The following is a 55,833-nucleotide window of genomic DNA, read 5'->3' on the forward strand; positions in this document are numbered from 1 at the left end:
GGGGGCTGGCTTGGGTGACCGGCTGAATATGGCGTTTTCCGGCACGCTCGTCGTCGCGGGACAGGGCTTGGGCATTGTCGTTGCGACCGGTATTCGCACCGAGATCGGCCGCATCAGTACCTTGCTGCGCAATGTACAGACACTCAAGACACCGCTGCTGAAAAAGATGGACCGCTTTGGCCGACAGCTGGCCGCGGTGATTCTTGGCGTATCGATGGCCGTGTTCATCGGCGCGCTCGCACGTGGCATACCTTGGGATGACGCATTTCTGGTCGTGGTCGGCTTGGCAGTCTCCGCGATTCCCGAGGGTCTGCCGGCAGTGCTGTCGATCACGCTCGCGTTAGGGGTGCGTCGGATGGCAGCGCGCCAGGCCATCGTCAGGCTCATGCCCGCTGTCGAAACTCTCGGTGCCGTGACGGTCATCTGTTCGGACAAGACCGGCACCCTGACGCGCAACGAAATGATGGTCGCGCAGATCGTCACGGCAGGCGGCGATATCGAGGTCACGGGTGACGGTTATCAGCCACACGGGGAATTTCTGCGCGACGGGCAACCGGTCGCACAGACCGAGGCTCAGGCCATTCGGGAATTGGCCGAAATGGCCGTCCTGTGCAATGACGCCGAACTCCAGGCCCACGATGGGCTCTGGAGCGTGAGCGGGGACCCCATGGAAGGCGCCCTGGTTGTACTGGCCCACAAGGCCGGACTGGATCCGCACACCGTGCGGGCCAACAATCCCCGCGTGTCGGAAATTCCGTTCGACTCGGTTCAGAAATTCATGGCCACGGTTCACCGGCTGCCCGATGGACGCCATCTGGGATGCGTCAAAGGCGCACCTGAGCAGGTACTCGACATGTGCGCTGCTCAGGGGTCGGCTGCCGACGCGGCGCCGCTTTCAAGAGCCGAGTGGGAAACCGCCATCGATCGTTTGGCCCATGCCGGTTACCGGGTGATGGCCGTGGCGGCCAGACCACTTACCAAAGCGGATTGTGCGGCCGATGAGGCCATACAAAACCTCACCCTGATCGGGCTGGTCGGCCTGCAGGATCCCCCCCGGCAGGAAGCGCTTGCGGCGGTGGCGGAATGTCAACACGCGGGCATTCGCGTCAAAATGATCACCGGTGATCATGTCGGCACAGCGATGGCCATCGCCCGGCAACTCGGCCTGCACGATGGTGACAAGGCATTGCTCGGCACTCGTCTGGAAAAAATGGATGACGAGGCGCTCCGAGAGGCGGTCCGGCACACCACGGTCTTCGCGCGCACGACTCCGGAGCACAAGCTGCGTTTGGTGCAAGCCCTTCAAGCCAACGGCGAGGTGGTGGCGATGACCGGGGACGGCATCAACGATGCGCCCGCCTTGAAACAAGCCGATGTCGGCGTCGCCATGGGCAAGAAAGGCACCGAGGCGGCCAAGGAAGCCGCTGAGATGGTGCTCGCCGACGACAACTTCGCCACCATCGTGACGGCTATCCGCGAAGGTCGCACCGTCTACGACAATCTGCGCAAGGTCATCGCCTGGACCCTGCCCACCAATGGGGGCGAGTCCCTGATATTCATCGTTGCCATCGCCTTGGGCCTCACCCTGCCGTTGTCTCCGCTACAGGTCCTGTGGATCAATACCATCACCGCGATCGGCCTGGGACTGGTGCTGGCCTTCGAGCCGGCAGAGCCGGCGGTCATGAACCGCCCACCGCGCAGGCCCGACAGCGGACTGCTTTCCAACTATCTGATCTGGCGGGTGATTCTGGTGTCGGTACTGATGGCGGGCGGAACATTTCTGGCGTTCGAGACCGCGCTGGCACTGGGGCGGGATCTGGAAACCGCGCGAACCCTCGCGGTCAACGCGATCGTGGCCATGGAAGCCTTTTACCTGTTCAATGTCCGCTTTCTGGACACCCGCTCGCTCTCACTGCAGGGATTGAAGGGAACACCGGCCGTCCTGGCCGGATTGTCGGCTATCATCCTGCTGCAACTGGCATTCACCTACACGCCGCAGGCCAGAATGCTGTTCGATTCCCGCCCGCTGGCCTGGCTGGACGGCGCAGCGGTCATCGGTACCGGCTTGGCCTTGTTTACCCTGATGGAGCTCGAGAAGCTCATCATCGGTCGTCGGTTTTCGGTCCACGGACAGTCACCACACGAGAAGCCTCACGCATGAAATCACGCGCCGCTGTGGCCTGGGAGGCCGGAAAACCGCTCACGATCGAGGAAGTGGACGTCGCCGATCCCAAGGCTGGCGAGGTACGCGTACGCATCGTGGCTACCGGCGTCTGCCACACGGATGCCTTCACGCTCTCAGGCACCGATCCGGAGGGCCTGTTTCCGGTCATCCTGGGTCATGAAGGCGCCGGGATCGTGGAGTCGGTCGGGCCCGGAGTGACCTTGGTCAAACCCGGCGACCACGTCATTCCGCTCTATACCGCCGAATGCGGACAGTGCAAGTTCTGCCGCTCGGGCAAGACGAATCTGTGCGGCGCGGTGCGTGAAACCCAGGGGCGGGGCGTCATGCCCGACGGCACCAGCCGCTTCGCTCTGAACGGCCATCCACTCCACCACTACATGGGCACGTCCACCTTCAGCGAATACACCGTGCTGCCGGAAATCTCGCTGGCGCGCATCGACCCCGCCGCGCCACTGGACAAGGTCTGCCTGCTGGGTTGCGGAATCACCACCGGAATCGGCGCGGTGCTCAACACGGCGCAGGTGGAGCCGGGTGCTACCGTCGCCGTGTTCGGACTGGGCGGCATCGGCCTGTCGGTGATCCAGGGGGCGGTCCTGGCCGGCGCCTCGCGCATCCTCGGCATCGATACCAATCCGGCCAAATTCCCAATGGCGCGGCAAATGGGTGCGACCGACTGCATCGATCCGCGCGCGCATGCCGACCCCATCCAGCAGGTCATCATTGCCATGACCGACGGCGGCGTGGACTATTCCTTCGAATGCATCGGCAATGTGAACGTCATGCGCCAGGCGCTGGAGTGCTGCCACAAAGGCTGGGGCGTCTCCACCATCATCGGTGTCGCCGGCGCAGGCGAGGAAATCGCGACCCGGCCGTTCCAGCTGGTGACGGGACGGGTGTGGAAGGGGTCGGCCTTCGGCGGCGTGAAGGGCCGCAGCCAGCTGCCGGGTTATGTCGAGCGCTATATTAAAGGCGAGATCCGCATCGACGACTACATCACCCACCGTTTCACCCTGGAGGAAATCAACCAGGCCTTTGAACTGATGCATGCCGGCGAGAGCATTCGTTCGGTAATCCTGTTTTAATCGCCCAAGCGAGGGCCGCCGGGTTCCGGCGGCTGCGGGGCGCAGGCCCGGCGCGTTGGCGGGACTGGCTTGTTAGAATGCCCTATTCTCAGCGATCCGCTGACAGAGGAATGTCATGACCATCGACAACCATACCCGGATCCTCGAGTTCCCAGAGCTGCGTGAAAACATCCGCACTCAGAAACTCGGTAACCGGCGCTTCGAGGAATGCAATGATCTGGACCGTCAAATCCGCCGGCTTGAGGACGAAGGCAGCCCCAAAGCCGATGAAACCATGGAAGCGCTGAAAAAGGCGCGCCTGGCACTCAAGGATGAGCGCTATCGGATGTTGACGACCTAGACTGCCTTGCGCCGCCCGGCAAAGCCTAGGCATTGACGCCATCCCCTACCCCACAGCACCCGAGCTTCCCATGAAACTGCTGCTGACCTACGGTCTCGCCCTCATGATTTTCCTCGTTCTGGATGCCGTGTGGCTGGGCTATCTGTGCAAGGACTTCTATCTGTCTCGCATGGAGCCGATCATGCTCGAACGCCCACGCATGGGCGCCGCAATGCTGTTCTATACCGTCTATGTCACCGGTCTGATGTATTTTGTGATTGTCCCCGCGCTGTCCACAGGGGGCTGGCATGCGGCGGCGGTGAATGGTGGCCTGTTCGGCTTTTTCACCTACCTGACATACAACGCAACGGCCTACGCGGTGATCAAGCGATTCGATCTTGGGCTTGCCGTGGTCGATGTCGCCTGGGGCAGCTTCATCGCCGCAACCGTCTCCGCGCTGACGGTGCTGGGAATTCAATGGTGGGATACCCCGTAGCGGGGACAGGTTCGAAGCAGCAGGACGCTCAACCTGCGATGCAAACCTGAACCCGGGCTTCACGCATGACATCGCAAGCCGATAAAACCGAAAGCGTCACCCGCGACTTTCTTCACTTGAACGAGGTTCCGAAGCCCATGTCCGAATCTTCAGCGCACCTTCACCCCATTCGCTTCGAGAGCGAGTCGACCCGCTACCGGACGGACTGGAACGGCGTTCCGCTGCGCGGCCACTACCTGATCGAGACGCGACGCAAAAACAACCCGCCACAGGGCGGCGTCCCTGTGGTCATCATCCCGGGCGGATTCGACCCGGTTCGCGGCAGCTTTGGGGATGCATTCATTCAAGGGTTGCTCGACCATCCGAGCGTAAGCGCCGTCTATGAAGCCCACTACGAACATCAAGGCCGTGGTGGCTATGTGGACATTGACTCGGTTCTTCACGATTTGCATCTGATGCTGACCGACCAAGAACAACGACCTTTACTGGTTGGAATGAGCCTGAGCACCTTCACCTTAAGCTGCGCGCTGCATGCTGTTGTGTCGGCAGGTCAGGCCCCCGCCGTCACGGGGCTGGTTCTGGTGGGGCCTTATCTAGCCGGCTACGAGACGCTGTTGGCCAAGGCGCTGGAACCATTTTACCGGCGCGAGAAAATGCGTCAGCGCATACTCAAGCACTGCGGTCATCCCTACCTGTTCGACAATACCGACCGATTGAAGGCATGGTGGAAGGGTGGGCCAGCCTTTCGGCATTTCCTTCAGAAAGCCAACTTCGCCGAATTTGCGGCCCATCAACATGCCAGCATGAAACTGGTCTATTTTCGATTGGACACGTTATCCAGACGCGGCCGCCTACTGTTCCAACGAGCGTTCAACGCCCATCTCCATCCCGAAGTGATTCCCGGTCACCACCGCGCACTGCGCTATCTCACCGAAGCCGATCCGATTCTCCTGCGAGCGTGCGACGCCCATTTGCGCGCCCAGGCTTTGGACCGGTTCCCGGCCTCACTGACCACGGTTTCAGAGTAAGGAGGTCAAGCCTGCTCGGCCCGTGGCGAGATCCAGAACCGATCCACCACGCGCAACAGCAAACTTAAGACGATACCTGCCAGCATGGGCGTCAGAACTTCCGGACTGTACCAGTGTAGCTGATCCGGATGGTAGGCCAGCTTGTCAATCAGGACATCGCCCAACCAGGCGTACACGACGATCTTGGGCAAGGAGCCGATCAGTGTTCCCAGTGCAAGATCTCGCAACCGGAGATTCATTACTGCAAGAAACCAGTTGACCGGCGGCAACGCAAAAAACAGCAGTCGCAGATGGATCACACTGATCAGTCCCCGATTGCTGAAATGACGCTCTACCGGATGCATGGCTCGCCCAAAAACACGCATGACGGCTGCCCGGCCGAAATGACGGCCGATCAAATAGATCAATATCGTGGCGATGTTGAGTGACAGGACTCCGAGGAAAATCCCGCCCAATGCACCATACAGAGCCGCGGCGGCCAGGACGATCAATGCACAGGGAACATTCAGGACAATGAACGCCACCCCCGCGGCTGCGAACTCAATCATCCCCAGAATTCCAGCCTCAGCGCGCCACAGGCGCAGGACCGTCAGATGAGCGCCAATTTGCTGACGATCAACGTAACGTCCCAAATCGAGCATGTAATAGGCCCATGCCATTAGCGCCAGCAGCATCAGCCCGATCAGGGCCCGCAGCCACCAGTTTTCTTTGGGGGCATTTTCGTCGTGGGGATCTGTCGGGGAAACGGTCACTGTCCCTCCATGCGCAACGTCCCGGGCAACAGGTAGCTGCTGTCGTGGATTTCCGGATGCAGGGCTAGCATCTGCTTGATGGTCTCCCGCTGCCGGGCATTCAATGCCGATTCGCCTGTGCTCGCCAAGACTGAGCCCGCCTGGGCATTTCGAGACAGGGTTCGCGCCATCCGCGCCGTGGCGATCTCATTGGCCGGGGGAAGCGCCAAGGCATCCAGCAAGCCCGGCATGATCCCAACCCCGTGGGCACACAGATCCTCATAACGGACCAAGGCCTGAAAAAATGCCTCCGACGTGCGCTGCAACGACAAGGCGTGATCCATTTTCGATAGCCAGGCGATGGTGAGAAACGCCGCCAGATCCTCCGGGATCCGATCCCGGTAGTGGGCCTGATTGTACAACGGTGCCAACGCACCCGGGTTGCGCTTCATGGGATTGATCAAGGCCAGCAGCCTGAGCACCACGGTTTCCAACCGGACCTTGCGAGCGACGCGCATCAATGGGACGCGCATCACCATGGCAAAGAATGAGTCCACCGTATCGATGGCATCTCGGTACAAAAACAGATGGCGCGAATCGGGCAGGTCGCTTGCCAGCAGGTCCGCGGCAAACACGGCCACGCCACGCAACTTGATCACCACCGACTGTGCCGCTGGATGCGTCGCGCACATGTTGGCGACCAATAGCCGCGTACATGCCGCTGTGATCGCAGCCAGTTGTGCTTGCTGTCCGGCGGATGCCCCATCGCGCAGCAACACGAGCTGACTGTAGAAATCCGGTTCCGAAACCGAGACCGTCTCGGCCGCATCGCCCAGCAAACGGCATAACAGAGTCGACCCGCAGCGACCTGTGCTGTGCAGGAAAATGACCGGCCTGCTGGCGATTTCGGCCGGCACCTCCGCGGCCAGTTGCTGAACGGTCGCGTAAGGAACCGCGTAGAGTGTGGTGGCGTGACGGCGCTGGGCCTCATAGAAGAATGGATGATCCTCCGTCAAATCGACCGTATCCGGTGCTTCGACAAAAATGACCCGTTCGCGCTCGGCATCCAGGCAATATGGGGTCAGACGGTGCTTGGCCGACGACCACACCTGCCGGAAATCAACCTCGCCCGCGGACCGAGTGCGAAAATCACCAGGATCGGCAAAGCCGTCGAGCAGGGTCCGCCGCTTGACGCGCACCACATGGTCAACCTTGCTCCTGCCGGGCGTCTTGGGCGCCGTCATTCCGTCGGATTCGGGCGAAGTGACTTTTTTCCGCTCCATCACGTTCATATCGATCATTCCCCATCAGGGCAGGCTTGACGACCTGCTCGGTTGCGCGACAATCCCCCTGATCTGTCTACATGTCTTTGTATCTGAGATGGACCTTGGACTACGATCATCAATGGGCGCGGCTTAAAGCACTATCGGCAGACCACCGAATTCCACGACAGGCCGGTTTGCGGCGGCCGGAGCGATCGGACCAGCACATCGGTACGTCGCCGTTCCAGGTAGCGAGGCTCGATCCGCGCATCGACCCCGATCGCCTTGAGAGCAGCGACACGCTGCAAGGCCCGACCTGGCTCGGCATACAGCCCGAGCGAAAGACCATGGCGCATCGGGCCGATCACCACCACGGCGAGATCATCGATCCCCATGCCGCGCAGCCGTTGCAACTCAGCCTGAGCGGCTGCCTGTGTCGCGAGAGGCGGCAAATAGACCCAATCCGCCACCTTCTCACGCCGGATGTCCACTGCGACTTCGGCCTCTATTCCCGAGGCGAGGAGCCGATTCACGAGCTTACGGGCATCACCCTCATCCAGGGGGCCCGCCCGCCAGCAGCGACCCTCGACCCGGTCTGACTCGGACGTCGGCCCAACAGCACGCAGTACGGCAGCGGCGGGGCTCTGCGCGCTCCCGGCCGAAGAAACGGCTCCACGCAGCTGCCAGATCCCGAGCAGCAGGCAGAGTAGCACGAGGCTCAGAACGGTGATCCGCCCGCCCCTAGCCATCGGCGATCATCGCCACCCCGCGCAGCACCAGATCGGGCTCGACCTGGCTTGCACACGACAATAAATCTTGCGCCCAACGCGCATCGCCGCCGGCCAGAATGACGGCCATTTCGCCGCCGAGCCTGCGCCGTGCAGCGCCCAGAACCTCCCGGCAACAGCCAATGAGGCTATGGCGAACGCCCCAGGCCACACAAGCATCGGTATCACGACCCAGCCTGTCCTGTTCGGGCCACTGCATTTCGTCCGAATCCGTGATCACTTGCGCGGTGCCGCACTGCAGGCTGCGCTGTAACATGCGCCGACCAGGTGCAATGATTCCGCCGAGGTGGCGGCCACTGCTGTCCAAAACATCTGCTGTGAGTGTCGTTCCCAGATGCAGGATACAGACCGCACCACGCTGCAGCACGCGCGCGCCCACCATGGCCGCCCACCGATCTGCCCCCAATCTCAGCGGATTGACATAGGCGCACCGCACACCGAACCCCTCGACCTGGGGCCGGACCCAATGAACGGGACACTCCCATCGCCGTCGCATGGCTTGTTCGAACGCCGCTGCGAATCCTGGATCGATGACGCTGCACAGCCAGACCGATTCGGGCGGCATGGCGGCTGACCAAAGTCCGTCCAGAAGATCCTCCGGCGATCGCCCACCGTACAGGTACTCGCCCTGCCGATCGAACGCGCTTGCGCCAGTCGTCGAGTGCGCCCACTTGATTCGGGTATTGCCCAGATCGAGCAGCAGCTTCACGTCGACATCTCCCGGACGCTCACCTCGCCGGACCAGTAGGTGCGGATCCCTTCCGAATCGCGGACCAATAAGCCACCGCGCTCATTGATGCCCAATGCGATGCCGGGATGCCACTGACCGCCCTGTTCCACCTGCACACATCGCCCCACAAGCGCATCGAATGTCTGAAACGCAGGCAGGAACGGCGCCAATCCCTCTGCCGCAAACTGGTCCAGTCCCTCGACTAACGCCACAATCAGTGCCTGGGCAAGCTGATTGCGATGCGGCCGTGCCGAACCCGCAATGTGCGTCAAATCGGTCCATGGCTGGTCAATCCGGGCCGCAGAACGCTCCGGGAGATTCACATTGATTCCCACACCGACGACAACCTCGCAAGGCCCGCACGCCTCGCCACGCATTTCGATCAGCACGCCTCCGAGCTTGCGTTCCTGCCATACCAGATCGTTGGGCCACTTGATTCCGATCCCTTCGATTCCAAGCCGCGTCAGCGCCTTGGCCACCATCACCCCCACCGCCAGCCCCAAGGCCGGGAAATCAGCCGGCAGGGCGGCGAACGCGTAACTCATCGACAGGGGAATCTGGGCGCCCACGGGTGTATGCCAAACTCTGCCCCGGCGCCCTCTTCCCGCCCATTGCAGTTCTGCCAGGCAGATGCGCGGCCGCGTCGCCAGCGGAAGTCGCATGAGCATGGCATTGGTCGAGTCGACCGCAAAGGGGAAATGAAATGCGTCGAGCCGCGCCGATATCGCCTGCGGGAGACCCGCCGTGATCACTGTTTGGTCCAACAGTTCCAAGGGCTCGGCAAGCCGGTATCCGCGACCACGCACCGCCACTACCCGGATGCCCATTGCCGTCAATTGGCGCAGCCGCTTCCAGATCGCGGTGCGGCTGATTCCGAGGGCATACGCCAGATCGGCACCGGAAATCACCGCGCCATGCGCCAGCATGCGAATCAGCTGCCCCTGAATCTCCGGCAACTCGGTATCGCATTCCACCATGGCCTAGCGACTCAACCGCCGCCAAAGCATCACTCGCTCGAAACGGTTTTCATTGCCCGCCAGCAAGCGCCGGATGTTCTCGCGGTGTGTATAAAAGACGAATGCCGCCATGATCAGGGCGAAACCGCCCATCGGGGACGCCAGTCCACCGGGCTGTGTCCAAGCCACATACAGGGGGGCAGCGACGGCCGCGCATAGGGTCGAGAGCCCCACATAACCGGTGGAGACGAGCACCGCCACCCATACGCCGAAAATCCAGATCGCCCCGACCGGCATCAATCCCATCACGACACCGATCAGGGTCGCTGCGCCTTTGCCACCCCGAAAGCCGTGAAAAATCGGGTAAACGTGTCCCAGGACCACCCCGAACGCACATAGGATCGGCGTCCATGGGGTGTCCGGGCCGAACGGCAACGCCGGGATCAGGATGACGGCCGCGACACCCTTGCCCGCATCGATGGCCAGTACGGCAGCGGCCATGCCCCGCCCCAGTACGCGCAAGGCATTGGTGGCGCCGGCGTTGCCGCTCCCGTGCTGCCGTACATCGATCCCTCGCAGCCGACCCAGCAACAGGCTGCCCAGCACCGATCCCAACAGATAGCTCAGTAACAGCTTGACCGCCAACCCCATGTGCCTGCATTCCCCGATTTCGAATTCAAATGCGTTCTGCGGCTCAGTCCGACCCAGAATCGCCCAGCCAATTCAGCCCGCCCTTGAGTCCCGTCCGCCCCTGTTCGTCCAACTGCAACCAGCAAGTATCCGGCGGCGCCGCATCGAGGCGGAGTTCATGGCGGATCAAGCGGTCATCGCGAAATCCATGCACCATGAGGGTCCGCCCATCGGCCTCGAGACGCAGCAGACGCTCCAACGCCTCGCCTTCGATGCGCTGGCGATCGACTGCGACCAGTATATCGCCGCATGCAATCCCCGCCCGTTCAGCCGCCCCACCCGGCGCCAGCCACTCGACGCGCAAACCTTGATCGACCGCGCGCACGCGAAATCCCGGATCGCATTGCCGTCGCTGTTGGGGCGGCTCGCCGTATCCGCCAGTGTCACGGGCATCCCGCGCACTCGCCCAACGCAGGGTTACGCCAAAATCGCGCAACAGCTCGGCAACCGGCAATTCATCACGATCGTAAACCCAGCTGCGCAGTGACCGGCTCACGGTTGCATGACCCAAGCTGTCGACCAATGCCTCGAAACCGCCTTCGGGAACCGGCTCGTTGGACGCCCCATGGCGTGTCCAGAGCATCCGCATCACGTCATCCAGACTTTGGGCGCCGGCCGATTCGCGACGCAGCAGCAAATCCAGACACAAGGCGATGACACCGCCCTTTGTGTAGTAGCTCACGGTATGGTTGGGTGTGGCCTCGTCGGCCTTGTAGAGCTTGATCCAGGCGTCGAAGCTGGATTCCGCGACGCTTTGCTGGAATCGGCCCGGCGTGCGCCAGAGCCGGGTCAGGGTCCGGGCCAGGCGTCCCAGATATTGTTCCGGCCCCACGCATCCTGCCCGCAACAGGGTAAGTTCGTCGTAGTAGGAGGTGATGCCTTCGAACACCCACAACTGCCGGGTGTACGCTTCCATGCTCAGGTCCGCCCCCGCCAGGGGTGCCGGCCGGATGCGCTTGACGTGCCAGCTGTGGAAATACTCGTGGCTGCACAGGCCCAGCAGCTCCGCATAATCATCCGAAACCGACGCTTCCCCGACCAGCGGCAAGGTCTTGCGCTGGGCCAGCAATGCCGAACTGGCGCGATGCTCCAGGCCGCCGTAGCCCTGGGCAGCCAGGCGCAGCAGGAAGTGGTATCGATCCATGGGCAAGCTGCCGAAGAGCCCGGCCTGCCACCGGCAAATCCGCGCAAGGTCGGCCGCCAGTCGCCCGGTATCGGCGCCCGCCGGGGACTCCAGCATCCACAGATGATGGGCAACGCCGGCAACCTCGAAGGCGTGATGCGTCATCGGCCCCATCAGCACCGGGCTGTCAATCAGGGCCTCGTAATCATCGGCCTCGTAACAGCCAAACCCGTGCGCATCAACGGCGACCGGTTGCAGGGCTGTCGCGAGCCGCCAAGTCGGATCATGCGGGGGAATATCAATCTCGATGCACGATACCGATCGGGATACCGGCTCCAGAAACAGACTGGACCCGTTGAAAAATCCCCAATGCGCATCGAGATAGGCACCCCGCACCGACGTGTCGTGGGCATAGACTTCCCACGTGAGATCGAGGGGGCCGCCTGCATGGCTCACTTGCCAAGTGGACTTGTCAGTCTTGGTAACCGCGCATTCGGTGGCCGCAGAATCGCGCGCCTCCAGACTGATGATGTGGCGCGCGAAGTCGCGAATGAGGTAGCTGCCCGGAATCCAGGCCGGCAGGCGCAGCTGCTGACTGGGCAACGCATCGGGCAAATGACAGTGAACTCGATAACGATGTCCGCCCGTTGTGGGCATCTCAATTCGATAGCGCAGCCGCATCGTTCATCCAGAAAGCGCGAAGCGGGCGTGTCATGTTGGACACGCCCGCCCGGTAATGTGTCGAATTCCCAGAGATCACGGTCAACGACTGACCCGCAAAGTCCCATCCGGAGCACGCAGCACACGGACCCGCTCACCCAGCATGAACGGCGCCATGGACGGATCGACCGCCTGTGCGACCGCGATGACACTGCCATCACCCAAACGCACCGTCAGTTCCACGCCCTCCTGGCGGCTGGCCCGCTCCTCGATGGCCTGGCCCGCTACCGTTCCAGCTGCGGCGCCCGCGGCCGTCGCCACGCGGCGCCCGGAGCCACTGCCGACGGTGCTGCCCAGCACCCCGCCGACTACAGCGCCACCGACCTGACTGGCCACCGAACGATTACCCTCGATCACAATGCCGCGAATGTTCTCGATCACGCCAGTCTGAACCTCCATGGCACGCATGGCCTGATCACGCTGGTATACCCCAGGCGACTGGCTGGGGGCGCAGGCCGCCAAGGCCAACAGAGCCATCAGGCCGCCAATGGTGACTGTTATTCTACGCATGATGTTTATCCTCTTCCTCGCACGGATTCTCAGGCAAACCCTATCACAAGATCAACGATCGGACGCGTATTCGGCGCCACCCCACCTCTTTGGATCGCATTCGGCCAAAAAAATCCCCCGGCAGACGCATCCACCGGGGGCGAAGCAGATCAGGAACGACGAATCGCCGGGTCAACGGCTGTTGATTTCCCGAGACGCCGGTGTGCTGCCGCCGTCCACGCCGAGGCGCCCGCCGGTGCCCAGGCCGCCGCGGACGGTCTGTGCCTCATAGCTGCGCACCGCGCGTACCATCTGATTGTAGGAATCCATGAAGGCCGCCACGAGCACTTTTTCCTGCGGCGTCTTGGATCGCCCGCCAACCCCTAGACCCACGCCGGCGAACAGCGCGCCCATGCCGCCGAAATCCATGTTCCGCGCGCTACCCTCGGCAGCCGCGAGCTGGACCCCGGAACGGTTGTCAATCATGGTCAGAACCGTCGCAGCGTCGTTGAACTGGAAATTGCCGGCTACCGCACCCGCCAAGGGAGAGAGCGCGCCGACAGCGCCCCGCAACCCGCCGGTGTCCTGTTTGCTGAAGGTCACCGATGGAATCAGGGTATAGTCCGCAGCTACCATCTGGCCCTTGCCGAAATTGCTGCCGCCGCGCATTTCCCCGGATTGCTCAAGCTGACGCTCGGCCATCATGTTGTTCATGGCACTACCGCGCTCGACGAGCACAAAGCAGTTGGATTGCTGAATCAGAAGGCGCAGCGTTGGAACGGTGGATTGCATCTGAAACCGTTGCCGGAACACTGAATACCACGGATCACCGCGGTTCTCCTCGACCGCAAGCGTCCCAAGCGTCTCGGTGCAGCGTTCGAGCTGATCACTGGCATTTTCCGCTGTGGCGCCGCCGGCGGCACCGGTCGCCACGGTGCGCGCGCCACTACTCCCAATCGACGGCGTGGTTCCCTGGCATCCAGCGAGCAGCGCGCTCGCTGCCAGAACGGTTCCCCATAACTTTCTCATGACTCATTCCCCCAATACTTTGTCATCATGGATAAGCTCGGCTTCTATCTCCGCGTGCAATACCGGAAAATTTTTCACGGTCTTACCGCCGTTTACTTACCAAACTATTGGAGGAAATCAAACCTCTTTCCGAGCCCGCTACAAACCAAGCACGACTAATCAGCGCATCAAGCGGCCTCTGGACGGCGATGCCGCTCATAGAGAAATCGCAATCCTTCAGCGCGGTAGTGATGAAACGCCGGATCTTCGGCCAGCGCCATGCGGTCACGCGGGCGCTGCAGGTCGACCTTGAGGATCTCGCCAACGGTCGCCGACGGTCCGTTCGTCATCATGACGATTCGATCGGATAGCAGGACAGCCTCATCCATGTCGTGGGTGATCATGACCATTGTGTTACCGAGTCGAGCATGAAGATCCATGACCGTTTCCTGCAGCGTCGCGCGCGTCAACGCGTCCAGCGCACCGAATGGCTCATCCATCAACATGACCTTGGGTTCCATGGCCAGCGCGCGCGCAATTCCCACCCGCTGTTTCATGCCACCGGAGATTTCCTGGGGGCGTTTGTGCCGCGCATGGGTCATGTTCACCAACGCCAGATTGTGCTCCACCCATTCGTGCATTTCGGCGCGGGTCTTCCGGCCGCGAAACACCTGGCGCACGGCCAAGGCCACGTTTTCATAAACGCTGAGCCAGGGGAGCAGGGAATGATTCTGGAAAACGACCGCTCGCTCCGGTCCCGGGCCGCTGACCTCGCGGCCGTCCAGGATGACGCCCCCGGTGGTCGCCTGCAGCAGGCCAGCAATGATGTTCAGCACGGTGGACTTGCCGCAACCGGAATGGCCGATCAGGGAAACATATTCCCCCCGCTCGATGCTGAGATTGACATCCTTGAGCGCCGTGAACGGCCCTTGCGGCGTAGAAAACGTGATCGAAACCTGGGTCAGTTCCACGTAGGATTTGTTCATTGAAATACTCCTCTTGCCTCAGCGTGAAATCGCCGACTTGTCCCAGGAAATCCAACGCTGCAGGGAGAGCATGCATCGATCGAGAACGAAGCCGATCAGGCCGATGGTGAGAACCGCAACCATGATCCGTCCCAAGGATTGGCTGCTGCCATTTTGAAACTCATCCCAGACAAACTTGCCCAACCCCGGATTCTGAGCAAGCATCTCGGCAGCGATGAGCACCATCCAGGCGACGCCGAGCGACAATCGCAACCCGGTGAAAATCATCGGTACTGCCGAGGGCAGCACGATCTTGCGCACATGGGTTGCCCAGCTGAGCTGCAGCACACGACTCACGTTCACCAGATCCCGGTCCACACCGGCCACGCCAACTGCGGTATTGATCAGTGATGGCCACAGCGAACACAGCATCACCGTGATGGTTGAAACGAGATACGATTTACTGAACATCGGATCGTCGCTCGCGTAGACCGCGCTCACGACGAGCGTGACCAGGGGCAGCCAGGCCAGCGGAGAAACCGGCTTGAGCAGCTGGATCAATGGATTGGCGCTGGCATAAAGGCCACTGCTCAAACCAATCAGAACGCCCAACGGCACCGCGATCAAAGAAGCCAGGACGAAGCCGCTCATGACCGTGAACAGACTGGTCAGGATCTGGTCGAGAAAAGTCGGCCGCCCGATATAGGGCCGGATCCTGACCTCGGCACCGGGATTCTCGGCCAGCTTGGCGGCATTGCGCTGCTCTTGACGCTGAAGAAATGCCTCGGCCTTTTGCTGCTCGCGCAGGTACTCCTGATAAAGACCCTGCGCCTGGCGCGCGGTATCCATTGGGCCCGGAAACTGACCCAACGAGGTATCGATTCGGCTCGCCGCCACCTGCCACAGCATCAGAAATGCGAGGATGCCCAGCAAAGGCAGCAGCAACGCCCGTCCCAGAGCAACCGGCGAAATTTTTGATCGCAATGTGCCCCACTGGGCGAACTGACTCATCCGACGAATCCCTTGAAAAATGAATCCGGTGGCTGGACTGGACAGGCTTTTCACTTGTGTATTCATGGTGATGAACCTCCCGGCAGAAAAGCCGGATCGAGCACAGACCCGATCCGGCAGAATGCCGCCGCCGGTCAGGGCTTGTCGTTGCCCTTCAGTCCGATGGCGAATTTCTTCAAATACGCATTGGGTTGACTGCCGTCGTACTCGATGCCGTCAATAAACTCCGATTGCGGCGCCCGAAATCCGGATTCTTTGGCGAAATCGGGGAAATCAGAGGCCTTGAGCTTGCCTTCGGCAATCAGCTCTTTGGCCGCCTCGGCATAGATGTCGGGCCGGTAGACTTTCTTGGCGACTTCCTTGTACCAGCTGTCCGGCTTGTTCTCTTCGATCTGTCCCCATCGACGCATCTGCGTCAGATACCAGACGGCATCGGAGTAGTAGGGATAGGTCGCGTTGTAGCGGAAGAACACGTTGAAGTCGGGAACTGCCCGCTTGTCCCCTTTTTCATATTCAAAGGTGCCGGTCATGGAGTTGGCGATGACCTTGGCGTCGGCACCGACGTACTGAGGCCGCGCAAGAATCTTTACCGCGTCCATTCGATTGGCATTGTTGTTTTCATCGAGCCAGGCCGCCGCGCGGATCATGGCCTTGAGCATGGCCTTGTGCGTATTGGGATTTTTTTCGGCCCATTCCTTGGTCACACCGAAGACTTTCTCCGGATTGTTCTTCCAGATCTCATAATCGGTGATGACCGGTACGCCAATTCCCTTGAACACGGCCTGCTGATTCCAGGGCTCGCCGACGCAGTAGCCATAGATGGTTCCCGCTTCCAGCGTGGCCGGCATCTGCGGAGGTGGCGTCACCGACAGCAGTACATCCGCCTTGATCTGACCCGACGTATCGCCTTTGGACGGGGCATAGTACCCGGGGTGAATTCCGCCGGCGGCCAGCCAGTAGCGCAGCTCGTAGTTGTGCGTGGAAACGGGGAAAACCATGCCCATGTTGAAGGGCTTGCCTTCCGCACGATACTTCTGAACCACTGGCTTGAGCGCATCGGCCTTGATCGGATGCACCGGCTTACCGTCCTTCATCGGAACGTTCTTCTTCATTTCCTCCCAGACCGCATTCGACACGGTGATGCCGTTGCCGTTGAGGTCCATACTGAATGCCGTGACCATATCGGCCTGCGTGCCGAACCCGATCGTTGCGGCTAGCGGTTGGCCCGCGAGCATGTGCGCGCCGTCCAATTCGCCCGTCACCACCCGATCGAGCAGGATTTTCCAGTTGGCTTGCGCCTCCAGCGTGACGTAAAGCCCTTCATCCTCGAAGAACCCCTTTTCATAGGCGATTGCCAGCGGGGCCATATCGGTGAGTTTGATGAAGCCGAGCTTGAGATCTTCTTTTTCAAGTGCACCGCCAGCGGCGCCCGCCAGGGGGGCGGTCGCCAGACTGGTACCCAGCATGAATGCCGCCATGGCGGCTGTGGAGACGGCACGCCGGAGCGAGGCCGACAAGGAAAACGGTCTGATCATGATGACTCCTGTGAAGAGAGAGATGAATCGGAAACGGGAAACGGGACGAAGCTGCCCAGATAGCGATCAGCCGCTTGGGGGTCGAAGACTCGACCATCGAAGAACCGGTCAGGGCCCAGGATCAGGGAATGTCCCGCCTGCGCGAGCGTCCAGGGATCCGGGTGCTCGCCTTCCAACTTCGTGTCCCGCGACGGGCTGGGCCACCCTAATTCCTGAGCAGCCTCGCGATAGCGATCCGGACGGTAGACGCAGCGGGCGGCCTGCAGCCAATCGGCGGGATGCTCGATGAGCCCCCACCGCACCATCTGGGTCATGAACCACACTGCATGGGACAGCCAGGGAAAGTTCGCGGCATAGCGGGAAAAAACATGGAAATCCGGTTGCGAACGCGGCGCTGAGCCGGGTTCGTAGACCACTTCGCCGATCATGGCTCGCGCGATCAGTTCGGCCGGAACGTCGACATAGGCTTCATCCGCCAGACATTCGACGGCCTGCGGCCGGTTGACGGGGTCATCGAGCCATGCTGCCGCCTCGAGTAACGCCATGATCAGGGCGCGGTGGGTACGAGGGTGGGCATCCGCCCAAGCCTCGGTCATTCCCAACACCTTCTCTGGCGCGTTGTTCCACAACTCATGGCCGCTGATGAGGATGCACCCGCTCGCTCTGGCGACCGCCTGGCTGTTCCATGGCTCGCCGACGCAGTAACCGTCGATCAAACCGGCTTCCAGGTGATCAGCCACGCGAGGCGGTGGAATCACCACCAGGCGGACATCCCGATCCGGATCGATTCCGGCCGCAGCCAGCCAATAGCGCAATTGCAGATCATGAGCCGAGAACGAAAATACGGTGGCGAATGTCAGGGGCGGTCGCCCGGCCCGCTGATCCGCGGCGATGACGGTCTTCAGTGCGCGCGCCGTAATCGGGCGTGTTGCCATGGCGACGGGATCGGCCTCCTGCAAGCGCTGATACAGTCCCCGGGAAACGGTAATCGCATTGCCGTTCAATCCCAGACTGAAGGCGGTGGTGATCGGCCGGATGCCCGCACCAGGCACCCCTTGCCCGGCGGCCAAGGCCATCGGCGCCAGCATGTGCGCGCCATCGAGGGCGCCGCTGTCCACCTTGTCGCGAATGTTGGCCCAGGAGGGTTCGCGACATAACCGGACGTCAAGTCCGTGGCGCGCGAAGAAGCCCTGCTCCCGCGCAGCGACGAGCACGGCGCAATCCGTGAGCGGAATGAACCCCAATCTCACACAGCGCAGTTCCAAATCCCGATCAGGTGATCGACTCACGGATTCAGCCTCTCTCAGTGACCCATTGCCCATGCAAAACCCAAAAAAAAACGTCGCTGGATTCCCTTGCCTCGGGCATGGGGTCCAGGACGCCTTTGTCCTCCAAGCAATTGCGAAATTGCTGTCGTTTCCCGTTCACCCGCCTTTGGATGTTCGAGAACCGCTTATTCGTCTACGAGCACACATCGTGCCAAACCATAAATATGGACAATCAGTCGCTTATGCGACCCCACGCCCACTGAAGCGTTCTCCCTTTCGGTCGCTGTGTCCGACTTGGTGCGATGCATTCCCATGCGGCACGATCGTGGTGCACCGCCGTTCCGGATGGCCGATCAGCCATCCGGAGTGCGCATCGCTTTAGAACTTGAACTCACCCATCAGCCAGATTTTCTGCGTATCGGTGGCAAAGTCATCTGCCTGATAGTCCGCATATTTGAGGGTCAGGGAGAGATTGGACGTCACCTTCTTGGTGGCCAACAGATCCCATTCGGTCCCGTAGTCGAGATTGCCGTCATCGGACTTGAAATCATGCGCCACGGCAGTAAGCGTCACACCCATCACCGAACCGCTGACCGTCACGAAGTTATCCTGCAGGCCACGCCCCCCTGCAATCAGGTCGCCGAGGAATTTGTCAGCCCAGCCATTGAAGGCATGCTTGGTCGCCAACGGGGTCTGGAAGTTGTAAGTGCCGTCTCCGCCGAGCACTTCACGTGACAGCTTGATCGTGATCCCTGACACCACCCCGCCAAGCTCGGCGAGGTAGTAATCCGCATCGACCGTCGAATCCGATTCGCCGTAGTCGTTCTGCGCGGCGTACTCAAACGTATACAGCAACTTGCCGGAACCCACCGGAACAGCACCTTGTGCACGCAGACCCAACGTCTGGGTATCTTTGGTTGGACCGGCATCGAGGTCGTAGTCCAGCAGATAGGCATAGCCCACCAACTTGGCCCAGGGCGCGAGCTGGTAGGCTGCGTTGAACAAGTGAGCGCTGAGTTCGACTTCATCGAAGGTAATGTTCTGGACCCGGTCCAGATAGGCATAGGTCAGAACGGTATCGGGCAACGACTTGTTCTGGATGGTGAAGGCGTCAAATGTCTGCTCATTCTGGCGCCAGCCGACGTTGCCGACGAAGCGGGCGTTGTCGAGGATGAGGCGCTGGCGGCCCAGCTTCATGTCCGTCTCAGGCAGCCCGCCGTAGCTGAGGTAGGCTTGATTCAGCTCGGTATCCGCCGGATCGGCCACGACCGGGTATTGGGTTTTGCCGTTATCGGTGCTGTTGTAGTCCTCTCCGGCAAAGGCATCGACATGCTCCATCTGCACATAAGCGCCAAACCCATGAAAATCGCCGGTCTTGTAGCCCAGGCGCAAACGGCCGGTATAGGCTTCCGCATCCTTTGCCGCGCCATCCTGATCCACCCATTCCCCGCGCAGTCGATAGTCGAAATCCACTTTGCCGCCGGTTATCGCCGCAGTCAGCGGATCAGGGTCGGTGGCGCCCCAAGCGACTCCTGAACAAACCGACAGCGCAGTGGTTACCACCCATCCGGCTTTCACACCCGCGTTCTTCTTCAGCATGCCTCGTCTTCCTGTGTCCTGAGTAGCAGCCTCGAACGCAATGCGCGAACGGAGGCCAAAAAAAAACGACGCCATCCCCGCCCATCGGCGAAGCGTGACGTCGTTGCCATGACTCCGGGCAAGCCGTCGTTGGCTCACCCTCGGCACAGGCCAATGCAATAAAACTGCCATATTAGACCGAAGACGGCGAAATCCTTACCCGGGACTGTCTTGCCATCCGCACCGGCCAATTCGGGTCATCCCGCAGGCGCACCAAAAAAACGCAGCTGTCCACGTCGCGGCACCGATTCGGTGCCGCTCAACAGCAATCCACTCAGCCTAACAACTCCGCCATTTCGACGACGGTACGCGCCACCTCCGCCAGACGTTGATTGCGATCCATCGCCAGCTTGCGCAGGGCCTGATAGGCGGCCTCTTCATCCATACCCCGTTTCTTCATCAAGATGCCCTTGGCTCGATCCACGACCTTGCGCTCAGCCAGACTGTTGCGCGTCTTTTCCAGCTCCTCCCGCAAGGCCTGGAATTCCTTGAAGCGAGCCACGGCCACTTCCAGAATGGGTTTGACCCGGCGCGGGTTGATGTCGTCAACCACATAGGCACTGACGCCGGCCTTTACGGCCTGACGGATCGTTTCGGTATTGCCCGACTCGGCATACATCACCACCGGGCGGGGAAAGTCGCGACTGATGTGGCGTACGGACTCCAGGGTGTCGCGATCGGGGACATCCATGTCCACAAGCACCACCTCAGCGCCACTGCGCTGCAGTTCAGCCAGTAGGTTCACCCCGCGCAAGGGGCAGCTGAATACGGTATAACCGGCATCGGTCAATGCTTGGCGTAAGATGGCGCCTCGACCAGGATCATCATCCACCAGCATGACTTTCAACATGATTGAACCCCGGCCCCGGCCACTCTCAGAAAGATTTCACTGAACTGGCCTCAAGCAAAAAAAGAGCCACCTCACCGAGCCGGCCAGTGATTGCGAAGCGGAGAACCTCATGGACATTGTTGCCCTGATCATCTTCATCCTTTTCGTGCTGACTGGAAGTGCTGGTGTGATCCTGCCCTTTCTCCCGGGTGTTCCCGTGGCTGCAGTGGGCGTGCTGTTCGCCGCATGGCTGGGGAATTTCACGGTGCTGGGGCAGCGGGAAGTCATCGTGGCAGCCCTCATCGCTGGACTGTCCCTGATCCTCGATTACCTGACTACCGTACTGGGCGCGCGCTTTTATGGCGCCAGCACACGCGGCATCTGGGGCGCCCTGATCGGTGCCATCGTCGGTGCAGTCTTTTTTCCACCCTTCGGCTTCCTGTTGGGCGCCATCGTCGGCGCCATCGGTGCCGAACTGGTCAGCGGCCGGCCGTGGGAGGAAGCGACCCGGGCGGGCCTGGGCACGCTCATCGGCAGCCTGGGCGGCATCGTGATCAAAGGGCTGCTGATCGTGGCCATCGTCTTGATGTGTCTGCCGCCGCTGATTGCGGCGCTGTGACCGCCCCTCATTCCGGAAAATCGAGGCGCCGGACCGGTTGGCTGCCCATGCGGCGCAGCCGTGCCCGCAGCCGTGCCCGATGCGGCGGAACACCTATCCCCGGCGCGATCTCGCACAAGGGCCGCAGCACGAACGCGCGCTGCAATAGCCGGGGATGGGGCACCTGCAACCGGACAGTTCGGATGCGCTGTCCGGCGTAGAGCAACAGATCCAGATCCAACGGGCGCGGCCCCCAACGCTTGCGTCCACGGCGGCGCCCCTGTTGGCGCTCGATCCGCTGCAGGGCACGCAGCAAGGTCATGGGTCGCAAAGCGGTTTCCAGCGCGGCGACTGCATTGACGAATGGTGCCTGAGCGCGGCAACCCACCGGCGCAGATACATAGTAGGCGGAAACAGCGCGCAGGCGGGTGCGTGGCAACTGCCCCAATGCCGTCAGCGCATGGCTCATCTGCCGGACCGGATTGAGGCGATTGCTGCCCAGACCGACGTAGACCGTCGTCGGACGGTCGCTCATGAGGTGACATCGCCCTCCGGACGCCGGCGCGGCCCACGGCGGCGGCGTCGACGGGAAGGCGGGGCTTTCGCCAAAGACTCGGGCCGTTGCTCCAGCAACACCTCACGCGCTTCATCAGCGGCCACCTGAAATTCGGTCCACCACGTTTGCAGCGCTTCAGGCACTTCACCGCCGTGCCCACGCAGCAACAGGAAATCGTAGGCGGCGCGAAACCGGGGATGCCGCAGCAACGCCTTGGCGCGTTTGGCCGTGGTGAACTCAAAGCGGGGCTGCAGCTGCCAGATCTCCTGCATCGGCGTTCGGAAGCGGCGCGGCGGCAAAACGGGCATCGCCGCCTCCGCGCGCTGGATCGCCTCGACGCGCGCCTGTGCCATAGACATCCCCGCCTGAATGCACTCATCCAGGACTTCCCGTAGCGGCCCCCAGCCCAGCGCGGCGAACAGAAACGCCGGCGTCACCGACCGGCCCTCGGCAATCCGCTGATCGGAATTGACCATGGCCTGGAGCAGAAGACGCGCCGTCGGCCCCTGCTCACCTTCGCGCCGAATCACGGCTTCGGTTGCGGGAAAGAGATAAGCAAACAGGCCGTGCTCACGCAGCAGGGTGAAGGTTTGCGCGGCATGGCCACCCAAAAAGAGCTTCAGGCACTCATCGTAAAGCCGTGCCGGCGAGATATCCGTGAGCAGCCCCGACAGTTCACGCAGCGCCTGCGCCGTATGTGTTTCCAGGGAAAAGCCCAGCTTGGCCGCAAAGCGCACGGCACGCAGCATGCGCACCGGATCCTCCCGATAGCGCGTCCATGGATCACCGATCAGGCGCAGGACGCGATTCTGCAGATCCGCCATGCCACCGACATAGTCATGGATGCTGAAGTCTTCAATGCTGTAATACAGCGCGTTGACGGTGAAATCGCGCCGCCAGGCGTCTTCCTCGAGACTGCCATAGACGTTGTCGCGCAATACCCGCCCGCGTTCATCGACCAGCACGGCATCATCACCCTGCTCACCGGCACCCCGAAAAGTGGCCACCTCGACGATATGTCCGCCGAAATGCACATGCGCCAGCCGGAAGCGGCGGCCGATCAAGCGGCAATTGGAAAACGTGGCCCGCACCTGCTCGGGCAAGGCATTGGTGGCCACATCGAAGTCCTTGGGTTGCAAGCCCAGCAGGACATCGCGCACGCCGCCGCCGACCAGAAATGCCTGGTAGTTGGCAGCCTTGAGTCGATAGAGCACCTTGAGCGCCGGGGCGGCGATATGGGACCGGGACAACGTGTGTTCGGCTCTGCGCACGATCACCGGGCCGATGGAATCAGCCGCCGGTTTGGTGAAATGGGGATCAGGAAAAAAATCTTGCACGCAAAGGCGATCTGACTGGTGAATTCGGATTGGCATTAATTTAACATGCCTGACCTGTGCTGGCATCCTGTCGCTGCACAACCAGCCCGCCAAACGCCGATGGCTTGGACACAGAACCGTTTCACGCAGCGGGAACCGAACGCTGCGTTCGTTTGGGAACTCGATGGATACCGCGACTCCTCGGCAACCCGCCGTCCAGCCCTGTGGGCTGATCCGCCGCCTGGCGGCAATCTTCTATGACAGCCTGCTGCTCGGTGCCATCTGGATGGGGGCCACCTTCCCCGTACTGACCTTCACCCATGGCGAAGCCATTGGTGCCGGCAACCTCGTTTACACCGCGTACCTGCTGCTCATCGGCTGGCTGTTTTTCTCGTGGTTCTGGACTCGAGGCGGGCAAACCCTGGGGATGCGCGCCTGGCGCATCCAGGTGCAGACCGCGAGCGGCGCACCGCTCGACTGGCGCCGGTCGACCCGCCGCTATCTTGCCTCGGTGCTGTCCTGGCTGAGCCTGGGGATCGGGTTTTTCTGGCAGTGGATCGACAAAGACCACCGGACCTGGCACGACCGTCTTTCAGGAACCCGCCTGGTGGTCCTGCCCAAGACCTAAGGAACGCCAGGCTGAAGCTCTGTTAGCGCATCCGCGCCAACCGCCAGACGGCGATCAGGCTGAACAGAATCGTGGGCAGCCAGGCGCTTACCGCGATCGGCAGCCCCAGCACCGCCCCACCGCCCCCCATCGTCACGGTGGTGAGGTAATAGATCGCGCCAATGACCAAGCCGATCATGACTCGCCGCGCCATGCTGCTGTCTCGCAAACCGCCCAGCAGCAGCGGCACGGCCAGCAGCAACATGGGCAGCACGCTGACCGGCAGAATCAGGCGGGACCAGAACAACGCACTGAATGCGTCGGTTTCAAGACCGTTCTCACTCAGAAACTGCATCTGCCGCCACAGCTCGACCAAGGTCAGCGTTTCAGGCCTCACCGCCAGCACCTCGACCATATGGGGCTCGATGCGGAGCGGCCAGATCACCTGGTCATGATGAAAAACCGATGCGCTGTCGGCCTCGAACCGCGTGCCGTCAGCGTCGAACAATAGCCAGCCATCGGGCTCTACCACGGCGCGCGGCGCGCGCACGATCTCCCGCAGCTGCCCGGTTTCAGTGAACGTCATCACCTCGACACCGCGCAGCAGGCGCGGACTGACCAGCGAATCGATCCGCACGAACGACTCGCCATCCCGCAACCAAACCTGATCGATCAAACGCGCACCCAGGCCGCCCAATCGCTGCGCATCGCGCATCTGACGCGCCATGGCCTCGGCAGGCGGCCCCAGTATATCGCCCATGACCCATGCGCCCGCGCCAATGACCATCGCACCGACAACTGCCGCACGAATCATGCGCCACAACGGCAAACCGAGCGCCTGCATCGCGATCAGCTCCCGCTGCACCGCGAGACCACCCAAACCCAGCAGCGCACCGATCAACGCCGCGATCGGCACAATCTGGAACAGCACCGCAGGCAGCCTGAGACTGACATAGACCAGCAGCTCCAGGGCACTGAAGCGGGTATCGTCGAAGTCTTCGATCTGACTGAGCAGGTTGACAAAGATCACCAATGCCGACATCACCAGCAGCACGGTGCCCACGCCCAGGAGCAAGTTGCGCAACAGGTATCGCTCCAACCGGATCATGACCGCATCCCGAACCAGGACAGCCGACTCGGCCATCGCAGCGTGTGGCCGTTTTGATAGATGAGCAGTGCGGCTCCCAAACCAGCCACGATCAGATGGACCCACCAGAGTCCGAACCAGGCTGGTACGACCTGCTGCTCGAGGGCTGTTTTTCCAATACCGAGCAGATTGCCGAATACCACATAAGCCAGCACGGCCCACAACAAGCCGTTGCTGCGACGGCGTGGCGACGATCGCGCCAGGGGAAGCGCGAGCAGCACGAACACCGGCAGCGACACCGGCGCTGCCAGTCGGCGATGAATCTCGGCCCAATCTGCGGCGCTCCCCGCCCGGACCAACTGGGCCAGTGGCTGCAGACTGCGCTTGCCGACCTTCGGCAGCATCTGCGGGAGACGGTAACGGGCCACATGGGTCTCGAAATGGGCAATCCGATAGGCCGCCTGACCAGGCACGCCGTCATAGCGCCAGCCATCTTCGAGCACCAGCTCACGGGCACCATCCGCCGTGCGCCGGGTCCATCCCCTGCGCGCCCGGACGAGAACATCCTGATCATCCTGGCGAAAGCGGATCAGGACATCTTCCAGGCGCCCCGTGCCTCGGTCGGCCTTTTCGGCATAAAACACCGCCTCACCGCCTTGAAACGACAGAAACCGCCCAGGCTGCAAAAGGCTCAGACTCGCCTCCTGCTCACCTGACTCGCGCAAGACGAGCGCCTGGCGCGCCGTCCACGGTGCAACGACGAGAGAAAGCGCCCCCACGGGGATGGCCAGCGCCAACGCCAAGGCCAGCAGGGGACGCAGATAATGCCCTGGGCCGACACCACTGCCGGCCAACGCAAAGGCTTCATGGTCCCGATACAGTCGCCCGACGCCGAAAATGATGCCCAGCAACAGCGCAATGGGAAGGGCCAAAGCCAACTGTTCCGGCAGCGTGAACAGGATCAGGCGTCCCAGCACTTCGGGTGATAATTCTCCCGAACCCGCGGCTGCCAGGAGCCGGCCGAAAATCCCGCCCGCCAGCACCAGCAGGACGATTCCCGTCAGGACGATTACCCAGAACCCGACCTCCTGCAGCAGGTAACGGGAAAAAATTCGCAGCATCAGGATGTTCCGCCCGATGATTCAAAAAAAACGGGATTTCTCATAAAATGCCGGATCATGCCAGCCGTTCGCAAAGATCGGCCATCTCGTCACAGTTCCCGGACCCAGAACCGCAGCGGTTCTCCATGACCAAGGGCCCCAAGTCTACACGGAGAAGATCAAGGTGGAATACGCAGCCAAGAGCGGCAGCCCGGAAAAACAACGCGTGGCCTGTGTGATCGTCGGTGTCTTCGAGCATCGCCGGCTTTCCGAAGCCGCAGAAACGCTCGACAAGGCGAGCGGCGGCCAACTCGCCGGCATTCTGCGACGCGGCGACATGGATGGCAAACTCAAACAAACGCTGCTGCTCCACAGTCTGCCCAACACCCTTTGTGATCGCGTACTGCTGGTCGGCTGCGGCAAGGAGCGGGAATTCGATGACGCCCGCTACCGGCAGGCTGTCCGAGCGGCCTTCCAGGCCCTGCGCCAAAGCGGCGCCCGAGATGCCACCACCTACCTGGCCAGCCTGCCCGTGCGCGGCCGGGATCTCGCATGGAAGGTTCGTGAAACCGTCGTCGCGAGCGAGGAACTGAGCTACCGCTTCCAGCCGCCCAAGGACGAAGAGGGACCGGACACCCGCCTGCGCAGCCTGACGGTCGGCGTGGACAGCCGCCGTGACCTGGATGATGCCGAAGCGACGCTACGCTCCGCCCAGGCGATCGCGGCAGGCACGCTCACGGCACGCCATCTGGGCAATCTCCCGCCGAACGTCTGCACCCCCGCCTATCTGGCCGAGCAGGCCGAGGCTCTCGCCGCAGCCGACTCGGCGATCTCGGTCAAGATCCTGGAAACCGCCGACATGGAGGCATTGGGCATGGGCGCCCTGCTGTCGGTGGCCCGCGGCAGCCGCCAACCGCCCAAGCTGATCGTCCTCGAATACGGCGCCGGCATGGGCAGAGAACCCCCCATCGCTCTGGTCGGCAAAGGCGTCACCTTCGATTCGGGCGGTATTTCGCTCAAACCCGGCGCCGCCATGGACGAGATGAAATTCGACATGTGCGGTGCCGCCAGCGTGCTCGGCACCTTCAAGGCCGTCTCGCAAATGCAATTGCCCATTCATCTGGTCGGCATCATCCCGGCCAGTGAAAACCTCCCTGATGGCAACGCCAGCAAGCCCGGTGACATCGTCACCAGCATGGCCGGCAAAACCATCGAAATTCTCAATACCGACGCCGAAGGTCGACTCCTGCTCTGCGACGCGCTCACCTACGCCAAGCGCTATGAGCCCCGCGTCATCATCGACATCGCCACACTCACCGGCGCATGCGTCGTCGCCTTGGGCAGTCAGGCCAGCGGTCTGTTCAGCAACGATGCGACGCTGGCCAGGGCCCTCCTGGCAGCCGGCGAGGCAACCGGTGATCGCGCCTGGCAGATGCCGTTGTGGCCCGAGTATCAGAAACAGCTGGACAGCAATTTCGCCGACATGGCGAATATCGGCGGCCGCGAGGCCGGCAGCGTCACCGCGGCCTGCTTCCTGTGGCGCTTCGTGGACGATCATCAGCGCTGGGCGCACCTGGACATTGCCGGCACCGCCTGGAAATCCGGCAAGGAAAAGGGCGCCACCGGGCGCCCGGTACCGCTGCTGGTCGAATATCTGATACAGCAGGTCGCTTGAGCATGACCCGCGTCGGGTTCTACCTCCTGCCGGAAGGAAGCCCGGATGATATCCGCCACACCGCCTGCCGCCTGATCGACAAGGCGTATCGTCAAGGCCTCGGAATCTACGTGCACACCCCGTGTGCCGAATCGCTTGCCGATATGGACGAACTGCTCTGGACCTTCCGTCAGGGCAGCTTCGTGCCCCATATCCCGGTGGCTCAGGAAGACGGCATCAGTCCGGTTCTGTTGGGGTGCACCCCCGAACCGCCGAACCGGCTGAGCGACGTGCTGGTCAACCTGACCGATACGGTTCCGCTGTTCTTCAGTCGATTCGAGCGCGTGGTCGAACTCATCGGCGCCGATGACGCCCAGCGCGCCGCCGGACGCGACCGCTACCGCTTCTATCGCGATCGGGGCTATTCCCTGCAAACCCATACCTTGGCGGTCTGATTCGGCCGCTGCCCCTCCTCCGACATCCGAGACACCATGGACAAGTCCTACGAGCCTCACGCCATCGAATCGCGCTGGTACGCCTTTTGGGAAGACGGTGGCCATTTCCGCCCTGATCCGGCGCAATCCGGTGAGGCGCCCTACTGCATCATGATCCCGCCACCCAACGTCACCGGCACGCTGCACATGGGCCACGCCTTCCAGGACACGCTGATGGACGTGCTCACGCGCTACCACCGCATGCGCGGCGCGCCGACGCTATGGCAGCCGGGCACCGATCACGCCGGCATCGCCACCCAGATGGTGGTGGAACGCCAGCTCTCCGCCGAGAGCCGCTCGCGCCATGATCTGGGCCGGGACGCCTTCCTGGAGCGGGTCTGGCAGTGGAAAGCCGAGTCGGGCAACACCATCTCGCGCCAGTTGCGCCGCATGGGCGCTTCGGCCGACTGGTCGCGCGAGCGCTTCACCATGGACGAGGGACTGTCGGCGGCGGTGACCGAGGTGTTCGTGCGCCTTCATGAAGAGGGGCTGATCTACCGCGGTAAGCGGCTGGTGAACTGGGATCCGGTGCTGCACACCGCCATCTCCGACCTTGAGGTGGTCAGCGAGGAAGAAGCGGGTTCGCTCTGGCACATCCGTTATCCCATCGCCGACGGCGAGGGCCGGCCGACGCCGCAGGTACTGATCGTCGCCACCACCCGCCCTGAAACCCTGCTTGGCGACACGGCCGTCGCGGTGCATCCGGAGGACGAACGCTACCGGCACCTGATCGGCCGACAAGTCCTGCTGCCGCTGACCGGCCGACTGATCCCGATCATCGCCGACGACTACGTCGACCCCGCATTCGGCACCGGCTGCGTCAAGATCACCCCCGCGCACGACTTCAACGACCATGCCGTCGGCAGCCGGCACGACCTGCCGTTGATCAACATCTTCACCATCGATGCCCGCATCAACGAAGCGGCACCGACCGCGTATCAGGGTCTCGACCGCTTCGATGCGCGCGCGCGCATCGTCGCCGACCTCGAGACCCAGGGACTGCTCGAAGCGGTCAAGCCGCACCGGCTGATGGTGCCGCGCGGGGATCGCACCGGCGCCGTGATCGAGCCGTATCTGACCGACCAATGGTACGTGGATCTCACCCGCGAGACCCAGCCTGACGGCCGCCCCGGCGGACTGGCTGCCATTACCCGGCCGGCGATCGCGGCGGTCCAGGAAGGTCGCATCCGCATCGTGCCCGAGAACTGGGCCAAGACCTACTTCCAGTGGCTGGAGAACATCCAGGACTGGTGCATCAGCCGGCAGATCTGGTGGGGGCACCGCATCCCGGCCTGGTATGACGAGCACGACGCAGTCTACGTCGGCCATTCGGAAGCCGAGGTGCGCGCCCGCCACGGCATCGCGCCCGAGCAGGTGCTGCGCCAGGACGAGGATGTACTCGACACCTGGTTCTCCTCGGCGCTGTGGCCCTTCTCGACGCTGGGCTGGCCCGAACAGACGCCGGAGTTGCGCGCCTTCTACCCCACCTCGGTGCTGGTGACCGGCTTCGACATCATCTTCTTCTGGGTCGCCCGCATGATCATGATGGGGCTCAAATTCACCGGGGAGGTGCCGTTTCGCGAGGTCTACATCCACGGCCTGGTGCGCGACGCCGAAGGTCAGAAGATGTCCAAGTCCAAGGGCAACGTGCTCGACCCGATCGATCTCATCGATGGCATCACCCTGCCCGAGCTCATCGCCAAGCGCACCAGCGGCCTGATGCAGCCACAGATGGCCCAGAAGATCGAACAGGCGACGAAACGTCAGTTTCCCGATGGAATTCCAGCCTTCGGTACCGACGCGCTGCGCTACACCTTCTGCTCGCTCGCCTCCACCGGCCGCGACATCAAGTTCGACCTCGGCCGCATCGAGGGCTACCGCAACTTCTGCAACAAGCTGTGGAACGCCGCCCGCTTCGTGCTGATGAACTGCGAGGGACAGGACACCGGGCTCAATGATGCACCGGTCACGCTGGGACTGGCCGAACGCTGGATCATCTCGCGGCTACAGCGCACTGAGGCCACGGTGCGCGAGCAGCTCGACGGCTACCGCTTCGATCTGGCGGCGAGCGCCGCCTATGAATTCGTCTGGGGCGAGTACTGCGACTGGTATCTGGAACTGGCCAAGACCACGCTGCAGGATGCCGCGGCCGATGCGGCAGTACTGCGCGGCACCCGCCGCACCCTGGTACGGGTGCTGGAAACCGCACTGCGCCTGCTGCACCCCTTCATGCCCTTCATCACCGAAGCGCTGTGGCAAAGCGTCGCGCCGCTGGCCGGCCGCACTGGCGCGACCATCATGACGGCCCCTTATCCCACGCCGGATGCCAGCCGCATCGACGCGGTCGCCGAGGCGGACATGGACTGGGTGATGGGTTTCATCCTCGGCATCCGCCGCATCCGCGGCGAGATGGACATCGCCCCAAGCCGGCCATTGCCGGTCTGTCTGCAGGACGCCGGCGACGAGGACCGCCGCCGCCTCGCGGCCTATCGCCCCTATCTCGACAAGCTGGCACGGCTGGAGAGCGTGCTCTTCCTATCACCGGGTGAGGCCCTGCCGGAAGCCGCCCTGGCGATCCTGGGCGATCTGAAGATCGCCGTACCCCTAGCGGGGCTGATCGATGTCGCGGCGGAACTCAAGCGGCTGGACAAGCAACTGGAGCGGACGGAAAAGGAGCTGACGGGACTGACCGGGCGCCTTGAGAACCCGGCGTTCGTGGAGCGCGCGCCGGCCGCCGTGGTCGAGAAGGAGCGCGCCCGCGCCGAGCAGCTCCGCCGCGAGCTGGCCGAGCTCAACGCGCAAAGCGAACGTCTGGCGCGGCTATAGCAGGCCTTCGCTTGACCTTCAACGGCGATCGACCTGCTGCAGCAGCCCTTGTCGCGATCAGCGGCGACGAACGGGCGATCCACGTGTTGCTCGACCTCAGCAACGAGCAGGTCGAGACCGACTTCAACGACGCCTTCGTCGACAGCGATGCATGCTGATTGCAACGCCAGGTCGGCACGTGGACATGAGTGATCGAACCGCACGGCGGCTTCACCCTATCGATCGTTCGCCGCGGCGCATGCGTTGCAGGGTGTACGCGTACCGACCTTGAGAAAGCAAAACCATCTAATCTGTGAAGGTCGGTGGAAACAGATCAGGCTGAACATGCAGCAGCGATTTGAAGGCGTGAACGGCGAAACCCTGCCGGACACGCAAATACCGAATTGGCTGCAGGTTGAGCATTTGCTGCAGCGATTCCGTGACGTGTGGGTGGCGATCGAGACCTATCCGTTCCTGGCAGTGGATACAGAGCGCCTCTTTTCACATTGCCTTGGGATTGGCGAATTCGTGGTGTTTGCCAATGGATGTTTGCTGCAAAACATGCGGCGCGATGAAGCAGGACGTCGCTTGCTCAACGTATTCGCGAGCGCCAGCATCGATGCTGGCGTGTCGCCTGACGCGAAGATAATTGTCGAGGGCATGGCCAACCCGCGCGCCCACTGGATGATTTATTTCAACGATCCGTTCTACGTCGGGATGTACCCGTTCGCGGCGCTCGGAACGCGATACATCTACATCGACGACAACGGCATCTATCAGCGCGGATTTGCAGACCAGGTCGACGTCGCTGGCCGCCTTCGCCCTCGCTCTGTATACGTCGACTTCGACCCGCTGGCGGATATGGTGCACACCTTTCAGGGGGAATACATCAACGGTCCAAGCAACGTGCCGCGCGACATGGGCCGCTTGACGGCACTGCTCGACGCGATCTTCGTCGAGAACGGGAAGATCCACGCTGTTGCGGCGCAACATCATCGTGAGCACGCACCGCTCGAAAAGCCGTTCGACTACATTGCGCCAACCCTGACCCGTTACGGCAGACTGACTCACAATGATGCTGGCCAGCCGCGCATCGAATTGTCGTTCGCGCTGCTGCACTATGAAAAAGCGTTGCGGGAGTTGCACGACTTGAAGGCAGCCGTGCACAAGAACAACACCGAAGGCGCATTCTTCCACGGCGTCTACTGCGTCGTCGCAGTCGCAGCCTGCGCCGAGGCGATCGGAAACCGACTGGTGTTCCAAGAAACAAAGATTCATCCGGACCACCGCGACAAACGCACGCCGGTACAGAAGATGAACGAGGCCGCAGCAGCGTTGGCGCAAGCACTCGGTCGGGGGTTCGTGCCGTTGACGGCTGGGCAATCGCACTATGACGCATTGGAGAAAGCGCGCGAGTTGCGCAACGCGTTCATGCACGCCAAGGAACGCGCCGAGAGCGTTGATCCGGAGTCGTTGACTTCGATCGTGTTTGCGGCGGTGGACGAAAACCACTGTCGCGGCTACCTGAAAAACCTGCGCCTAGCGGTGGCCCAAGTGTATGACCAACTCGCGCCCCACCATAGGCCGCCGATCGTGACGCGCGAGAACGTAAACTGGTTGGAAGATCTTGAGGTACCTTAGAAATACCGAATGGGTGGGGTTGATGTCTCTGACTTGCGTTGCCGTCACGTTACACCGGGATGGCAGCGGCTGCCCGGCCTTGACGGGATGGGCCAGTAGGGCGAGGGCTCGGGGTAGTGGTACCGAGGATCCCTGATGTAGATCGGATTGTGGAATCGGCGTGTCTCCCAACATGAACCCTCGGTAGCCGGCATACGTCAACGCCAGCAACGTGAGCGGATGCACTTCCATAACCTCGAACAGCTGGTCAGCTTGTTCAGGGTCGGACTTTTCAGGTCGCGCTCCAAGATCCTCATATAGGTTAGGTGCGACTGGATACGTCGGCAATTGCATCTTGAACGTGCGCCCGAAGGGCCTCGTCTATGCCGCAGCCGCCCATACGTTTGCGCATCTGTACCTCGCAGCGCTGCGCCGCCAACCGACCGGCGTCGACCTCAAGGACATCTGCGACCTGCACGCATTGTCAGACTAAGGGCCATTCGGCCCTCAGTCCGGGAGCGCTTAGCGCGCGCTTGCAACCACACGCAGTGCACGCTGCCGGGTGCCGCATTGTGGCTCGTTGGTAGCGCGAAACCACATCGGCTCAGACCACGGCCCGGCGCACTCTCCCACCAAGCTCCGAGATCCTTGCGGCCTGCTATCCAGCAAGCGGCAAACCATCAACCCTGTGACGCTGCTCCCTGAAGGCGTTGCAGATGCGCCCGGGTCAGTTCGTAGAAACGCCGCGAGGGGCCGACGTCTTCGAAAATCGGGTCGCCGAGCTCATCGCGCGCCACCACCTGCGAGCCCTGCTGATAGGGCAGCAAGGCTTCGACCTCATCCAGCGCAGCCCGGATCAGCTCCCCCAACAACTCGGTCTCGTTGCAGGCGGGATACATCTCCTGCAACGCGCGCAGCCGTGCCACATCATGCAGCGGCAAACGCAGCGTCATTTCCTGATCTCTTTTGTCCTCGCGTCCCTCACTCTGCCAGCTTTTCACCAATTCCTTGATCGACATCCGGGTTCCTCTATCGTTTCGGGATGATTGCCGCTGAGGCGTGGCGCTTCAAGCGCCGCCATGACCGGCCTGGGCCAGAAGAATTTTCACCGCCAGCCAGATCAAGACGATCAATACGACGGTACCGAAAGCCCCGACCGCAATGAATGCAAAAGGATTACCGCTGGTGAAATCCCGCTCGCGGTTCTTTTCGCTCTGCACGCCAACCAGTGCGGCCAGCACGCTGCCCACGACTTGAAAAAAACCCATGCGGTCTTCGCGTTGCGCCATGATCTTCCTCGCTTTGAAAGCTTCCGCCCCTGATTCCGGGCGGTATGATCAGATTCTACCCGCCCCGGCCGAAAACCTCATTTGAATTCGCTGTTCCGGAGCCCCCATGTCGGATGCTTTCGATCTGCCCCTGCCGCCCCTGAGCGATGACCGTCCGATCACGCGTCTGCATCAGGCCATCGATCAGGTGTCCGAGATCATCCTCGGCAAGACACACCAGATTCGCCAGGCCGTCGCCTGCCTGCTGGCCGAGGGTCACTTGCTGCTTGAAGATGTTCCGGGGGTCGGCAAGACCACCCTCGCGCACGGCCTCGCCCAAAGCCTGGGGCTGGAATTTCAGCGGGTTCAGTTCACCAGCGACCTGTTGCCCGCCGACATCACCGGTGCCTCGATCTATGAACGGAACAGCGGCCGCTTCACGTTCCATGCCGGCCCGATTTTTACCCAGTTGCTGCTGGCCGATGAGATCAATCGCGCCACGCCTCGCACGCAAAGCGCTCTGCTCGAAGCGATGGCGGAACGACAGGTGACCGTAGACGGCGCCACCCACCGGCTTCCGCAACCGTTCTTCGTCATTGCCACGCAAAACCCGGCTCGCCACGCGGGCACATTCCCGCTGCCCGAATCCCAACTCGACCGGTTCCTGCTCCGCATCAGTCTGGGCTATCCGGAACCCGAGGCCGAGCGCCGGTTGTTGCGAATCGGGGAACGTCGCAGTGCACTGGCCGAGCTCACCAATCGGCTCGGGGCGGTCGATCTCCTGGATCTGCAGCGCCAGGTTCGCCAGGTACATCTGGCCGAACCGATCGTCTCCTATGTGCTGGCACTGCTCGGTCATACCCGCCGCAGCGGCTGGTTTCGCGAGGGGCTCTCGCCCCGCGCCGGCCTCGGTCTGATCCGCGTGGCACAGGCATGGGCACTCCTGGCAGGACGTGACCACGTCCTGCCCGAGGATGTTCAGGCCTTGTTCGAATCGCTGGCCGGTCATCGGCTGCAGCCACAGGACGGCCAGGGACAGGTTCCGGCCGATGCGCGCCAGGTATTGGCCGCCGTCGACGTGCCGTGAATCATGCGTACAGCGGCGCTGAATCACCCGTGGGTCTTGCGCTGGATGAACCGGCGCCACCCGGCCGTCGCCGGACCCATCCAGCTCAGCCGGAACCGCATCTACATCCTCCCCACGCGGCAGGGTTGGGGGTATGTGCTGCTGCTGACGCTCATGCTGCTGGCGGCCCTGAACTACGGCAACAGCCTGCTGTTCATCCTATGCTTCTGGATGGGCGGCGTCGGCTTTCTTGCCATGCATCATACCCACCGCAACCTGCTGGGACTGGAGATCACCGGGCAGGCAGCGGCTCCGGTTTTCGCTGGGGCCACAGCCCGATTCCCGTTGCGATTCACCCATCCTGATGCAGCGCCACGCTACGGCCTGTGTCTGCAGCTGAACACCCAGGTGTTGAAGCTGCCCACCCTGCCGGCCGGCATCGAAACCCCGTATGCGCTGCCGTTGGATGCGCCGCACCGCGGCCTGTTGGCCGTACCGAGGCTGGGGCTGTCGACGACCTATCCGCTGGGGCTTTTCGAGGCCTGGACCTGGATTCATCCCGCACTGGAAACCGTGGTTTATCCCGCGCCCGCCGAACATGCGCCCATGGCGCTGAGCGATTTGGCCCAGGGCGTCGGGATGGTGACGGCTGCCGACGGCGAAGGGTTCGAAGACTACCGTGGCTTACGCGACTACCGTCCCGGCGACGGGCTGCGTCATATCGCCTGGTGGTCACTGGCCCGTGAGCGTGGGCTGCTCACCAAGCAGTTCGATACGACCCATCCATCCCGATGGCAGCTGAATTGGGCGCAGTTCGCGGCGGAAAGTGACCAAGAGCGCATCCTCGCGCTGCTGTGCCGCCAGGTTCTGAACGCGCATGCACTCGGAGCACCCTTTTCCCTCGAGCTGCCGGATGGCCATCTGACGCAGGACCACGGGGAACACCATCGCGACGAGGCGTTGCGCCGGCTCGCGCTGTTTGGTCTGCCGCCGCGAGCCGGTGCATGAACACGCGCGTGCCGGATCGCGCCACCCGCTTGCTGCTGGTCTGCGTGACGATCGCCTATCTGCCCCACGCGCCGCACTTGCCCGTTTGGGTCGGCGGTATGCTAGCCGCCAGCGGTGCGACGCTGCTGGCCTCGGCTGTCGGCTGGATCCGGGTCCCCGGCCGCTGGACGAGATTGGGCCTGGCCGCGCTCGGCCTGATGGCGGTCGCCATGCAGTATGGCCGCCTCAACGGTGCCGATTCCGGCAGCGCACTGCTGGCCCTGATGCTGGGCCTCAAACTGCTCGAAACCCGCACCGCCCGTGACCGTATCCTGGTGATCTTCCTGTGCTTCTTTCTGCTGGGCAGCGCCTTTCTCCACGACCAGTCGCTGCCCGGCGGCGCACTCGCTTTACTGGGTTTGCTGCCGCTCACCACCGCCTGGATCCTGTTGCAGGAGACAGCGGGACCCCCGCCGCGGGCAGCCGTGCGCACGGCCAGCCTGCTGCTGTTGCAGGCGCTACCCCTGATGCTGGTTCTGTTCATCCTCTTTCCACGACTGTCCGGCCCGTTATGGAGCATCCCGCAGACTCCGGGCACTGCGCAGACCGGTTTGAGCGACCACATGTCGCCCGGCTCGATAACCGCCTTGGGGCGCTCTGACGCGGTCGCCTTTCGCGCCCGCTTCTTCGGCGCCGTCCCGGCGAATGCATCACGCTACTGGCGCGCCTTGGTGCTGTGGGATTACGACGGCCAAAGCTGGCGCACCGAGCCGTCCGCCGAAACCGGTTTGACGTCACTGGTTCCGCTTGGCGCGCCGCTGGCGTATGAAATCACGCTGGAACCCCATGGCCAGCCTTGGCTGCCACTGCTCGACATGCCCATTCGCATCGACCAGATCGCGGCCCGGATGGCTGGACGCGAAGCCGTCAGCCCGAAGCCCGTGGACGAACGCCTGCGCTATGAAGCCAGCGCCTATCTGAACTATCGGCTGGGCCTCGATCTCAGCAATGCGCAAATGGGTCGTGCCCTCGCCGTGCCTAGGACGGGCAACCCCCGGAGCCATGCCTTGGCGCAACGCTGGCGAACCACCTATGCCGAACCGGCAGAACGCGTCGGCGCCGCGCTCCGCCTGTTTCGCCAGGCACCGTTCTACTACACCTTGCAACCTCCCCCGCTCGGTGAGGATGGCATCGACGGCTTCCTGTTCAATACCCGGCGTGGATTCTGCGAACACTACGCCGGGGCCTTCGTATTCCTGATGCGAGCGGCGGGCGTTCCGGCGCGGGTGGTGACCGGCTACCAGGGCGGTGAAGCCAACCCCTTGGGCGATTACCTGATCATCCGCCAGTCCGATGCCCACGCTTGGGCCGAGGTCTGGCTGGCCGGTCACGGCTGGGTCCGTGTTGACCCGACGGCGGCCGTTGCACCCGAGCGGATCGAGGATGGGGCGGCCGCCGCCCTGGCCGGCGAGTGGTCGGTGACGACACGCTTTCTGCGCGGCAGTCTGACGATGCAGCGCATGCGTCTAGGATGGGATGCCGTCAACTATCGCTGGAATGACTGGGTGCTCGGCTATGGTCCCGACAAGCAGCGCCGCACCTTGACCCGGCTGGGCTTCGAGTCCGTCGATACAGGCCCGCTGCTGCTGTGGATGACGCTGATTTTCGGCGTCATGGGTGCGCTGCTGGGACTGTGGGTAAACCGGCATCGGCCGCGGCACGACCCGGACCCGGTGACGGCCGGTTTTGCGCGGATCGCCAAGCGACTGACGGGCGCCGGCTATCCACCCCGGCCGGGCGAAGGACCTCGGGATTACCTCGTCCGATGCGCGACCGCCGAACCGGCCTGGCGCGACGATCTCCAGACGCTCGCGGAATCCTATCTGGCCCTTCGCTACGGGCTCACGCCTTCAGCAGCGATGCAGAAGCGATTCCGGCGGGCCGCCCGTCGCTTTCATCCAAGATGGCGACGATTCACCAGCAGGACGAGGAAGGCCATCACCCCTTGAATCGGCGATCCTCAGCGACGACGTCGTGGCGCAAACAGCACTGTGAGCACCATCAGACTGATCCCCGCATAGAGCAGCTGACTCGCGCCATGGGCGATCAGAAAACCGTCCCGGTAATCGGGCCCCAGGGATTTGAGGTGCGCCATCGCCGGTTGGAGTGCAACCACCTGGGCCGCAACGGCCACACTCGTGGCGAGCAACAGATGCCGTTTCCAGCGAGGCACATCGCGCATCACCCACCAAGCCCCCAGCAGGACCGGTACCCCCGTCAGCATGACGATGCGAAACAGCTCGCCGGCCAGCGCACCGGCCAGACCCGGATTTCCCAGGCGTGCAAACAGCAGCGGCGCGACACCGTAGCCGATGACCAGCTGCATGCCCAGCCACAGGGCGAGCAGTCGCGGCACCAACTGCGCCTGCCACACCGAGCGGCCACCAGTGGTCACAGATACTGAACCTTGATGATCTCTAGGCTGCGGGTGCCGGAGGGAATTTCCACCGCCGCAACGTCCCCCTCCGACTTGCCCACCAACGCGCGGGCGATGGGGGAGTTGATCGACAGCAGACCGGATTTGATATCGGCTTCATCTTCACCGACGATCCGGTAGGTCAATTCCTCGCCGCTTTCCTCGTCCACCAGCTCAACCGTCGCACCGAACACCACCCGGCCGGAGGGTGCCAGCGTGCGCACATCGATCACCTGGGCATTGGAAAGCTTGCCTTCGATTTCGGCGATGCGCCCCTCGATGAACCCCTGCTGCTCGCGGGCGGCATGGTATTCGGCGTTTTCCTTGAGATCGCCGTGAGCCCGCGCCTCGGCAATGGCCGCGATCACCCGGGGACGCTCCTCGTTCTTCAGCCGGGTCAGTTCCTCGCGCAGCAGCTCAGCGCCGCGCAACGTAATGGGTACGCGCTTCATGACAGCAACTCCTTGTGCAGATCCTGCAGGCGATGGACCTCGGCATTGCCCAGGTAATCCAACGCCCGGCAACTCGCCCGCGCGCCGGCCAGCGTGGTGTAGTAGCTCACCTTGTGCTGCAGCGCCGCGCGCCGGATCGACAGCGATTCGGCAATCGCCTTTTTGCCTTCGGTGGTATTGACGATCAGATCGATGGCATCGTTCTTGATCATGTCCACCACATGAGGACGGCCTTCGGTCACCTTGTTCACCCGCTCGCAGGCAATGCCCTCAGCTTCCAGCACCGCCGCGGTGCCCTTGGTGGCGACGATTTCGAAGCCACGCTCCACCAGTATCCGTGCCAAAGCAATGACTGCCGGCTTGTCGGCATCGCGGACACTGAGAAATACGCGACCACCCTGCTTGAGCACAACGCCGGCGCCCAGCTGAGCCTTGGCGAACGCCTCGCCAAACGATCGGCCCACGCCCATGACTTCACCGGTGGATTTCATTTCTGGTCCCAGGATGGGGTCCACACCCGGGAACTTGATGAACGGAAACACCGATTCCTTGACCGCGAAATAGGACTTGGGCGTCACACTGCCGGTAATGCCCTGATCCTTCAAAGCGCGCCCGACCATGCAGCGCGCGGCGACCTTGGCGAGGGGAACCCCGGTGGCCTTGGACACGAAGGGCACGGTCCGCGAGGCACGTGGATTGACCTCCAGCACGTAGATCTTGCCGTCCTTGATGGCGAACTGCGTGTTCATCAGACCCACCACGTTCAAGGCACGCGCCATCATCTCGACCTGCTCGCGCAGCTGCGCCTGGGTTTCTTCGCTGAGGCTGAACGGCGGCAGCGAGCATGCCGAATCGCCGGAATGCACCCCAGCCTGCTCGATATGCTCCATGATGCCGGCCACCAGCACCTGCTGGCCGTCACAGACGGCGTCCACGTCGACTTCCAACGCATCGTCGAGGAAGCGGTCCAGCAACACCGGACAATCATGGGAAACCTGCACGGCCTGGGTCATGTAGCGCTCCAGGTCGGTCTCATCGTAGACGATTTCCATGGCCCGTCCGCCCAGCACGTAGGACGGCCGGACCAGCAGCGGGAAACCCAGATCCTGGGCGAGGTGAAGGGCCTGTTCTGCGCTGCGCGCCGTGCGGTTGGGCGGTTGGTTCAGTCCCAGACGGCTGAGCATGCCCTGAAAACGCTCACGATCCTCGGCAAGGTCGATCGAATCCGGACTGGTGCCGATGATCGGTGCGTTGGCCGCCTCGAGTGCGCGCGCCAGCTTCAGCGGCGTCTGCCCGCCGTACTGCACCACGACCCCCAGCGGCTGCTCCTTGTGGATGATTTCCAGCACGTCCTCCAGGGTCAGCGGCTCGAAATAGAGCCGATCGGAGGTGTCGTAATCGGTGGAGACCGTCTCGGGATTGCAATTGACCATGATGGTCTCGAAGCCATCCTCACGCAGCGCCAGCGCGGCGTGCACACAGCAATAGTCGAACTCGATTCCCTGTCCGATGCGGTTGGGACCGCCGCCCAACACCATGATCTTCTCGCGGGTCGAAGGCGCCGATTCGCATTCCTCGTCGTAGCTGGAGTAGAGATAGGCCGTCGCCGATTCGAACTCGGCTGCGCAGGAATCGACCCGCTTGTAGACCGGCCGAATTCCGAAGCGATGGCGCAGCGCCCGGATCTCATCTTCGCGGGTTCCCGCCAACGCCGCCAACCGGCTGTCGGAGAACCCCTTGCGCTTGAGCGCCCGCAGGCGCGGCGCATCCAGGCTGGCCAGGCCGGCCTCCCGAACCTGGGTTTCCTCGCGCACCAGATCCTCGATCTGTACCAGAAACCACGGATCGATGGCGGTGAGCTCGAAAATCTGCTCCCGATCGAGGCCTGCCCGGAAGGCATCGGCGACATACCAGAGCCGCTCGCCGCGCGGCAGACTCAACTCCTGGCGAAGCAGCGCCCACTCTTCTTCGGTCTGTGGTGCCGCCATGCGTTCGGTCAGGCCATCCACGCCAGTCTCCAGACCGCGCAGTGCCTTTTGCAACGATTCCTGGAAGTTTCGCCCGATAGCCATCACCTCACCGACCGACTTCATCTGGGTCGTCAGCCGGTCATTGGCCTGAGGAAACTTCTCGAAGGTGAATCGGGGTACCTTGGTCACGACATAGTCGATCGCCGGCTCGAACGAGGCCGGCGTGACGCCGCCCGTGATCTCGTTGCGCAACTCATCGAGGGTGTAGCCAACCGCCAGCTTTGCCGCCACCTTGGCGATCGGAAATCCGGTCGCCTTCGACGCCAGGGCCGAGGAGCGCGATACCCGCGGATTCATCTCGATTACGACCATGCGCCCATCGGCCGGATTGATCGCAAACTGCACATTGGACCCGCCCGTGTCCACGCCGATCTTGCGCAGCACGGCGACGGAGGCGTCGCGCATGCGCTGGTATTCCTTGTCGGTCAGGGTCTGGGCGGGGGCAACCGTGATGGAATCGCCGGTGTGCACACCCATGGGGTCCAGGTTTTCGATCGAACAGACGATGATGCAATTGTCCGCCTTGTCGCGGACCACTTCCATCTCGTATTCCTTCCAGCCCAGCACAGATTCTTCAATCAGTACCTCGGTGGTCGGCGACAGGTCCAGCCCATTTTCGACGATGGTGATGAATTCCTCGCGGTTGTAGGCGATACCCCCGCCGGACCCGCCCATGGTAAACGAGGGTCGGATGATGGTGGGATAGCCCACCTCGGGTTGCCGAGTCAGCGCTTCGTCCATCGAATGCACCACGACCGAGCGCGGTGTCGCCAGACCGATGTCGGTCATGGCGCGGCGGAACTGATCGCGGTCCTCGGCCATGTGAATGGCCGCCTCACTCGCGCCAATGAGCTGTGCTCCGAACCGTTCGAGCACGCCCTCGCGCACCAGATCCAGCGCGCAATTCAAGGCCACCTGGCCGCCCATGGTGGGCAGCACGGCGTCCGGCCGCTCGGCCTCGATGATCCGGGCAACGGTCTTCCAGTGAATCGGCTCGATGTAGATCGCATCCGCCGTGTCCGGGTCGGTCATGATGGTGGCCGGGTTGGAATTCACCAGAATGACGCGGTACCCCTCTTCACGCAGCGCCTTGCAGGCTTGTGCGCCGGAGTAGTCGAACTCGCAGGCCTGGCCGATGACGATGGGGCCAGCGCCCAGGATGAGAATGCTCGAAAGATCAGAACGTTTGGGCATGGGGAAACCTGTACGTCAATCGAAAGGGGGAGCAAAAGCGCTTCAGACAGCTCGCTGGCGCTCCATCATTTCGGTAAAGCGGGCAAAGAGCGGGCGGACGTCATGCGGCCCGGGACTGGCTTCCGGGTGACCCTGGAATCCGAATGCCGGCCGATCGGTGCGCATCACGCCTTGCAAGGTTCCATCGAACAGGGATCGGTGTGTCGCCCGCAGATGAGCGGGCAGACTGCTCTCGTCCAGTGCAAACCCGTGATTCTGGCTCGTGATGAGCACCCGGCCCGCGTCCAGATCCATCACCGGATGGTTGGCACCATGATGACCGAACTTCATCTTGACCGTGCGTGCACCGCTGGCCAGTCCCAGCAGCTGATGCCCCAGGCAGATTCCGAACAGGGGCACTTGGCGCTCGAGCAAGGTTTGGATCGCCGAGATGGCATAACTGCAGGGTTCCGGATCACCGGGACCGTTGGACAGAAACACGCCGTCGGGCGCCATGGCCAGCACATCCGCCGCCGGCGTGGTCGCCGGAACCACCGTAACCCGGCAGCCCTCGTCCACCAGCAGACGCAGAATGTTGCGCTTGATCCCGAAGTCGTAAGCCACCACATGGAAGCGGCCGGATACCGGGTCGCGGGGTTCCGGATCGAGCGACAGCGTCGGCTCTTCCCAAACGAAAGCCGATGGCGTGCTGACTTCCCGGGCAAGGTCGAGACCGAGCAGCCCGGGAAAGGCGCGGGCTGCGGCCAGACCCGCCTCACGCGCGTGATCGGCGCGGCTTGATTCTCCGGCGACGATGGCTCCGCGCAGCGCGCCCTTCTGACGCAGCAGGCGGGTGAGGCGGCGAGTATCGATCTCCGCAATGGCGACGACGTTCTGTGCAGCCAGATAGTCCGAAATGCTCTGCTCGGCGCGCCAGTTGCTCACGATCTGCGAAGCATCGCGAATGACGAGCCCCGCCACCTTGATCCCGTCGGATTCGGCATCGGCTGCATTGACCCCGACATTGCCGATGTGCGGATAAGTCAGCGTGACGATCTGGCGATGATAGGAGGCGTCGGTCAGTACCTCCTGATAGCCGGTCATGGCCGTGTTGAAAACGACCTCGCCGGCGCTGATCCCGGCGGCTCCCAAGGAGCGGCCGGAAAACACGCTGCCATCTTCAAGAACGAGCAGGGCGGATACGGACAAGTGGCCACCTCCGGTACAGGCGTGCGAAAACGGAACGGGAATTTTCGTCCCGCCCGCGACGTGGGTTAAATTCTGAAACTTCAATCATGACCCCGGCCGGAGCGCGGAGGCCGTAACCCATTTCCGCGCCGGGCTTGTCGTGTCGCATGGCGACAGGGCCCGATCAGTCGGGCGCGCATAATTTTAGAAAGTTCGGCTCCGGATGTCCATGCAGACCCGGCTCACAGCCCCAGCACGTCCGGCATATCGTAGAGTCCTGCGCTGCGCCCCCCCAGCCAAACCGCCGCACGCAGCGCGCCCTGAGCGAAGTTCTCACGACTGGTGGCGCGATGAGTGATCTCGAGCCGTTCACCTTCGCCGGCGAACAGCACCGTGTGCTCGCCGATGATGTCGCCAGCGCGCACCGTGGCAAACCCAATGGTTTTCCGGTTTCGGGCGCCCGTATGCCCTTCACGCCCATACACCGCGCAGTTCTGCAGATCGCGGCCCAGCGCGTCCGCGATCACCTCGCCCATGCGCAGCGCGGTGCCGGATGGCGCGTCGACCTTATGGCGGTGATGAGCTTCGATGATCTCGATATCCACTGAATCACCCAGCACCCGAGCGGCCGTTTCCATCAACTTGAGCGAGAGATTGACGCCGACACTCATGTTCGGCGCAAAGACAATGGGAATATCGCGCGCTGCGGACTCCAGCGCCTGTCGTTGTGCCGCATCCAGCCCCGTCGTCCCGATCACCATTGCGCGGCCGTCCTGCCGACACTGTGTCAGGTGCAGCAAGGTCGGCTCGGGGCGCGTGAACTCGATCAGGACGTCGAACTGTCCGGTCTGCTCCGCCAGATCATCGGTCAGCGGCACACCGAGCGCCTCGAGTCCGGCCAGAACGCCCGCGTCCTGACCCAGCGCCGCGTGACCGGGCGCCTCCAGCGCAACCGTCACGGAAAGATCATCGCGCCCATGGGCCGCGGCCAACAGTGCCCGCCCCATCCGTCCCGCCGCTCCGGCAATCGCCACCCGCACCATTACGCTGTCTCCTGCACCGGTCTTGAAATTCAGGACGTGAAGCGATCGAAGAAACCCTTCACGCTGTCCAGCCAACTGCTGGCATGCGGGCTGTGACGCCGCTCACCCTCGCCGATCAGCGATTCGAACTGCTCGAGCAACTCACGTTGCTCCGCGGTCAGATTGACCGGCGTTTCGACCTGTACCCGACAGAGCATATCGCCCGGTTCGGCGCCGCGCAGGCCAGGCATGCCCTTGCCTCGCAGTCGGAACACCTTGCCGGTCTGGGTGCCGGCCGGGATCTTCAGATTGACCTTCCCTTTCAGCGTCGGCACCTCAAGCTCACCACCCAATGCCACCGTGGTGAAACTGACCGGCATCTCGCAGAGCAGGTCACGTCCATCCCGATGGAAAATCGGGTGCTCGCGGACCTGCACCTGGACGTACAGGTCGCCGGCCGGACCGCCGCCCTGACCTGGCTCACCCTCACCCCCGAGGCGAATGCGATCGCCGGTGTCGATGCCGGCCGGAATCTTCACGGACAGCGTCTTGTCCTGTCGCACGCGTCCGGCGCCGTTGCAGCTCTTGCAGGGGGTTTCGATGATTGTGCCGCGGCCGCGACAACGCGGACAGGTCTGTTGCAGCGAGAAGAACCCTTGCTGCATCCGGACCTGACCATGTCCGCCACACCCCGGGCACGTCACGGGCTTGGTGCCCGGTTCGGCGCCCGTGCCGTCGCAGTGCGTGCAGCTTACGTGGCCGGGCACTTCGATCTCGACCGTCGTGCCGCGCGCAGCCGCTTCCAGATCGATTTCCACGACCGTGCGCAGATCCGCGCCACGATACGGTCCGCCGGAACGCCCGCCACGCCGGCCTGCGCCGAACATTTCACTGAAAACATTGCTGAACATGTCCCCGAAGGCATCGGAGAAGTCACCCTGGCCGAAACCGCCGCCTGCTGCCCCCCCCATGCCGGCATGGCCGAAGCGGTCGTACATGGCGCGCTTTTCGGGATCCGAAAGCACTTCCCAAGCCTCGGCCACTTCCTTGAAGCGCTCCTCCGAAGCCTTGTCCCCCGGGTTGCGGTCGGGATGGTATTTCATCGCCAGGCGTCGATAGGCCTTCTTGATCTCGGCCTCATCCGCGCCCTTGGGCACGCCCAGAATGTCGTAGTAGTCCGCTTTCGCCATGCTGTCCTTCATCCATCCGTCGACCTGGCGTGCCGCATGTCCCGGTCACGCCTACACACGGCCGCGCACACCGGTGACCTGAGCACCGGCGTGCATGGCCATCACATGCGATCAGGCGGATTTGTTGTCGTCGTTCTTCACCTCGTGGAACTCGGCGTCCACGACATCATCGTCCCCGCCGCCCGCCGATGCGGTGGAACCGGCCTCGGCCTCGCCCGCCGCGGCAGCGCGCTGGGCCAGGGTTGCCGAGACTTCGGCCAGCGCCTGAGAACGCTGCTCGATGAGGGCCTTGTCGTCACCCTGAATCGCCTCGCGCAATTCGCTGAGCGCGGTTTCGATGCGGCCTTTCTCCTCGGCATCGACCTGATCGCCCAGATCGCGCAGCGACTTCTCGACGCCATAGGCCAGGCTATCGGCCTGGTTGCGTGCCGTGACGAGCTCGTGGAACTTGCGATCTTCCTCGGCATGCGCCTCGGCATCCTTCACCATGCGCTCGATTTCATCCTCACTCAGGCCAGAACTGGCCTTGATGGTGATGTTGGCCTCCTTGCCGGTGTTCTTGTCCTTGGCGGAGACGTGCAGGATGCCGTTGGCATCGATGTCGAAGGTGACCTCGATCTGCGGCATGCCGCGCGGCGCCGGTGCAATGCCTTCCAGGTTGAACTGACCCAGCGACTTGTTCTGGCGCGCGACCTCACGCTCACCCTGAAGCACGTGGATAGTCACGGCGGACTGGTTGTCCTCGGCCGTGGAAAACACCTGGTTGGCCTTGGTCGGAATGGTGGTGTTGCGCTTGATGAGCGGCGTCATCACCCCACCCATGGTCTCGATGCCCAGGGTGAGCGGCGTGACGTCGAGCAACAGCACGTCCTTCACATCGCCAGCCAGCACGCCCGCCTGGATCGCTGCACCGATGGCCACGGCTTCGTCGGGGTTCACGTCCCGGCGCGGTTCCTTGCCGAAGAAGGACTTCACCGCATCCTGAACCCGCGGCATGCGCGTCTGACCGCCGACCAGAATCACTTCATCGATGTCGGAGGCCTTCAGCCCCGCATCCTTGAGGGCCAACCGGCACGGCTCCATCGTACGCTCGACGAGATCCTCGACCAGCGCTTCGAGCTTGGCGCGCGTGAGCTTGAGATTCAGATGCTTCGGACCGCTCGCATCGGCGGTCACATACGGCAGGTTGATCTCGGTCTGCTGGCTCGAGGACAGCTCGATCTTGGCCTTTTCCGCCGCCTCTTTCAGGCGCTGCATAGCCAAGGGATCCTTGCGCAGATCGATGGTGTTTTCCTTCTGGAATTCACCCGCGAGGTAATCGATGATGCGCAGATCGAAATCCTCGCCGCCCAGGAAGGTATCGCCGTTGGTGGCCAGCACCTCGAACTGGTGCTCGCCTTCGACATCAGCGATTTCAATCACCGAAACGTCGAACGTCCCGCCACCCAGGTCATAGACCACGATCTTCTGGTCGCCGCGCTTCTTGTCCAGACCATAGGCCAGCGCCGCCGCGGTCGGCTCGTTGATGATGCGCTTGACGTCGAGACCCGCAATGCGGCCGGCATCCTTCGTGGCCTGGCGCTGGGCGTCGTTGAAATAGGCCGGCACGGTGATGACTGCCTCGGCGACGGTCTCGCCCAGATAATCCTCGGCTGTCTTTTTCATCTTGCGCAGGATCTGCGCAGAGACTTCCTGGGGCGCCATCTTGCGGCCATCGGCCTCGACCCAGGCATCGCCATTGTCGGCGCGCACGATCTTGAAAGGCGCCACGTTGATGTCCTTCTGCACCACGGTGTCATCGAACTTGCGTCCGATCAGGCGCTTGACCGCATAGAGCGTGTTCTGCGGATTGGTGACCGCCTGACGCTTGGCGCCCTGGCCCACCAGGATCTCGCCGTCCTTGGTGTAGGCGACGATCGACGGCGTGGTGCGGGCACCCTCGCTGTTTTCGAGGACCTTCGGGGTATTCCCTTCCAGTACGGCCACGCAGGAGTTGGTGGTCCCTAAATCGATGCCGATGATTTTGCCCATGGCTGCATCCACTCCCAAAAAAAACGTAAAAATTCAGGTTTCGTCCAACATGGGGACGGCGAAAACGGCTTTCAAGGCCCCGGCTCAACCCGCCGGCGCGCGGGCCACCACGACCATGGCCGGACGGACCAGCCGATCATTCAAGGCATACCCTTTCTGCATCACCTGCAAAACCGTGTTTTCCGACGCCTCGGTCGATTCCTGCATGGACACTGCGGCATGCCACTGGGGGTCGAACGGCTCGCCCTGAGGGGCGATTTCGCGCACGCCGGCCTTCTCCAGGGCAGCGCCCAGCATCTTCAGGGTCAGCGTCATTCCTTCGCGCAAGGCGCCTACATCGCCCTGGTTCTGCTCCGACGCCGTCAGGCCCAGTTCCAGACTGTCCTTAACCGGCAGCAGATCGTTGACAAACCGCTCCAAGGCAAATTTGTGGGCGTTTTCCAGTTCGCGCACCATGCGGCGTTGCTGGTTTTCCAGATCTGCGCGGGCACGCAGGTACAGATCCCAGTTTTCGCTGGCCTTGCGCTCAGCCTGCGCGAGCCGCTCCCCGAGATCGTCGCCGGTCGCCGCGTCGTTCGGCACGTCGCCGTCCTGCGAGACCGCGTCGTCGTTCATATCGGATGGGTTCATAGGCCGCTCCATTACCGGATTCGATGAAACAAAAAAATCCGCCCGCCGAACTGCTACAGTCCGGGAAGCGGAGTCATGATGGGGATCAGCTGCCCAAATTCAAGGCCGTGCCGAGCAGCCGAGCCGTAATATCGACGATCGGGATCACCCGCTGGTAAGCCATGCGCGTCGGGCCAATCACGGCCAGTACGCCGACCACCTGACCATTGACCTGATAGGGTGCGCTCACCACGCTGCAATTGTCGAGCACGTGATAGCCGGACTCCTCGCCGATGAAAATCTGCGCGCTCTGTGCTTCCAGCGCCTGATCCAGCAAATGCAGCATCTCGCGCTTGGTGGTGAAGGCATCGAACAAGGCGCGCAGCTTCTCGATGTCGGAAAGCTCCTTGAAATCCATGAGGTTCGACTGCCCGGCAATGACGTAATCCGCCTCTTCGGGCGTGTCCAACACCGCACTGGCCAGCTCCACGGCCGTGCGCATGAGCGTATCCATGTCCGCACGTGTGCGTCGCATCTCCTCGACCAGGGACTCGCGAACCTGCTGCACACCCTTGCCGGTGAACAGGCTGTTGAGATAGTTCGAGGCCTGTTGCAATTCGGCCGCGCTGAAGGATCGCTCCACCTGGAGGATGCGGTTCTGCACCTCTTGCCCTTCGAACACCAGCACGGCGAGCACCCGCTGATCGGACAGTGGCAGAAATTCGATGTGACGCAAGCCCAGCTGTTCGCGGCGCGGCAGTGTCACCACACCGGCCATGTGCGTGATGCCGGAGAGCAGACGGGAGGCCGTATCGAGCACCTGCTGGCGCGTCACCGACTCACCGCCGGACAGCTCACGCTCCAGCAGCTGCAACTGGGCGAGCTCGAGCGGCTGAACCGTCAGCAGACTGTCGACAAACACGCGATATCCGCGCACGGTCGGGACGCGACCCGCGGAGGTATGCGGCGACTGCAAAAAGCCCTGCTCTTCCAGATCGAGCAAGGCATTGCGAATCGACGCCGGACTCAGATCGAGTCCGCTCTCGCGCGCGACCGTGCGCGATCCGACCGGCTCACCGTCACGGATGAACCGGTCGATGAGCGTCTTGAGCACGACTTGGGCGCGTTCGCTCAATGCATGTGGTGTTGTCGTGGACATCATCCTCACCCAGAATGGCCCTGTCCGCCACAGGCCTGGCACTCTCCAGGCCAGAGTGCCAAAAAGGACGATACCAACGGTCAACGAGCAGTGTCAACGACTTGTCATGTCGTCCACCTGCCACGGAAAAAGAGCGTCGCATGTCCAATTCGCCATCTCCGCCGCGATTTTCGACCATCGGCCTGATCGGGAATGCCGCCAATGCGCAGCTCACCGCCACGCTGGCGCCGCTGGTTGCATACCTGGACCGGCGTGGCCGCCGCATCCTGCTCGACGAGCGCTGCGAAGCGGCCAATCCCGATCCCAAGATTCCACTCATGGCGCGCAGCGAGCTGGCCCGTCAGGCCGAACTCATCATCGTCATCGGGGGTGATGGTACCTTTCTGGACGCGGCGCGCGCGGTCGGTCCCCAGCAGGTGCCCCTGGTGGGCATCAATCTCGGTCGCCTGGGGTTCATGGTGGACATCCCACCAGCCCAGCTGGAACTGGCGCTGGATGCCATTCTGGCCGGTGACTACCAGACCGATCAGCGCTTTCTGCTCGAAGGTTCGGCCCTGCGCGGCAAGACGGTGTTGCATCGGGACACGGCGCTCAACGATGTGGTCATCAACAAACATCATGTCGCGCGCCTGATCGACTTCGACACCTACATCGACGGCCACTACGTCAACAATCACCGCGCCGACGGCCTCATCGTCGCCACACCGACCGGATCGACCGCCTACGCCCTCTCCGGCGGTGGGCCGGTCATGCACCCGCAGCTCCATGCCATCGTCCTGGTGCCGATCTGCCCGCACGCCCTGGCGGACCGCCCGCTGGTGGTCGGCGACTCCGCCCAGATCGAGATCCGGATCGCTGCGCGCAATACCAATCCGGTGCAGGTAACCTGGGACGGTCAGAATAGCGTCGAGCTCCGCAATGGGGACACGGTGCGGATCCGCCGCAGCGACTTTGTACTCACGTTGATCCACCCCACCAATCATGACTATTTCCGGATCCTGCGCAGCAAACTACGCTGGGGCAGCCAACCGATCCCATGAGGCCCCTGCGCCATGCTGACGCGCCTGGAAATCCGCAACTACACCCTCATCGACCACCTGGAGCTGGACTTCGGGCCCGGCTTTTCCACGCTGACCGGCGAAACCGGCGCCGGCAAATCGATTCTGATCGATGCGCTCGGCCTGCTGCTGGGTGACCGGGCCCGCCTGGATCTGATCCGCACCGGCGCCAGCCGCGCCGAACTCAGCGCCGCGTTCGACCTGCGCGATCTGCCCGCGGTGGCCCACTGGCTGGCCGACGAAGGGCTCGACGACGGCGACAGTTGCCAGCTGCGCCGGGTCCTGCAGCGCGATGGCGGCTCGCGCATGACCCTCAATGGACGCATGGTTACCGCTCAGACACTGCGCATCCTTGGACCCATGTTGCTCGAGATCCATGGCCAGCATGCGCATCAAAGCCTGTTGCAGAATGCCGCGCAGCGCGCGCTGCTGGACCGTATCGGCGGCCATGACGCGCTGCTGGCCGAGGTGAATCATGCCTACACCGCACTCCGGGAAATCCTCGACGCTCGCAGCCGGATCGATCAGTCCGCCGGCAACGGTGCCGCCCAGGCCGATTGGCTGCAGGCCCAGATCAGCGAGCTTCAAGCGCACACCCCCCAGACCGCGGAATGGTCGGCGCTGGTCGCGGAACACAAGCGCCACGCCCATGGCGAACGACTGCTGAGCCTGGCGCAAGCAACGCTCGACCGGCTGGCCGGTGAGGATGCGCCCACCGTGCCCGCCCTCCAGCAGGCGCACCGCGACATGGCCGAAGCCTGCCGGCTCGACCCGACGCTCAACGAGGTGGCTCTGTTGCTCGAACAGGCCCTGATTCCAGCGCAGGAAGCCGAACGGGCGCTGGCGCACTATCTGGCCGATGCGCAGGTCGATCCGGAGCGGCTCGCCTGGCTCGAGAACCGCATTGCAGACTACCACCAGCTGTCCCGCAAGCATCAGTGCGCGCCCGAAGATCTTCCGGAGGTTCAGGAGCGGCTGTCTCGCGAGCTGGAGGAGCTGGAGCACCAGGCCGAACGCCACGCCGAACTCGAAGCGCAGGAAGCGGCGGCCCGTTCGACCTACGCCCGCGCCGCCGAGCGGCTGAGCGCCGCGCGGCGCGAGACGGCAACGCACCTGGCCACACAGATCGAAGCGCAGGTCCGGGTCCTCGGACTGCCCCATGCCCAAGTCGACTTCAGCGTTGCGCCGCAAGCCGACCGACTTTCACCGAATGGATACGACCGGGTGGAAATCACCCTCAGCATGAATCCGGGCCAGCCCCTCAAGCCGCTGGCGCGGGTGGCCTCGGGCGGAGAGCTGTCACGCATCGCGCTGGCGATTGCGGTGGTTGCGACCCACCATGCACCGGCGGGATGCATGATCTTCGACGAAGTGGATGCCGGCGTCGGCGGCGCAGTGGCCGCGCTCATCGGGCAGCGCCTGTCCGATCTGGCGACCTATCGGCAAGTCTTGTGCGTCACGCATCAGGCACAGGTGGCGGCCTATGCGCAGCAGCACTATCGGGTGGCCAAGGAGGTTCTGGATGCACAGACCCGCACCCGGGTCGTTCCCCTGACCGAATCGGAAGCCATCGAAGAACTGGCGCGCATGCTGGGTGGCCAGACCATCACGGAACGGGCGCGGGCGCACGCCCGCGAGCTGCGCGCCCAGGCGCTTCAGTCGGCAGCGGCCTCGTCCTCGCCATCCGGCACGGTGTAGCTGCTGGTGCCCTCCGCGCGGCAATCGGGACAGACACCGTAGATGTAGAGGCTGTGATCGGTCATGTCATAGCCCATGCGCTCGGCGATGGCGGCCTGACGGGCCTCGATGGCATCGTCGATGAACTCGTCCACCCGCCCGCATTTGATGCAGAGCATGTGGTCGTGGTGTTTGCCCTGGTTGATCTCGAAGACCGAATGGCCGCTTTCGAAGTTGAGACGATTCACCAGTCCCGCACTTTCGAACTGGGTCAGCACGCGATAGACCGTGGCCAAGCCGATTTCCTCGCCCGACTCGAGCAGGGCCTTGTAGAGGTCTTCCGCGCTCATGTGCCGGGAATCGCCCGACTCGAGCATTTCGAGGATCTTGAGCCGGGGAAGCGTGACCTTCAGGCCAACTTTGCGGATGTCCTTGGATTCCAATTTGCTGCTCTCCATTCCTGGGAGACCCATCGTCACCCGGTACATTTTTCGCTAAGATGGCGAGTCTCAAAACGATCGTGGCCCCTTATGAAACGACCACTTCTCTTGTTGACCCTGTCGCTTGGCGTCCTGCTCAGCGGATGTTTCGTTTACAAACCCGACCTTCGCCAGGGAAACTCGCTCAGCCGCTCCAGCCTGAGCCAGCTGGCACCGGGCCTGACCCGTGATCAGGTGCAATACCTGCTTGGCCGTCCGGTCCTGAAGAATCTGTTCGACGACAATCGGTGGGATTATGTATTTTACCACCGCAGCCGCCGTGATAAAGAAACTTGCCGGCTGACCGTGTTTTTCGAGCAGGATCGCCTCGCGCGCGTGGAACACGAGCCCCAGGGCGAGGAATTTTACGCCTGCGTTGAAAAGTCCAGCCGGGTCAAACCAAACAAGTTCTGAGCCAGGACTGAGCACGCATCAGGCGCCGGCCTGTCGGGATTTCGCCGCCGCCCGCGCCTGCTCGGCTCGGCGTCGGCGTGCTTGCTTCGGATCCACGGGCAAGGCCCGATAAATTTCCACCCGGTCGCCGGCGCGCAGCAGGCGGTCGCGCTCGCAGGCCTCGCCGAATACGCCAACCGGCGCGGCAAGCAGATCCACCTCGCCAATGCACTCCGCCAGACCACTGGCCCGCAGCGCATCGCCCACGCGGGATCCGGCCGGCAGATCAACCGCCACACGCCAGACCTGATCCGGCCGGGCATAGACCACCGTCACCGTGATCGCAGCGCTTTCATCCGCCAACGCACGCGCTCCCATTTCCTCGGATCGACTGCCCTGCTTTCTGCGATGGGCTTGCTTTATAATCGCTCGCAAATGTCCAAAACAACTGCATCGAACGGCCATGGTACGGGCTCCACCATCGCCGTCAACAAAAAAGCCCGTCACGACTTCTTCATCGAAGAGCGCCTCGAAGCCGGGATCGCTTTGGAAGGCTGGGAGGTCAAGGCGCTGCGCGCCGGCCGCGTCCAATTGGTGGACAGCTACGTGATCATCAAGAACGGTGAAGCCTGGCTGCTGGGCGCCCTGATCACTGCACTGCCCACCGTGTCGACCCACTACGTTCCCGAGGCCCAGCGCACGCGCAAGCTCCTCCTGCACCGGCGTGAACTCGATCGGCTGATCGGCGCCGTGGAGCGCAAGGGCTACGCCATCATTGCGCTCGCCCTGTACTGGAAGCACGGTCGCTGCAAGGTCGAGCTCGGCCTCGCCAAAGGCAAGCAGGCCCACGACAAGCGCGCCAGCGAACGCGATCGCGACTGGCAGCGCGAGAAGGGCCGAATCATGAAACACGCGCGCTGACAGGGAACCTGCCGGCGCGTATAGTGTCTTACTCAACAACACGGGGGCGACCTGGTTTCGACGGAGGTCGCGAAGCCCGCGGTGCATGCCGAGGTGCAGTGCCCCTCGTTAATCACACTGCAAAACCAAATAGTTGCCAACGACGACAACTACGCACTCGCCGCTTAAAACCCGGTAGGGTGCCGTCTGACCGGGGCCGTGCCTGTGCGCCCGGACTCCAGGCGTCATCGCTCACAGGATCGCGATATCACCCGCCCGGGGCCGAATCGCTAAAACTATCCGGGCTCGCCGTCTGTCTTCCCTGCCCGTCGGGTAGCAGCCGGTTAAAATAATTGACTGGGACAAGCATGTAGAGCCAACGGTAGAGGATTTTCGGACGCGGGTTCGATTCCCGCCGCCTCCACCATTTAGAAAAGACAAACCCGTCTTTCTGGGGTCATTCTCCGGGGTGACGGGTTTTCTTTTTCCCCTTGTTTCTAAAGGGTTTGCACCCGTTTCACATCTTTCCAAAGCACCTCTCCGCACCATCGATTCTCCCCATCTTCCCGCCTTTCTTTCTCTGTTTGGCCCCTGATTCTCTGTTTTCTCCGGACCAAGTCCGAAGCTCGTCCGGAAAGCTACATCCTTGATTGATATGGGTTTGCGGCTGATTGCCATTTTGGGCGGTTGTCTTAGGTCATCGTTCGATGCCGCAACCGGACGTTTTTTTCAAAATCGCCCGCCTCGGCCATGAAAAGAAGCGCGGTCAACTCCGGCTTCCTGCCCCCTAAAGAAGAAAAGCCGACGCTGATGGTCGGCTCTCTGGGGCGGTCTCCGTTCCGGTCGTCAGTCGGTGGCGAAGCCGAACTGGCGGCGCTGCTCGGCCCAGTCCTCGGGAAAGGTCTGGGTCAGCTTGGCCAGCGATAACCCGTTTGGTTCCTCGCCGTTGATCAGGGCCTCGACGATATCGGGGGCCAGGGTCGTCAGCTTGAGAATGCGGGCCACATACGAGCCATCGACGTCGAGGGTACGGGCAAGCTCGCTGATGGACTTGATCTGGCCGGATTCGAGGCCTGTCGGCCCAGGAAAAGGCCATTCCCAGCGCCTGAAGGACGGCGGACTGCACCGGTTCCTGCGCTCCGGTGATTTCTCCATCCAGGGCCTGGGGAGCGATGACCGTCTTGCGGCCGCGCATGCGCCGGATCATCATCGGGATATGGATCTGCAGGTTGCCGTTGTCGGCAACGGTAATGGTCGGCTTCATTTTCATCGGCTTGTCCTCCGTTCCGTGACTTCGCATGCCAGACCGGCCAGCTCGGCGATTAGCGTTGTCAGTCCGTTGGTGCGCAGCTCCATGTCGATTCCGGTCTCGCGGATCTCGACCTTATCCACCAGGAGGCGGATGAGCCGGTTTCGTTCCACCGGGAAAAGGTCTTCCCAGAAGCCCTCCACATTCTGGAAGGCCTCCGACACATCCTGTTCCGTGATGCTGTTCCCCTGGTAGGCTCTGCATCGCTCGCTCACATGGGTCAGTTGTTTCGAGAGCTCGACCGCCTGGCGGTTGACGGTCGTCAGCATCTCGGCCTTGCCCTGCTGATCGTTGCCGGGCTCATCAGTTCAAGCGCCTGTTCCCGCGACTGTGACAGCTCCATCTCGAGCTGGTCTTTCTGCTTGAACAGACGCTCCCGCTCTGCCTGCTCGATGTCCCCGGCGGGAATCCGTTTGAGCGGGCACCGGCTCACGGTCCGTTTGCTGTCCTTCTGGCAGATGTAATAGGTGTAGTGGCGGCCGTTCTTGCGGGCGTAGGTCGGTCCCATCGCGCATCCGCAGTGGCCGCAGCGGATGACGCCTTTCAGCGGTGCGACCATTTTGGTTCTGGCCATGGATACTTTGACCGGTTTGTTGTCCTCCAGGATGGCTTGCACCTTGTCCCAGGTCGCCCGGTCAATGATCCCTTCGTGCTCGCCGGGGTAACTTCGGTCCTT

At 62.7% G+C, this 55,833-nt stretch carries 55 protein-coding genes and 1 other RNA gene (1 of these 56 cut by a window edge); 21 read left to right on the top strand and 35 right to left on the bottom strand.

The features are described 5' to 3' along the window. The 5 genes from E4680_RS08165 to E4680_RS08185 all read left to right on the top strand — a co-directional run. On the top strand, window positions 1–2,161 hold the 3' portion of the coding sequence (locus tag E4680_RS08165) for a cation-translocating P-type ATPase (RefSeq protein WP_135281921.1). Its footprint begins 590 nt before the window's first position; only the last 2,161 of its 2,751 coding nucleotides appear in the window; its start codon lies beyond the left edge, outside the window; its stop codon occupies window positions 2,159–2,161. Then, entirely contained in the window at window positions 2,158–3,267 is a 1,110-nt protein-coding gene (locus E4680_RS08170) for an S-(hydroxymethyl)glutathione dehydrogenase/class III alcohol dehydrogenase (RefSeq protein ID WP_135281922.1), read from the top strand. Before E4680_RS08165 ends, E4680_RS08170 begins: the two co-directional genes overlap by 4 nt. Before the next feature lie 115 nt (window positions 3,268–3,382). Further along, window positions 3,383–3,607, top strand: coding sequence for an HP1242/YdcH family protein (locus tag E4680_RS08175; protein WP_135281923.1), 225 nt, complete (start codon window positions 3,383–3,385; stop codon window positions 3,605–3,607). Window positions 3,608–3,677: 70 nt separating this feature from the next. Then, a complete protein-coding gene (locus E4680_RS08180; RefSeq protein WP_135281924.1) occupies window positions 3,678–4,082 on the top strand; it encodes a DUF2177 family protein in 405 nt (134 codons plus the stop codon). Window positions 4,083–4,219: 137 nt separating this feature from the next. Beyond that, complete coding sequence (locus tag E4680_RS08185) at window positions 4,220–5,110, top strand: hypothetical protein (protein WP_135281925.1); 891 nt, start codon at window positions 4,220–4,222, stop codon at window positions 5,108–5,110. Between the two features lie 5 nt (window positions 5,111–5,115). On the opposite strand, the gene E4680_RS08190 is transcribed toward E4680_RS08185, so the two are convergent. From E4680_RS08190 to E4680_RS08260, 15 genes are all read right to left on the bottom strand, one after another. Next, the gene (locus E4680_RS08190; RefSeq protein WP_135281926.1) at window positions 5,116–5,862 is read right to left on the bottom strand and encodes a TVP38/TMEM64 family protein; all 747 of its coding nucleotides are present in this window, start codon (window positions 5,860–5,862) and stop codon (window positions 5,116–5,118) included. After that, window positions 5,859–7,133 (bottom strand): hypothetical protein, encoded by a 1,275-nt coding sequence (locus tag E4680_RS08195; protein ID WP_135281927.1) that lies wholly within the window; start codon window positions 7,131–7,133, stop codon window positions 5,859–5,861. The genes E4680_RS08190 and E4680_RS08195 overlap by 4 nt, the downstream gene beginning before the upstream one ends. Window positions 7,134–7,264: 131 nt before the next feature. Beyond that, complete coding sequence (locus E4680_RS08200; RefSeq protein WP_135281928.1) at window positions 7,265–7,852, bottom strand: SPOR domain-containing protein; 588 nt, start codon at window positions 7,850–7,852, stop codon at window positions 7,265–7,267. Further along, window positions 7,845–8,600 carry a type III pantothenate kinase gene (locus E4680_RS08205; RefSeq protein ID WP_167792445.1) on the bottom strand — a complete coding sequence of 252 codons (756 nt, stop codon included), beginning with the start codon at window positions 8,598–8,600 and terminating at the stop codon, window positions 7,845–7,847. The genes E4680_RS08200 and E4680_RS08205 overlap by 8 nt, the downstream gene beginning before the upstream one ends. Next, the gene (locus E4680_RS08210) at window positions 8,597–9,598 is read right to left on the bottom strand and encodes a biotin--[acetyl-CoA-carboxylase] ligase (protein WP_135281930.1); all 1,002 of its coding nucleotides are present in this window, start codon (window positions 9,596–9,598) and stop codon (window positions 8,597–8,599) included. The genes E4680_RS08205 and E4680_RS08210 overlap by 4 nt, the downstream gene beginning before the upstream one ends. Window positions 9,599–9,601: 3 nt before the next feature. Further along, entirely contained in the window at window positions 9,602–10,228 is a 627-nt protein-coding gene (gene plsY, locus E4680_RS08215) for a glycerol-3-phosphate 1-O-acyltransferase PlsY (protein WP_135281931.1), read from the bottom strand. 43 nt (window positions 10,229–10,271) lie between these two features. Continuing rightward, the gene (locus E4680_RS08220) at window positions 10,272–12,071 is read right to left on the bottom strand and encodes a M61 family metallopeptidase (protein WP_135281932.1); all 1,800 of its coding nucleotides are present in this window, start codon (window positions 12,069–12,071) and stop codon (window positions 10,272–10,274) included. Window positions 12,072–12,152: 81 nt separating this feature from the next. Then, complete coding sequence (locus tag E4680_RS08225) at window positions 12,153–12,620, bottom strand: outer membrane lipoprotein (RefSeq protein WP_135281933.1); 468 nt, start codon at window positions 12,618–12,620, stop codon at window positions 12,153–12,155. 171 nt (window positions 12,621–12,791) lie between these two features. Further along, window positions 12,792–13,628, bottom strand: a complete 837-nt coding sequence (locus E4680_RS08230; RefSeq protein WP_135281934.1) for a CsgG/HfaB family protein — start codon at window positions 13,626–13,628, stop codon at window positions 12,792–12,794. A gap of 167 nt (window positions 13,629–13,795) precedes the next feature. Then, the gene (locus E4680_RS08235; protein WP_135281935.1) at window positions 13,796–14,593 is read right to left on the bottom strand and encodes an ABC transporter ATP-binding protein; all 798 of its coding nucleotides are present in this window, start codon (window positions 14,591–14,593) and stop codon (window positions 13,796–13,798) included. Between the two features lie 18 nt (window positions 14,594–14,611). After that, window positions 14,612–15,649: an ABC transporter permease gene (locus E4680_RS08240; protein ID WP_240696155.1), complete on the bottom strand. Its 1,038-nt coding sequence runs from the start codon at window positions 15,647–15,649 to the stop codon at window positions 14,612–14,614. Between the two features lie 68 nt (window positions 15,650–15,717). Next, complete coding sequence (locus tag E4680_RS08245) at window positions 15,718–17,118, bottom strand: CmpA/NrtA family ABC transporter substrate-binding protein (RefSeq protein WP_205688825.1); 1,401 nt, start codon at window positions 17,116–17,118, stop codon at window positions 15,718–15,720. Further along, on the bottom strand, window positions 17,115–18,407 hold the full coding sequence (locus E4680_RS08250; protein WP_240696156.1) for a CmpA/NrtA family ABC transporter substrate-binding protein: 1,293 nt from the start codon (window positions 18,405–18,407) through the stop codon (window positions 17,115–17,117). The genes E4680_RS08245 and E4680_RS08250 overlap by 4 nt, the downstream gene beginning before the upstream one ends. A 357-nt stretch (window positions 18,408–18,764) precedes the next feature. Beyond that, window positions 18,765–19,985, bottom strand: coding sequence for an alginate export family protein (locus E4680_RS08255; protein ID WP_135281937.1), 1,221 nt, complete (start codon window positions 19,983–19,985; stop codon window positions 18,765–18,767). Between the two features lie 313 nt (window positions 19,986–20,298). Then, window positions 20,299–20,874, bottom strand: coding sequence for an ANTAR domain-containing response regulator (locus tag E4680_RS08260; RefSeq protein ID WP_240696157.1), 576 nt, complete (start codon window positions 20,872–20,874; stop codon window positions 20,299–20,301). Window positions 20,875–20,983: 109 nt separating this feature from the next. Between E4680_RS08260 and E4680_RS08265 the strand changes: the two genes are divergently transcribed. Beyond that, window positions 20,984–21,472, top strand: a complete 489-nt coding sequence (locus E4680_RS08265) for a DUF456 domain-containing protein (protein WP_135281939.1) — start codon at window positions 20,984–20,986, stop codon at window positions 21,470–21,472. A 7-nt stretch (window positions 21,473–21,479) separates the two neighbouring features. Here E4680_RS08265 and folK read toward each other — a convergent pair whose 3' ends face one another. After that, complete coding sequence (gene folK, locus E4680_RS08270) at window positions 21,480–21,986, bottom strand: 2-amino-4-hydroxy-6-hydroxymethyldihydropteridine diphosphokinase (RefSeq protein WP_135281940.1); 507 nt, start codon at window positions 21,984–21,986, stop codon at window positions 21,480–21,482. Continuing rightward, complete coding sequence (pcnB, locus tag E4680_RS08275; RefSeq protein WP_240696158.1) at window positions 21,983–23,344, bottom strand: polynucleotide adenylyltransferase PcnB; 1,362 nt, start codon at window positions 23,342–23,344, stop codon at window positions 21,983–21,985. The genes folK and pcnB overlap by 4 nt, the downstream gene beginning before the upstream one ends. 163 nt (window positions 23,345–23,507) lie before the next feature. Between pcnB and E4680_RS08280 the strand changes: the two genes are divergently transcribed. Further along, on the top strand, window positions 23,508–23,951 hold the full coding sequence (locus E4680_RS08280) for an RDD family protein (protein WP_135281942.1): 444 nt from the start codon (window positions 23,508–23,510) through the stop codon (window positions 23,949–23,951). A 22-nt stretch (window positions 23,952–23,973) separates the two neighbouring features. Here E4680_RS08280 and lptG read toward each other — a convergent pair whose 3' ends face one another. Both lptG and lptF read right to left on the bottom strand, forming a co-directional pair. Further along, window positions 23,974–25,038 carry an LPS export ABC transporter permease LptG gene (gene lptG / locus E4680_RS08285; RefSeq protein WP_167792447.1) on the bottom strand — a complete coding sequence of 355 codons (1,065 nt, stop codon included), beginning with the start codon at window positions 25,036–25,038 and terminating at the stop codon, window positions 23,974–23,976. Further along, on the bottom strand, window positions 25,035–26,138 hold the full coding sequence (gene lptF, locus E4680_RS08290; RefSeq protein WP_135281944.1) for an LPS export ABC transporter permease LptF: 1,104 nt from the start codon (window positions 26,136–26,138) through the stop codon (window positions 25,035–25,037). The genes lptG and lptF overlap by 4 nt, the downstream gene beginning before the upstream one ends. 163 nt (window positions 26,139–26,301) lie before the next feature. Between lptF and E4680_RS08295 the strand changes: the two genes are divergently transcribed. The 6 genes from E4680_RS08295 (at window position 26,302) to E4680_RS14540 (ending at window position 33,183) form a co-directional block, all read left to right on the top strand. Then, entirely contained in the window at window positions 26,302–27,792 is a 1,491-nt protein-coding gene (locus E4680_RS08295; protein ID WP_135281945.1) for a leucyl aminopeptidase, read from the top strand. Window positions 27,793–27,794: 2 nt separating this feature from the next. Continuing rightward, window positions 27,795–28,226: a DNA polymerase III subunit chi gene (locus tag E4680_RS08300; protein ID WP_135281974.1), complete on the top strand. Its 432-nt coding sequence runs from the start codon at window positions 27,795–27,797 to the stop codon at window positions 28,224–28,226. 36 nt (window positions 28,227–28,262) lie between these two features. Next, window positions 28,263–31,091 (top strand): valine--tRNA ligase, encoded by a 2,829-nt coding sequence (locus tag E4680_RS08305; RefSeq protein ID WP_135281946.1) that lies wholly within the window; start codon window positions 28,263–28,265, stop codon window positions 31,089–31,091. A gap of 11 nt (window positions 31,092–31,102) precedes the next feature. Next, the gene (locus tag E4680_RS14060) at window positions 31,103–31,249 is read left to right on the top strand and encodes a hypothetical protein (protein ID WP_167792448.1); all 147 of its coding nucleotides are present in this window, start codon (window positions 31,103–31,105) and stop codon (window positions 31,247–31,249) included. Between the two features lie 166 nt (window positions 31,250–31,415). Beyond that, window positions 31,416–32,711 carry a hypothetical protein gene (locus E4680_RS08310; protein ID WP_135281947.1) on the top strand — a complete coding sequence of 432 codons (1,296 nt, stop codon included), beginning with the start codon at window positions 31,416–31,418 and terminating at the stop codon, window positions 32,709–32,711. Between the two features lie 211 nt (window positions 32,712–32,922). Then, a complete protein-coding gene (locus tag E4680_RS14540) occupies window positions 32,923–33,183 on the top strand; it encodes an ethanolamine ammonia-lyase light chain EutC (RefSeq protein ID WP_135281948.1) in 261 nt (86 codons plus the stop codon). Window positions 33,184–33,370: 187 nt separating this feature from the next. Here the strand turns inward: E4680_RS14540 and E4680_RS08320 are convergent, their stop codons facing one another. Both E4680_RS08320 and E4680_RS08325 read right to left on the bottom strand, forming a co-directional pair. After that, window positions 33,371–33,709, bottom strand: coding sequence for a hypothetical protein (locus E4680_RS08320; protein ID WP_135281949.1), 339 nt, complete (start codon window positions 33,707–33,709; stop codon window positions 33,371–33,373). Window positions 33,710–33,757: 48 nt separating this feature from the next. Continuing rightward, the gene (locus E4680_RS08325; RefSeq protein WP_135281950.1) at window positions 33,758–33,979 is read right to left on the bottom strand and encodes a DUF2970 domain-containing protein; all 222 of its coding nucleotides are present in this window, start codon (window positions 33,977–33,979) and stop codon (window positions 33,758–33,760) included. A 106-nt stretch (window positions 33,980–34,085) separates the two neighbouring features. On the opposite strand from E4680_RS08325, the gene E4680_RS08330 reads away from it, so the two are divergent. The 3 genes from E4680_RS08330 to E4680_RS08340 are packed head-to-tail and all read left to right on the top strand — an operon-like array spanning window position 34,086 to window position 38,020. Further along, window positions 34,086–35,045, top strand: a complete 960-nt coding sequence (locus E4680_RS08330; protein WP_135281951.1) for an AAA family ATPase — start codon at window positions 34,086–34,088, stop codon at window positions 35,043–35,045. Between the two features lie 3 nt (window positions 35,046–35,048). Then, complete coding sequence (locus E4680_RS08335) at window positions 35,049–36,032, top strand: DUF58 domain-containing protein (protein ID WP_135281952.1); 984 nt, start codon at window positions 35,049–35,051, stop codon at window positions 36,030–36,032. Next, window positions 36,029–38,020, top strand: a complete 1,992-nt coding sequence (locus E4680_RS08340; RefSeq protein WP_135281953.1) for a transglutaminase TgpA family protein — start codon at window positions 36,029–36,031, stop codon at window positions 38,018–38,020. The genes E4680_RS08335 and E4680_RS08340 overlap by 4 nt, the downstream gene beginning before the upstream one ends. 11 nt (window positions 38,021–38,031) lie before the next feature. On the opposite strand, the gene E4680_RS08345 is transcribed toward E4680_RS08340, so the two are convergent. The 9 genes from E4680_RS08345 to hrcA all read right to left on the bottom strand — a co-directional run bounded on the left by E4680_RS08345 (window position 38,032) and on the right by hrcA (window position 49,341). Then, window positions 38,032–38,466, bottom strand: a complete 435-nt coding sequence (locus E4680_RS08345) for a DUF4149 domain-containing protein (protein ID WP_135281954.1) — start codon at window positions 38,464–38,466, stop codon at window positions 38,032–38,034. Then, the gene (gene greA / locus E4680_RS08350; RefSeq protein ID WP_135281955.1) at window positions 38,463–38,939 is read right to left on the bottom strand and encodes a transcription elongation factor GreA; all 477 of its coding nucleotides are present in this window, start codon (window positions 38,937–38,939) and stop codon (window positions 38,463–38,465) included. Before greA ends, E4680_RS08345 begins: the two co-directional genes overlap by 4 nt. After that, window positions 38,936–42,163 carry a carbamoyl-phosphate synthase large subunit gene (gene carB / locus E4680_RS08355; protein WP_135281956.1) on the bottom strand — a complete coding sequence of 1,076 codons (3,228 nt, stop codon included), beginning with the start codon at window positions 42,161–42,163 and terminating at the stop codon, window positions 38,936–38,938. Before carB ends, greA begins: the two co-directional genes overlap by 4 nt. A 42-nt stretch (window positions 42,164–42,205) precedes the next feature. Continuing rightward, window positions 42,206–43,351, bottom strand: a complete 1,146-nt coding sequence (gene carA, locus E4680_RS08360) for a glutamine-hydrolyzing carbamoyl-phosphate synthase small subunit (protein ID WP_135281957.1) — start codon at window positions 43,349–43,351, stop codon at window positions 42,206–42,208. Between the two features lie 221 nt (window positions 43,352–43,572). Next, window positions 43,573–44,373 carry a 4-hydroxy-tetrahydrodipicolinate reductase gene (gene dapB, locus E4680_RS08365; protein ID WP_135281958.1) on the bottom strand — a complete coding sequence of 267 codons (801 nt, stop codon included), beginning with the start codon at window positions 44,371–44,373 and terminating at the stop codon, window positions 43,573–43,575. Between the two features lie 29 nt (window positions 44,374–44,402). Further along, window positions 44,403–45,542 (bottom strand): molecular chaperone DnaJ, encoded by a 1,140-nt coding sequence (dnaJ, locus tag E4680_RS08370; protein ID WP_135281959.1) that lies wholly within the window; start codon window positions 45,540–45,542, stop codon window positions 44,403–44,405. 111 nt (window positions 45,543–45,653) lie between these two features. Beyond that, window positions 45,654–47,573 (bottom strand): molecular chaperone DnaK, encoded by a 1,920-nt coding sequence (gene dnaK / locus E4680_RS08375; protein ID WP_135281960.1) that lies wholly within the window; start codon window positions 47,571–47,573, stop codon window positions 45,654–45,656. An 84-nt stretch (window positions 47,574–47,657) separates the two neighbouring features. Further along, window positions 47,658–48,203, bottom strand: a complete 546-nt coding sequence (gene grpE, locus E4680_RS08380; protein WP_205688828.1) for a nucleotide exchange factor GrpE — start codon at window positions 48,201–48,203, stop codon at window positions 47,658–47,660. Between the two features lie 85 nt (window positions 48,204–48,288). Continuing rightward, on the bottom strand, window positions 48,289–49,341 hold the full coding sequence (gene hrcA, locus E4680_RS08385) for a heat-inducible transcriptional repressor HrcA (RefSeq protein WP_135281962.1): 1,053 nt from the start codon (window positions 49,339–49,341) through the stop codon (window positions 48,289–48,291). 140 nt (window positions 49,342–49,481) lie between these two features. On the opposite strand from hrcA, the gene E4680_RS08390 reads away from it, so the two are divergent. Together E4680_RS08390 and recN are read left to right on the top strand one after the other, a co-directional pair. After that, window positions 49,482–50,381 carry an NAD(+) kinase gene (locus E4680_RS08390; RefSeq protein WP_167792449.1) on the top strand — a complete coding sequence of 300 codons (900 nt, stop codon included), beginning with the start codon at window positions 49,482–49,484 and terminating at the stop codon, window positions 50,379–50,381. A 12-nt stretch (window positions 50,382–50,393) separates the two neighbouring features. Beyond that, window positions 50,394–52,097: a DNA repair protein RecN gene (recN, locus tag E4680_RS08395; protein WP_135281964.1), complete on the top strand. Its 1,704-nt coding sequence runs from the start codon at window positions 50,394–50,396 to the stop codon at window positions 52,095–52,097. Here recN and fur read toward each other — a convergent pair. Continuing rightward, window positions 52,055–52,519, bottom strand: coding sequence for a ferric iron uptake transcriptional regulator (fur, locus tag E4680_RS08400; protein WP_205688830.1), 465 nt, complete (start codon window positions 52,517–52,519; stop codon window positions 52,055–52,057). The genes recN and fur overlap by 43 nt on opposite strands. 87 nt (window positions 52,520–52,606) lie before the next feature. On the opposite strand from fur, the gene E4680_RS08405 reads away from it, so the two are divergent. Beyond that, entirely contained in the window at window positions 52,607–52,969 is a 363-nt protein-coding gene (locus E4680_RS08405; protein ID WP_135281966.1) for an outer membrane protein assembly factor BamE, read from the top strand. An 18-nt stretch (window positions 52,970–52,987) separates the two neighbouring features. Here the strand turns inward: E4680_RS08405 and E4680_RS08410 are convergent, their stop codons facing one another. Next, window positions 52,988–53,311 (bottom strand): RnfH family protein, encoded by a 324-nt coding sequence (locus E4680_RS08410; RefSeq protein ID WP_167792450.1) that lies wholly within the window; start codon window positions 53,309–53,311, stop codon window positions 52,988–52,990. A gap of 72 nt (window positions 53,312–53,383) precedes the next feature. Between E4680_RS08410 and smpB the strand changes: the two genes are divergently transcribed. After that, window positions 53,384–53,869, top strand: coding sequence for an SsrA-binding protein SmpB (gene smpB, locus E4680_RS08415; protein ID WP_135281968.1), 486 nt, complete (start codon window positions 53,384–53,386; stop codon window positions 53,867–53,869). A 42-nt stretch (window positions 53,870–53,911) separates the two neighbouring features. Continuing rightward, window positions 53,912–54,275: a transfer-messenger RNA gene (gene ssrA, locus E4680_RS08420) on the top strand. 419 nt (window positions 54,276–54,694) lie between these two features. Here ssrA and E4680_RS08425 read toward each other — a convergent pair. The 3 genes from E4680_RS08425 to E4680_RS14290 all read right to left on the bottom strand — a co-directional run. Beyond that, window positions 54,695–55,003 carry a hypothetical protein gene (locus E4680_RS08425; protein WP_135281969.1) on the bottom strand — a complete coding sequence of 103 codons (309 nt, stop codon included), beginning with the start codon at window positions 55,001–55,003 and terminating at the stop codon, window positions 54,695–54,697. 111 nt (window positions 55,004–55,114) lie between these two features. Continuing rightward, on the bottom strand, window positions 55,115–55,426 hold the full coding sequence (locus E4680_RS14285) for a hypothetical protein (protein WP_205688831.1): 312 nt from the start codon (window positions 55,424–55,426) through the stop codon (window positions 55,115–55,117). Further along, a partial coding sequence (locus tag E4680_RS14290; RefSeq protein ID WP_205688833.1) for a recombinase zinc ribbon domain-containing protein occupies window positions 55,420–55,833 on the bottom strand: 414 nt, incomplete at its 5' end. The genes E4680_RS14285 and E4680_RS14290, both read right to left, overlap by 7 nt.

The organism is Candidatus Macondimonas diazotrophica (assembly GCF_004684205.1).
In the GTDB taxonomy this organism is placed as follows: Bacteria; Pseudomonadota; Gammaproteobacteria; order UBA5335; family UBA5335; genus Macondimonas; species Macondimonas diazotrophica.

Bases quoted from the DNA above. Each gene is read 5' to 3' on its own strand.
- E4680_RS08170 (WP_135281922.1), top strand. From the start codon at position 2,158: ATGAAATCACGCGCCGCTGTGGCCTGGGAGGCCGGAAAACCGCTCACG.
- E4680_RS08175 (WP_135281923.1), top strand. From the start codon at position 3,383: ATGACCATCGACAACCATACCCGGATCCTCGAGTTCCCAGAGCTGCGT.
- E4680_RS08180 (WP_135281924.1), top strand. From the start codon at position 3,678: ATGAAACTGCTGCTGACCTACGGTCTCGCCCTCATGATTTTCCTCGTT.
- E4680_RS08185 (WP_135281925.1), top strand. From the start codon at position 4,220: ATGTCCGAATCTTCAGCGCACCTTCACCCCATTCGCTTCGAGAGCGAG.
- E4680_RS08195 (WP_135281927.1), bottom strand. From the start codon at position 7,133: ATGAACGTGATGGAGCGGAAAAAAGTCACTTCGCCCGAATCCGACGGA.
- E4680_RS08200 (WP_135281928.1), bottom strand. From the start codon at position 7,852: ATGGCTAGGGGCGGGCGGATCACCGTTCTGAGCCTCGTGCTACTCTGC.
- E4680_RS08210 (WP_135281930.1), bottom strand. From the start codon at position 9,598: ATGGTGGAATGCGATACCGAGTTGCCGGAGATTCAGGGGCAGCTGATT.
- plsY (WP_135281931.1), bottom strand. From the start codon at position 10,228: ATGGGGTTGGCGGTCAAGCTGTTACTGAGCTATCTGTTGGGATCGGTG.
- E4680_RS08220 (WP_135281932.1), bottom strand. From the start codon at position 12,071: ATGCGGCTGCGCTATCGAATTGAGATGCCCACAACGGGCGGACATCGT.
- E4680_RS08225 (WP_135281933.1), bottom strand. From the start codon at position 12,620: ATGCGTAGAATAACAGTCACCATTGGCGGCCTGATGGCTCTGTTGGCC.
- E4680_RS08230 (WP_135281934.1), bottom strand. From the start codon at position 13,628: ATGAGAAAGTTATGGGGAACCGTTCTGGCAGCGAGCGCGCTGCTCGCT.
- E4680_RS08235 (WP_135281935.1), bottom strand. From the start codon at position 14,593: ATGAACAAATCCTACGTGGAACTGACCCAGGTTTCGATCACGTTTTCT.
- E4680_RS08240 (WP_240696155.1), bottom strand. From the start codon at position 15,649: ATGAATACACAAGTGAAAAGCCTGTCCAGTCCAGCCACCGGATTCATT.
- E4680_RS08245 (WP_205688825.1), bottom strand. From the start codon at position 17,118: ATGATCAGACCGTTTTCCTTGTCGGCCTCGCTCCGGCGTGCCGTCTCC.
- E4680_RS08255 (WP_135281937.1), bottom strand. From the start codon at position 19,985: ATGCTGAAGAAGAACGCGGGTGTGAAAGCCGGATGGGTGGTAACCACT.
- E4680_RS08260 (WP_240696157.1), bottom strand. From the start codon at position 20,874: ATGTTGAAAGTCATGCTGGTGGATGATGATCCTGGTCGAGGCGCCATC.
- E4680_RS08265 (WP_135281939.1), top strand. From the start codon at position 20,984: ATGGACATTGTTGCCCTGATCATCTTCATCCTTTTCGTGCTGACTGGA.
- folK (WP_135281940.1), bottom strand. From the start codon at position 21,986: ATGAGCGACCGTCCGACGACGGTCTACGTCGGTCTGGGCAGCAATCGC.
- E4680_RS08280 (WP_135281942.1), top strand. From the start codon at position 23,508: ATGGATACCGCGACTCCTCGGCAACCCGCCGTCCAGCCCTGTGGGCTG.
- lptG (WP_167792447.1), bottom strand. From the start codon at position 25,038: ATGATCCGGTTGGAGCGATACCTGTTGCGCAACTTGCTCCTGGGCGTG.
- lptF (WP_135281944.1), bottom strand. From the start codon at position 26,138: ATGCTGCGAATTTTTTCCCGTTACCTGCTGCAGGAGGTCGGGTTCTGG.
- E4680_RS08300 (WP_135281974.1), top strand. From the start codon at position 27,795: ATGACCCGCGTCGGGTTCTACCTCCTGCCGGAAGGAAGCCCGGATGAT.
- E4680_RS08305 (WP_135281946.1), top strand. From the start codon at position 28,263: ATGGACAAGTCCTACGAGCCTCACGCCATCGAATCGCGCTGGTACGCC.
- E4680_RS08310 (WP_135281947.1), top strand. From the start codon at position 31,416: ATGCAGCAGCGATTTGAAGGCGTGAACGGCGAAACCCTGCCGGACACG.
- E4680_RS08320 (WP_135281949.1), bottom strand. From the start codon at position 33,709: ATGTCGATCAAGGAATTGGTGAAAAGCTGGCAGAGTGAGGGACGCGAG.
- E4680_RS08325 (WP_135281950.1), bottom strand. From the start codon at position 33,979: ATGGCGCAACGCGAAGACCGCATGGGTTTTTTTCAAGTCGTGGGCAGC.
- E4680_RS08330 (WP_135281951.1), top strand. From the start codon at position 34,086: ATGTCGGATGCTTTCGATCTGCCCCTGCCGCCCCTGAGCGATGACCGT.
- E4680_RS08335 (WP_135281952.1), top strand. From the start codon at position 35,049: ATGCGTACAGCGGCGCTGAATCACCCGTGGGTCTTGCGCTGGATGAAC.
- E4680_RS08340 (WP_135281953.1), top strand. From the start codon at position 36,029: ATGAACACGCGCGTGCCGGATCGCGCCACCCGCTTGCTGCTGGTCTGC.
- greA (WP_135281955.1), bottom strand. From the start codon at position 38,939: ATGAAGCGCGTACCCATTACGTTGCGCGGCGCTGAGCTGCTGCGCGAG.
- carB (WP_135281956.1), bottom strand. From the start codon at position 42,163: ATGCCCAAACGTTCTGATCTTTCGAGCATTCTCATCCTGGGCGCTGGC.
- dapB (WP_135281958.1), bottom strand. From the start codon at position 44,373: ATGGTGCGGGTGGCGATTGCCGGAGCGGCGGGACGGATGGGGCGGGCA.
- dnaJ (WP_135281959.1), bottom strand. From the start codon at position 45,542: ATGGCGAAAGCGGACTACTACGACATTCTGGGCGTGCCCAAGGGCGCG.
- dnaK (WP_135281960.1), bottom strand. From the start codon at position 47,573: ATGGGCAAAATCATCGGCATCGATTTAGGGACCACCAACTCCTGCGTG.
- grpE (WP_205688828.1), bottom strand. From the start codon at position 48,203: ATGAACCCATCCGATATGAACGACGACGCGGTCTCGCAGGACGGCGAC.
- hrcA (WP_135281962.1), bottom strand. From the start codon at position 49,341: ATGTCCACGACAACACCACATGCATTGAGCGAACGCGCCCAAGTCGTG.
- E4680_RS08390 (WP_167792449.1), top strand. From the start codon at position 49,482: ATGTCCAATTCGCCATCTCCGCCGCGATTTTCGACCATCGGCCTGATC.
- recN (WP_135281964.1), top strand. From the start codon at position 50,394: ATGCTGACGCGCCTGGAAATCCGCAACTACACCCTCATCGACCACCTG.
- E4680_RS08405 (WP_135281966.1), top strand. From the start codon at position 52,607: ATGAAACGACCACTTCTCTTGTTGACCCTGTCGCTTGGCGTCCTGCTC.
- smpB (WP_135281968.1), top strand. From the start codon at position 53,384: ATGTCCAAAACAACTGCATCGAACGGCCATGGTACGGGCTCCACCATC.
- E4680_RS08425 (WP_135281969.1), bottom strand. From the start codon at position 55,003: ATGGAGAAATCACCGGAGCGCAGGAACCGGTGCAGTCCGCCGTCCTTC.
- E4680_RS14285 (WP_205688831.1), bottom strand. From the start codon at position 55,426: ATGCTGACGACCGTCAACCGCCAGGCGGTCGAGCTCTCGAAACAACTG.